The sequence below is a fragment of the Variovorax sp. P4_B10 genome, assembly GCF_056402375.1.
Genome location: NZ_JBFUHN010000045.1, coordinates 1 through 57671 on the forward strand (window position 1 = coordinate 1; position 57671 = coordinate 57671).

General features: G+C 67.2%; 48 protein-coding genes and 1 pseudogene (1 of these 49 running past the window's edge). 31 read left to right on the forward strand and 18 right to left on the reverse strand.

What is annotated here, in order from left to right:
• From AC1DXX_RS20415 to AC1DXX_RS20430, 4 genes and pseudogenes are all read left to right on the forward strand, one after another.
• A pseudogene (locus tag AC1DXX_RS20415) lies at nt 1-246 on the forward strand (efflux RND transporter periplasmic adaptor subunit); the annotation flags it as partial.
• Nucleotides 243-3368, forward strand: a complete 3126-nt coding sequence (locus AC1DXX_RS20420) for an efflux RND transporter permease subunit (RefSeq protein ID WP_478136033.1) — start codon at nt 243-245, stop codon at nt 3366-3368. The pseudogene AC1DXX_RS20415 and the gene AC1DXX_RS20420, both read left to right, overlap by 4 nt.
• Entirely contained in the window at nt 3365-6643 is a 3279-nt protein-coding gene (locus tag AC1DXX_RS20425) for an efflux RND transporter permease subunit (RefSeq protein WP_478136034.1), read from the forward strand. Before AC1DXX_RS20420 ends, AC1DXX_RS20425 begins: the two co-directional genes overlap by 4 nt.
• 13 nt (nt 6644-6656) lie before the next feature.
• Nucleotides 6657-8153 (forward strand): efflux transporter outer membrane subunit, encoded by a 1497-nt coding sequence (locus AC1DXX_RS20430; protein WP_478136035.1) that lies wholly within the window; start codon nt 6657-6659, stop codon nt 8151-8153.
• A 100-nt stretch (nt 8154-8253) separates the two neighbouring features.
• On the opposite strand, the gene AC1DXX_RS20435 is transcribed toward AC1DXX_RS20430, so the two are convergent.
• Nucleotides 8254-8619 (reverse strand): SPW repeat protein, encoded by a 366-nt coding sequence (locus AC1DXX_RS20435; RefSeq protein ID WP_478136036.1) that lies wholly within the window; start codon nt 8617-8619, stop codon nt 8254-8256.
• Nucleotides 8620-8771: 152 nt separating this feature from the next.
• Between AC1DXX_RS20435 and AC1DXX_RS20440 the strand changes: the two genes are divergently transcribed.
• The 3 genes from AC1DXX_RS20440 to AC1DXX_RS20450 are packed head-to-tail and all read left to right on the forward strand — an operon-like array spanning nt 8772 to nt 12122.
• A complete protein-coding gene (locus AC1DXX_RS20440) occupies nt 8772-9353 on the forward strand; it encodes a TetR/AcrR family transcriptional regulator (protein WP_478136037.1) in 582 nt (193 codons plus the stop codon).
• Nucleotides 9354-9367: 14 nt separating this feature from the next.
• Nucleotides 9368-11635 (forward strand): xanthine dehydrogenase family protein molybdopterin-binding subunit, encoded by a 2268-nt coding sequence (locus tag AC1DXX_RS20445; protein WP_478136038.1) that lies wholly within the window; start codon nt 9368-9370, stop codon nt 11633-11635.
• A gap of 25 nt (nt 11636-11660) precedes the next feature.
• On the forward strand, nt 11661-12122 hold the full coding sequence (locus AC1DXX_RS20450; RefSeq protein ID WP_478136039.1) for a (2Fe-2S)-binding protein: 462 nt from the start codon (nt 11661-11663) through the stop codon (nt 12120-12122).
• 332 nt (nt 12123-12454) lie between these two features.
• On the opposite strand, the gene AC1DXX_RS20455 is transcribed toward AC1DXX_RS20450, so the two are convergent.
• The gene (locus AC1DXX_RS20455) at nt 12455-13321 is read right to left on the reverse strand and encodes a MurR/RpiR family transcriptional regulator (RefSeq protein WP_478136040.1); all 867 of its coding nucleotides are present in this window, start codon (nt 13319-13321) and stop codon (nt 12455-12457) included.
• 148 nt (nt 13322-13469) lie between these two features.
• On the opposite strand from AC1DXX_RS20455, the gene AC1DXX_RS20460 reads away from it, so the two are divergent.
• Genes AC1DXX_RS20460 through AC1DXX_RS20470 form a run of 3 tightly spaced genes read left to right on the forward strand, consistent with a single transcriptional unit; the run spans nt 13470 to nt 16442 of the window.
• Entirely contained in the window at nt 13470-14804 is a 1335-nt protein-coding gene (locus tag AC1DXX_RS20460; RefSeq protein WP_478136041.1) for an aspartate aminotransferase family protein, read from the forward strand.
• A gap of 58 nt (nt 14805-14862) precedes the next feature.
• A complete protein-coding gene (locus tag AC1DXX_RS20465; protein WP_478136042.1) occupies nt 14863-15777 on the forward strand; it encodes a transporter substrate-binding domain-containing protein in 915 nt (304 codons plus the stop codon).
• Between the two features lie 11 nt (nt 15778-15788).
• Complete coding sequence (locus AC1DXX_RS20470) at nt 15789-16442, forward strand: aspartate/glutamate racemase family protein (protein WP_478136043.1); 654 nt, start codon at nt 15789-15791, stop codon at nt 16440-16442.
• Here the strand turns inward: AC1DXX_RS20470 and AC1DXX_RS20475 are convergent.
• Nucleotides 16434-17231, reverse strand: coding sequence for a hypothetical protein (locus tag AC1DXX_RS20475; protein WP_478136044.1), 798 nt, complete (start codon nt 17229-17231; stop codon nt 16434-16436). The genes AC1DXX_RS20470 and AC1DXX_RS20475 overlap by 9 nt on opposite strands.
• Before the next feature lie 158 nt (nt 17232-17389).
• On the opposite strand from AC1DXX_RS20475, the gene AC1DXX_RS20480 reads away from it, so the two are divergent.
• Entirely contained in the window at nt 17390-18217 is an 828-nt protein-coding gene (locus tag AC1DXX_RS20480) for an undecaprenyl-diphosphate phosphatase (RefSeq protein ID WP_478136045.1), read from the forward strand.
• 16 nt (nt 18218-18233) lie between these two features.
• Here the strand turns inward: AC1DXX_RS20480 and AC1DXX_RS20485 are convergent, their stop codons facing one another.
• The gene (locus AC1DXX_RS20485; protein WP_478136046.1) at nt 18234-19052 is read right to left on the reverse strand and encodes an IclR family transcriptional regulator; all 819 of its coding nucleotides are present in this window, start codon (nt 19050-19052) and stop codon (nt 18234-18236) included.
• 129 nt (nt 19053-19181) lie between these two features.
• Between AC1DXX_RS20485 and AC1DXX_RS20490 the strand changes: the two genes are divergently transcribed.
• A complete protein-coding gene (locus AC1DXX_RS20490) occupies nt 19182-20150 on the forward strand; it encodes a Bug family tripartite tricarboxylate transporter substrate binding protein (RefSeq protein ID WP_478136047.1) in 969 nt (322 codons plus the stop codon).
• A 25-nt stretch (nt 20151-20175) separates the two neighbouring features.
• Entirely contained in the window at nt 20176-22524 is a 2349-nt protein-coding gene (locus AC1DXX_RS20495) for a cytochrome P450 (protein ID WP_478136048.1), read from the forward strand.
• A gap of 12 nt (nt 22525-22536) precedes the next feature.
• On the opposite strand, the gene AC1DXX_RS20500 is transcribed toward AC1DXX_RS20495, so the two are convergent.
• A complete protein-coding gene (locus tag AC1DXX_RS20500) occupies nt 22537-24348 on the reverse strand; it encodes a sensor histidine kinase (RefSeq protein WP_478136049.1) in 1812 nt (603 codons plus the stop codon).
• A gap of 143 nt (nt 24349-24491) precedes the next feature.
• Here AC1DXX_RS20500 and AC1DXX_RS20505 point away from each other — a divergent pair, with 143 nt between their 5' ends.
• A complete protein-coding gene (locus AC1DXX_RS20505; protein WP_478136050.1) occupies nt 24492-26252 on the forward strand; it encodes a YadA family autotransporter adhesin in 1761 nt (586 codons plus the stop codon).
• Between the two features lie 31 nt (nt 26253-26283).
• Here AC1DXX_RS20505 and AC1DXX_RS20510 read toward each other — a convergent pair whose 3' ends face one another.
• From AC1DXX_RS20510 to AC1DXX_RS20530, 5 genes are all read right to left on the reverse strand, one after another.
• The gene (locus AC1DXX_RS20510) at nt 26284-26991 is read right to left on the reverse strand and encodes a response regulator transcription factor (protein ID WP_478136051.1); all 708 of its coding nucleotides are present in this window, start codon (nt 26989-26991) and stop codon (nt 26284-26286) included.
• Nucleotides 26992-27239: 248 nt separating this feature from the next.
• Complete coding sequence (locus AC1DXX_RS20515) at nt 27240-28046, reverse strand: SDR family NAD(P)-dependent oxidoreductase (RefSeq protein ID WP_478136052.1); 807 nt, start codon at nt 28044-28046, stop codon at nt 27240-27242.
• Between the two features lie 98 nt (nt 28047-28144).
• Nucleotides 28145-28525: a YciI family protein gene (locus AC1DXX_RS20520; protein ID WP_478136053.1), complete on the reverse strand. Its 381-nt coding sequence runs from the start codon at nt 28523-28525 to the stop codon at nt 28145-28147.
• Between the two features lie 17 nt (nt 28526-28542).
• Nucleotides 28543-29817: an RNA polymerase sigma factor gene (locus AC1DXX_RS20525; protein WP_478136054.1), complete on the reverse strand. Its 1275-nt coding sequence runs from the start codon at nt 29815-29817 to the stop codon at nt 28543-28545.
• A 94-nt stretch (nt 29818-29911) separates the two neighbouring features.
• Nucleotides 29912-31339: an aminotransferase-like domain-containing protein gene (locus AC1DXX_RS20530; RefSeq protein WP_478136055.1), complete on the reverse strand. Its 1428-nt coding sequence runs from the start codon at nt 31337-31339 to the stop codon at nt 29912-29914.
• 167 nt (nt 31340-31506) lie between these two features.
• Between AC1DXX_RS20530 and AC1DXX_RS20535 the strand changes: the two genes are divergently transcribed.
• From AC1DXX_RS20535 to AC1DXX_RS20565, 7 genes are read left to right on the forward strand one after another with little or no spacing between them, the layout of a single operon-like run.
• Complete coding sequence (locus tag AC1DXX_RS20535; RefSeq protein WP_478136056.1) at nt 31507-33138, forward strand: ABC transporter substrate-binding protein; 1632 nt, start codon at nt 31507-31509, stop codon at nt 33136-33138.
• A gap of 12 nt (nt 33139-33150) precedes the next feature.
• Entirely contained in the window at nt 33151-34092 is a 942-nt protein-coding gene (locus tag AC1DXX_RS20540) for an ABC transporter permease (protein WP_478136057.1), read from the forward strand.
• 14 nt (nt 34093-34106) lie between these two features.
• Entirely contained in the window at nt 34107-34979 is an 873-nt protein-coding gene (locus AC1DXX_RS20545; protein ID WP_478136058.1) for an ABC transporter permease, read from the forward strand.
• A 12-nt stretch (nt 34980-34991) separates the two neighbouring features.
• Complete coding sequence (locus tag AC1DXX_RS20550; RefSeq protein ID WP_478136059.1) at nt 34992-36629, forward strand: dipeptide ABC transporter ATP-binding protein; 1638 nt, start codon at nt 34992-34994, stop codon at nt 36627-36629.
• Nucleotides 36626-37366: an AzlC family ABC transporter permease gene (locus AC1DXX_RS20555; RefSeq protein ID WP_478136060.1), complete on the forward strand. Its 741-nt coding sequence runs from the start codon at nt 36626-36628 to the stop codon at nt 37364-37366. Before AC1DXX_RS20550 ends, AC1DXX_RS20555 begins: the two co-directional genes overlap by 4 nt.
• Nucleotides 37366-37713, forward strand: coding sequence for an AzlD domain-containing protein (locus tag AC1DXX_RS20560; protein WP_478136061.1), 348 nt, complete (start codon nt 37366-37368; stop codon nt 37711-37713). The genes AC1DXX_RS20555 and AC1DXX_RS20560 overlap by 1 nt, the downstream gene beginning before the upstream one ends.
• Nucleotides 37714-37751: 38 nt before the next feature.
• Nucleotides 37752-39224 (forward strand): amidase, encoded by a 1473-nt coding sequence (locus AC1DXX_RS20565; protein WP_478136062.1) that lies wholly within the window; start codon nt 37752-37754, stop codon nt 39222-39224.
• A 9-nt stretch (nt 39225-39233) separates the two neighbouring features.
• On the opposite strand, the gene AC1DXX_RS20570 is transcribed toward AC1DXX_RS20565, so the two are convergent.
• The 5 genes from AC1DXX_RS20570 to AC1DXX_RS20590 are packed head-to-tail and all read right to left on the reverse strand — an operon-like array spanning nt 39234 to nt 44277.
• Nucleotides 39234-40046: an alpha/beta hydrolase gene (locus AC1DXX_RS20570; protein WP_478136063.1), complete on the reverse strand. Its 813-nt coding sequence runs from the start codon at nt 40044-40046 to the stop codon at nt 39234-39236.
• A 5-nt stretch (nt 40047-40051) separates the two neighbouring features.
• Nucleotides 40052-40891, reverse strand: a complete 840-nt coding sequence (locus AC1DXX_RS20575) for a proteasome-type protease (protein WP_478136081.1) — start codon at nt 40889-40891, stop codon at nt 40052-40054.
• Between the two features lie 28 nt (nt 40892-40919).
• Nucleotides 40920-43577, reverse strand: coding sequence for a DNA mismatch repair protein MutS (gene mutS, locus AC1DXX_RS20580; protein ID WP_478136064.1), 2658 nt, complete (start codon nt 43575-43577; stop codon nt 40920-40922).
• A gap of 29 nt (nt 43578-43606) precedes the next feature.
• Nucleotides 43607-43939: a helix-turn-helix domain-containing protein gene (locus AC1DXX_RS20585; RefSeq protein WP_478136065.1), complete on the reverse strand. Its 333-nt coding sequence runs from the start codon at nt 43937-43939 to the stop codon at nt 43607-43609.
• Between the two features lie 2 nt (nt 43940-43941).
• Entirely contained in the window at nt 43942-44277 is a 336-nt protein-coding gene (locus AC1DXX_RS20590) for a type II toxin-antitoxin system RelE/ParE family toxin (RefSeq protein ID WP_478136066.1), read from the reverse strand.
• A 279-nt stretch (nt 44278-44556) separates the two neighbouring features.
• Between AC1DXX_RS20590 and AC1DXX_RS20595 the strand changes: the two genes are divergently transcribed.
• Together AC1DXX_RS20595 and AC1DXX_RS20600 are read left to right on the forward strand one after the other, a co-directional pair.
• Nucleotides 44557-45186: a hypothetical protein gene (locus AC1DXX_RS20595; RefSeq protein WP_478136067.1), complete on the forward strand. Its 630-nt coding sequence runs from the start codon at nt 44557-44559 to the stop codon at nt 45184-45186.
• Nucleotides 45187-45218: 32 nt separating this feature from the next.
• The gene (locus AC1DXX_RS20600; RefSeq protein WP_478136068.1) at nt 45219-46196 is read left to right on the forward strand and encodes a magnesium and cobalt transport protein CorA; all 978 of its coding nucleotides are present in this window, start codon (nt 45219-45221) and stop codon (nt 46194-46196) included.
• A 137-nt stretch (nt 46197-46333) separates the two neighbouring features.
• On the opposite strand, the gene AC1DXX_RS20605 is transcribed toward AC1DXX_RS20600, so the two are convergent.
• Nucleotides 46334-47185, reverse strand: a complete 852-nt coding sequence (locus AC1DXX_RS20605; protein ID WP_478136069.1) for a siderophore-interacting protein — start codon at nt 47183-47185, stop codon at nt 46334-46336.
• A 22-nt stretch (nt 47186-47207) separates the two neighbouring features.
• Nucleotides 47208-47822, reverse strand: a complete 615-nt coding sequence (locus tag AC1DXX_RS20610; protein WP_478136070.1) for a PadR family transcriptional regulator — start codon at nt 47820-47822, stop codon at nt 47208-47210.
• A 412-nt stretch (nt 47823-48234) separates the two neighbouring features.
• On the opposite strand from AC1DXX_RS20610, the gene AC1DXX_RS20615 reads away from it, so the two are divergent.
• The 3 genes from AC1DXX_RS20615 to AC1DXX_RS20625 all read left to right on the forward strand — a co-directional run bounded on the left by AC1DXX_RS20615 (nt 48235) and on the right by AC1DXX_RS20625 (nt 49885).
• Nucleotides 48235-48504: a hypothetical protein gene (locus AC1DXX_RS20615; RefSeq protein ID WP_478136071.1), complete on the forward strand. Its 270-nt coding sequence runs from the start codon at nt 48235-48237 to the stop codon at nt 48502-48504.
• Nucleotides 48505-48859: 355 nt separating this feature from the next.
• The gene (locus tag AC1DXX_RS20620) at nt 48860-49516 is read left to right on the forward strand and encodes a hypothetical protein (protein WP_478136072.1); all 657 of its coding nucleotides are present in this window, start codon (nt 48860-48862) and stop codon (nt 49514-49516) included.
• 102 nt (nt 49517-49618) lie between these two features.
• Nucleotides 49619-49885 (forward strand): GIY-YIG nuclease family protein, encoded by a 267-nt coding sequence (locus AC1DXX_RS20625; protein ID WP_478136073.1) that lies wholly within the window; start codon nt 49619-49621, stop codon nt 49883-49885.
• 109 nt (nt 49886-49994) lie between these two features.
• On the opposite strand, the gene AC1DXX_RS20630 is transcribed toward AC1DXX_RS20625, so the two are convergent.
• Nucleotides 49995-50411 carry an ankyrin repeat domain-containing protein gene (locus AC1DXX_RS20630; RefSeq protein WP_478136074.1) on the reverse strand — a complete coding sequence of 139 codons (417 nt, stop codon included), beginning with the start codon at nt 50409-50411 and terminating at the stop codon, nt 49995-49997.
• Nucleotides 50412-51310: 899 nt separating this feature from the next.
• On the opposite strand from AC1DXX_RS20630, the gene AC1DXX_RS20635 reads away from it, so the two are divergent.
• From AC1DXX_RS20635 to AC1DXX_RS20655, 5 genes are all read left to right on the forward strand, one after another.
• Entirely contained in the window at nt 51311-52399 is a 1089-nt protein-coding gene (locus AC1DXX_RS20635; RefSeq protein WP_478136075.1) for an RHS repeat domain-containing protein, read from the forward strand.
• A 34-nt stretch (nt 52400-52433) separates the two neighbouring features.
• Nucleotides 52434-53117, forward strand: a complete 684-nt coding sequence (locus AC1DXX_RS20640; protein ID WP_478136076.1) for a tetratricopeptide repeat protein — start codon at nt 52434-52436, stop codon at nt 53115-53117.
• Nucleotides 53118-53480: 363 nt separating this feature from the next.
• Nucleotides 53481-53807: a hypothetical protein gene (locus AC1DXX_RS20645; protein ID WP_478136077.1), complete on the forward strand. Its 327-nt coding sequence runs from the start codon at nt 53481-53483 to the stop codon at nt 53805-53807.
• Nucleotides 53808-53994: 187 nt separating this feature from the next.
• On the forward strand, nt 53995-57321 hold the full coding sequence (locus tag AC1DXX_RS20650) for a bifunctional diguanylate cyclase/phosphodiesterase (protein WP_478136078.1): 3327 nt from the start codon (nt 53995-53997) through the stop codon (nt 57319-57321).
• A 72-nt stretch (nt 57322-57393) separates the two neighbouring features.
• Nucleotides 57394-57671, forward strand: partial view of a glycine-rich domain-containing protein gene (locus AC1DXX_RS20655; protein WP_478136079.1) — the 5' end (the start) only. The gene runs 550 nt beyond the window's last position; 278 of the gene's 828 nt are visible here — the first part of the coding sequence; its start codon is at nt 57394-57396; its stop codon lies off the right edge, out of view.

Below are 57671 nucleotides of genomic sequence, written 5' to 3' on the forward strand. Positions count from 1 at the left end.
CCCGCCGGCACGACCGCGCCGCCGGCCGCTGCAGCGCCGGCTCCTGCGCCTGCCGCCGCTCCCACGGCAGCCAAGCTCCCCACCGCCGAGCAGCGCCAGCGCATGCTCGATTCGGCCAAGGACGATCCCGAACAACTGGAGCGCCGCAAGCGTTTCCTCGAAGCGCTCGACCGCGGCGACCCGGCGGCGCTGGAGCGCTGGCAGCGCATGCAAGAGGGTCGGGGTGACGGCCGGCGAGGCCAATGAGCCCATCACGCCCCTTCATCTTGCGGCCGGTGGCGACCTCGCTGCTGATGGTCGCCATCGTGCTGGCGGGCCTGGTCGCGTTCCGCTTCCTGCCGCTGTCGRCCTTGCCGCAGGTCGACTACCCGACCATCCAGGTGCAGACGCTCTACCCCGGGGCCAGCCCCGAGGTGATGAGCAACACCGTCACCGCGCCGCTGGAGCGCCAGTTCGGCCAGATGTCGGGGCTCGACCGCATGAGCTCGACCAGCGCCGCGGGCGTGTCGATCATCACGCTGCAGTTCTCGCTCGGCCAGACGCTCGACGTCGCCGAGCAGGAAGTGCAGGCCGCCATCAATGCCGGTGGCTCGCTGCTGCCGGCCGACCTGCCCGCGCCGCCGGTGTATGCCAAGGTCAACCCGGCGGACGCGCCGGTGCTCACGCTGGCCATCACGTCCGACACGCTGCCGCTCACCGAGGTGCAGAACCTCGTCAACACCCGGCTCGCGCAGAAGATCAGCCAGGTCTCCGGCGTGGGGCTGGTGTCGCTCAGCGGCGGGCAGCGCCCGGCCGTGCGCATCCAGGCCAACACGCAGGCCCTCGCCGCCAACGGCATCGGCCTCGACACCCTGCGCACCGCCATCAGCGCGGCCAATTCCAACGGCGCCAAGGGCAGCTTCGACGGCCCCAAGCGCGCCTACACCATCAATTCGAACGACCAGCTGCTCACGGTCGAGGACTACAAGAACCTCATCGTCTCGTACAAGAACGGCGCGCCGATCCGCATGGTCGACGTGGCGCAGGTGGTCAACAGCGCCGAGAACACCCAGCTCGGCGCCTGGGCCGGCACCAAGACGGGTGAGGGCGCAGAAGGCAAGCTCACGCCGGCCATCATCCTGAACGTGCAGCGCCAGCCGGGCGCGAACGTGATCGCCACCGTCAACGCCATCAAGGCCCAGCTGCCCGTGCTGCAGGCCGGCTTCCCCGCCGGCCTGAAGATCGAGGTGCTGAGCGACCGCACCGCGGGCATCCGCGCCTCGGTGCAGCACGTCGAGATGGAACTGGTGCTGGCCGTGGTGTTGGTGGTGCTGGTGATCTTCGCCTTCCTCGGCAGCCTGCGCGCCACCATCATCGCGAGCGTCGCGGTGCCCATCTCGCTCATCGGCACCTTCGGCCTGATGTACCTGCTGGGCTACAGCCTCAACAACCTCAGCCTGATGGCGCTGACCATCGCCACCGGCTTCGTGGTGGACGACGCGATCGTCATGATCGAGAACATCGCGCGCTACATCGAGGAGGGCGAGAAGCCCTTGCAGGCGGCCTTCAAGGGCGCGACGCAGATCGGTTTCACCATCATTTCGCTGACGGTCTCGCTGATCGCGGTGCTGATTCCGCTGCTCTTCATGGGCGACGTGGTGGGGCGGCTGTTCCGCGAGTTCGCGGTGACGCTGGCCATCACCATCCTGATCTCGGCCGTGGTGTCGCTCACGCTGGTGCCGATGATGTCGGCACGCTGGCTCAAGCACGAGCCCAGGAAGGAAGGCGGCACGGGCTTCGGCGCGCGCGCCCGGCGTTTCTTCGCCGGGGTGATGACGCGCTACGACCGCTCGCTGTACTGGGTGATGGACCACCAGCCGCTGACCCTGCTGGTCGCGCTGCTGACCATGGTGATCACCGTGGTGCTGTACCTCACGATTCCGAAGGGTCTGTTTCCCACGCAGGACACCGGCCAGCTGCAGGCCCGCGTCGAGGCGGCGCAGGACGTTTCGTTCGACCGGATGGCGCAGCTGCAGCAGCAGGCGGCGCGGGCGGTTCTCGAGGACCCCGACGTGGAGAACCTCAGTTCCTTCGTCGGTGTGGATGCCGCCAACAACACCATGCTGCACACCGGCAGCATGCTCATCAACCTGAAGCCGAGCCATGACAGGCAGCAGGACGTGATGGAGCGGCTGCGCGAGCGCGTGCGGCAGGTGGCGGGCGTCACGCTGTACCTGCAGCCCACGCAGGACCTGACCATCGACGCCGAGACCGGGCCGACCGAATACCGGGTGTCGCTCGAAGGCGTGGACAGTGCCGCCATCACCGGGTGGATGAAGAAGCTCGTGGCGCAGCTGCAGGATTCGAAGAAGGTGCGCAACGTGAGCAGCGATGCCGGGGCGCAGGGGCTTGCGGCGTTCGTCAATGTGAACCGCGACACGGCGGCGCGGCTCTCGATCACCGCGAGCACGGTGGACGATGCGCTCTACAGCGCCTTCGGCCAGCGCATCGTGTCGACCATCTTCACCGAGACGAACCAGTACCGCGTGATCCTCGAAGCCCGGCCGGGCATGGTGAACACGCCGCAGACGCTGGGGCAGTTGAACCTGATCGCCGGGTCTGGCACCGCGACGCCGTTGTCCGCCATCGCCGACATTTCGGAGCAGCAGGCGCCGCTGCAGATCACGCACGTGGCGCAGTACCCGGCGAGCAGGCTGAACTTCGACACGGCGCCCGGGGTGTCGCTCGGGGAATCGGTGGATGCGATTCGCGCGGCGGCCAAGGAGATCGGGCTGCCCGGCAGCGTGACGATGACGTTCCTGGGGGCTTCAGGCGCCTATGAGCGGTCGCTGTCGAATCAGTTGTGGCTGATCCTGGCGGCCATCGTCTGCGTGTACATCGTGCTGGGGGTGCTGTACGAGAGCTATGTGCATCCGCTGACGATCCTGTCCACGCTGCCTTCGGCCGGGGTCGGGGCCTTGCTTGCGCTGATGATCACCGGCAATGACCTGGGGGTGATCGGGATCATCGGGATCATCCTGCTGATCGGGATCGTGAAGAAGAACGCGATCATGATGATCGACTTTGCGATCGATGCGGAGCGGACCGAGGGGAAGTCGGCTCGGGAGGCGATTCATCAGGCTGCGCTGCTGCGGTTCAGGCCCATCCTGATGACGACGCTGGCGGCTCTCTTTGCGGCCGTTCCCCTGATGCTGAGCTTCGGCGAAGGGGCTGAGCTGCGGCGGCCGCTGGGGCTCGCGATCTTCGGCGGGCTGGTCGTCAGCCAGTTGCTGACGCTGTTCACGACGCCGGTGATCTATCTGGCGTTCGATCGGCTGGGTGGGGGGAGCACCCGGCGCACGGTGATCGAGGAGGAGGCCGCGGGATGAATCTCTCGCTGCCCTTCGTTCGCCGTCCCATCGGCACGGTCCTGCTGACCATCGGCCTCGCGTTGGCCGGCATCGCCGCGTTCTTCGTCCTCCCGGTCTCGCCGCTCCCCCAGGTCGACTACCCCGTCATCTCGGTGCGCGCATCGATTCCAGGCGCCAGCCCGGAGACGATGGCAACGAGCGTGGCGACGCCTCTGGAGCGCCACCTGGGCACCATCGCAGGCGTCAACGAAATGACGTCCACGAGTTCGGTGGGCTCCGCAAGAGTCACCCTGCAATTCGACCTCAGCCGCAACATCGACGGCGCCGCTCGCGAAGTGCAGGCGGCCATCAACGCCAGCCGCGTCGACCTCCCCGCCACGCTGCGCAGCAATCCGACCTACCGCAAGGCCAACCCCGCCGCGTCGCCCGTCATCATCCTGGCCCTCACGTCCAAGACCAAGACCCCGGGCCAGATCTACGACGCGGTGTCGAACATCGTGAGCCAGCGCCTCTCGCAGGTCGATGGCGTCGGCGACGTGGAAATCGGCGGCGGCTCGCTCCCCGCCGTGCGCATCGAGCTCTTGCCGTTCGCGCTCAACCGCTACGGCATCAGCACCGAGGACGTGCGCGCCGCCATCCAGGCCTCCAACGCCAACCGCCCCAAGGGCACCGTGCAGGGCGACGGCCGCAAGCTGCAGATCTACACGCAGACCCCGGCCCTGCGCGCCAGCGACTACGCCTCGATGGTGGTGGCCTGGCGCAACGGCGCGGCGGTGCGGCTGCAGGACGTGGCCGAAGTGATCGACGGCGTGGAAGACACGCGCACGCTGGGCCTCTTCAACGGCGAGCCCGCGATCATCGTGCTGATCACGCGGCAGCCCTCGGCCAACATCATCGAGACCGTCGACAGCGTGCGCGCGCTGCTGCCGGAGCTGCAGGCGCAATTGCCGCCCGACGTGACGCTGCAGGTGGCGTCGGACAGCACCAACTCCATCCGCGGCTCGCTGCGCGAGGTCGAGCTGACGCTGGTCATCTCGGTGTTGCTGGTGGTGCTGGTGGTCAGCCTGTTCCTGCGCAGCGTGCGTGCCACCATCGTGCCGGCCGTCGCCACCGTGGTGGCGCTGCTCGGCACCTTCGGGGTGATGCACCTGCTGGGCTTCAGCCTCAACAACCTGAGCCTGATGGCGCTCACGGTGGCGACCGGCTTCGTGGTGGACGATGCCATCGTGGTGCTCGAGAACACCAGCCGGCACATCGAGGCCGGCATGTCGCGCATGAAGGCGGCGCTGCTGGGCGCCAAGGAAGTGGGCTTCACCGTGTTGTCGATCAGCGTGTCGCTGGTGGCCGTGTTCATTCCGCTGCTGTTCATGGGGGGGCAGGTGGGGCGCCTCTTCCGCGAGTTCGCGGTCACGCTGTCGGCGGCGGTGATGATCTCGCTGGTCATTTCGCTGACCACCACGCCCATGATGTGCGCCTGGATGCTCAAGCCCGGCGGCGAGCACGACAAGGACAAGCCGCAGGGCCGGCTCGGTCGCATGGCTGCGCGCAGCTACGACTGGGTGCTCAAGCGCTACGAGCACAGCCTCGACTGGGCGCTCGACAGCAAGGCGCTGGTCATGCTGATCCTGGTGACGGTGATCGGACTCAACGTCTACCTGTTCAGCGCCGCACCCAAGGGCTTCTTCCCGCAGCAGGACAGCGGCCAGCTCAACGGCGGCCTGCGCGCCGACCAGAGCATCTCGTCGCAGGCGCTGGCCGCCAAGCTGCGCCAGGTGGTCGACATCATCCGCAAGGACCCGGCGGTCGACACGGTGGTGGGCTTCACCGGCGCCGGGCGGGCGGGCGGCGGCTTCATGTTCGTCAACCTGAAGCCGGCCAACCAGCGCACGGAAAGTGGCATGGCCGTGATCGCGCGGCTGCGGCCGCAGCTCAACGAGGTGACCGGCCTGCGCGTGTTCCTCGGCACCGTGCAGGACGTGCGTTCGGGCGGCCGCGCCAGCAACTCGACCTACCAGTACACGCTCAAGAGCGACAGCCTGGCCGACCTGCGCACCTGGGCCGTCAAGCTGTCCGACGAGCTGAAGCTGCAGCCTGTGCTGGCCGACGTCGACACCGACCAGGACCAGAACGGCGTCGAGACGGTCGCGAAGGTCGACCCCGACAGCGCGCGCCGGCTCGGCCTCACGTCCACGGCCATCGACAACGCGCTCTACAACGCCTTCGGCCAACGGCAGGTGGCCACCATCTACACCGAGCTCAACCAGTACCACGTGGTGATGGAGTGGGCGCCGCGCTACACGCGCAGCCCCAATGCGCTGAGCGACGTGTACGTGCCGGCGACCAAGACCTCCATCGTCGCGGGGCAGGCCGTGACCACGCAGGTGGCGGCCACGACGACGACTACCACCTCGTCGTCCACCAGCAAGTCCACGGCCTCGACGGCTGCCGCGACCACGACGGTGCCGGTCTCGGCCAATGCGGGCCTGCGCAGCGCATCGACCGGCAACGTGCTCAGCAACACCGCCACCAGCCTCGTGCCGCTGTCGGCGGTGGCGAAGTTCGAGGAGCAATCCGTTGCCACCTCGGTGAGCCATGAAGACGGCGAGCTGGCGACCACGATCTCGTTCAACCTCGCCGAGGGCGCGAACCTCGGCGATGCGCGCGAGGCCATCGCGAAGGCCGAGGCCAACATCGCCATGCCCACCAACGTGCGCGGTGCGTTCGCCGGCACGGCGCTCAGCGCGCAGCAGTCGCAGGGCCAGCAGGCCGTGTTGATCCTGGCCGCGCTGGTCGTGATCTACATCGTGCTCGGCATCCTCTACGAAAGCCTGGTGCATCCGATCACCGTGCTGTCGACGCTGCCCTCGGCCGGCGTGGGCGCGGTGCTCGCGCTGCTGATGTTCCGCATGGAGTTCTCGATCATTGCGCTGATCGGCGTGTTCCTCTTGATCGGCATCGTGAAGAAGAACGCCATCCTGATCATCGACTTCGCGCTGGAGGCCGAGCGCTCGCGCGGCCTGAGCCCGCTCGAAGCGGTGCGCGAGGCCTGCCTGCTGCGCTTCCGGCCCATTCTCATGACCACGCTGGCCGCCGCGCTCGGCGCGCTGCCGCTGGCCATCGGCTTCGGCGAGGGCGCGGAACTGCGCCGGCCGCTGGGCGTGGCCATCATCGGCGGATTGATCGCGAGCCAGTTGCTCACCTTGCTGACAACGCCGGTGGTCTATCTCCTGCTCGACAAGCTGCGCCGCCGTGGCAAAAACGAACACGAACTGGGTCGTGCAACGCCCGTTTGAGAACAGCATCACCATGAACGCACTGCTTCCCTGCCTTCGATCGAGCCCTTCTTCGAGCCGTCTTGTGCTCACGTCGCTCGCGCTCGCCGCCCTGCTGGCCGGCTGCGCCGTCGGCCCGGCCTACCAGGTGCCGACTTCCGCATCGGCCGCCGGCTGGAGGGAGCAGCAGACCGCCGAAGGCTGGCTGCCCGCAGCGCCGGCCGATGCGCTGGACCGCGGCGAATGGTGGAAGCTGTTCGCCGACCCCACGCTCGACGAACTGGCCGGCCGCGTGCAGGTGTCCAACCAGAACATCGCCGCGGCCGTGGCCAACTACACGCAGGCCCAGGCGCTGGTGCGTGGAGAGCGCGCGGCGCTGTTTCCCTCGGTGTCGCTGGACGGCAGCGGCAAGCGCAGCGGCAATGTGGGCGGTAGCGGCACGAGCAGCCCGTCGAACGCTTTCTCCGCCACGCTGGGTGCCAGCTGGACGCCCGATGTCTGGGGCCGCCTGCGCGAGGCCGTGAGCAGCGCGCAGGCCAACGCGCAGGCCAGCGAGGCCGACCTGGCCGCCGCGCGCCTGTCGGCCATCGGCGACCTTGCGACCAACTACTTCTCGCTGCGCGAGGCCGATGCGGAAATCGCGCTGCTCGACCAGACCATCGAGGGCTACCAGCGCGCCTTCGAGATCACGAGCAATCGCTATGCGGCAGGCATCGCCGCGCAGACCGACGTGCTGCAGGCTCAGACCCAGCTCGTCAATGCGAAGGCCGAGCGCGTGGGCCTGCAGCGTACCCGCGCCACGCTGGAGCACGCCATGGCGATGCTCGTGGGCGTGGCGCCGGCCGACTTCAACCTGCCGGCCGCGCAATGGACACCCACGGTGCCCGGCGTGCCGACCGGCGTGCCTTCGACGCTGCTGCAGCGCCGTCCCGACATTGCAGCGGCCGAGCGCTCGGTGGCGGCCGCCAATTCGCAGATCGGCATCGCGCGCGCGGCGTACTTTCCGAACATCGGGCTCACCGCATCGGTGGGCAGCAATGCAAGCCGCGTCAAGGACCTGTTCAGTTCGGCCAACACGCTCTGGGCGCTGGGCCTGTCGGTGGCGCAGGTGGTGTTCGATGCGGGTGCGATCGGCGCCAGCGTCGACGCTGCCAAGGCCAGCCACGAAGCCGCGGTGGCGCGCTACCGCCAGACGGTGCTCGCCGCCTTCCAGGCGGTGGAAGACCAGCTGACCGCGGGCGCCGCGCTCGCGCAGCAGGAGGGCCTGCGCCGCGAGGCCTCGGCCGCGGCCGACAAGACCGAGCAGCAGTTGCTCAACCGCTACCGCGCGGCCCAGGTGAGCTACACCGATGTGGTGACGGCCCAGGCCGCCGCGCTGAGCGCGCGGCGCACGCTGGTGCAGTTGCAGGTCAACCGCCAGACCTCGGCCATCGCGCTCATTCAGGCCCTGGGTGGCGGTTGGCAAGCCGGTTGGATGGGCGGCGGCACGGAGGCTGCGGCCCAACAACCCGCTGGCCCTCGTCCGCAGTAGGAGGAGGGCGGTTTCGCGGATGGGCACCATGCCCATCCTTGTCGGACCCCGCCGCCGGTGCAACACCTTGCGCGGCGGGCCTTGTGTCACGGCGCCGTGATTAGTGCGCCGGACGGTCCATCATCCCGCCAAGGTAGTCCTTGTCGGTCACCAGCACCCAGAGTGCGAGCACCAGGATCACCGCGGCCACGAGCACCGCGTTGACCATCGCCGCTTCTCTCGCGGCGAACCCGAGCACCCAGGGCGATGCGGCAAGCCACACAGCCAGAGCAACCTCGGTCCACTCTTCCCACTGCTTCGGCACGAAGGTCGCCCCCAGCGCCACGGCGCCCAGCACGATGCCGGTCGCTACCATGGTCCACATGGCGGGCGAGATGCCCTGAAAGCCCAGGACCCAGGGCGAGACGATCAGCCAGACACCGGCAATGGCGTTGACCGGGTCTTGCCAATGCTTCACTTGCTTCATGGTCATACCTCCTGCCGCGACAAGACGCCGCGACCTGGGTTGGACCCTTCAATTCGGGCGTGGTTCCGCGATGTGGCATGCGGGCGGCCTTGCGGATCCAGATCGTCTTTTTATAATTGAGTATGTACTCAATCAATGATTGAATCCGACGCATGGCCCGCCCCCGAAGCGAAGACAAGCGCAACGCGATCCTCGATGCCGCCGTGGCCGAGTTCGCGCGCCGCGGGGTGTGGACCACACCCACCTCCGCCATCTCGAAGGCGGCAGGCGTGGCCGAAGGCACGCTCTTCACCTACTTCGCGAGCAAGGAAGTTCTGGTCAACGAGCTCTATCGCGCGCTGAAGACCGAGCTGGCCGAGGTCATGCTCGCGGACTGGCCCGAGGAGGCCGATCCCATGACCCGGTACCGCCACACCTGGGACCGCTATGTCTACTGGGGTGTCGACAACCCCGAGAAGTGCAAGGTGGTCTCGCAGCTCAAGGTTTCCGACCAGCTGAGCGAAGAGAGCCGCGCGGCCGGCATGGCGCCTTTCGTGCGGCTCGAGGTGCTCGCCCAAGACTGCATCGGGAAGAAATTGATTCGCGACCGGCCCCTGCCTTTCCTGGGCGCGATGTTCTGCGCGATGGCCGAGACCACCATGGTCTTCGTCGCGCAGGCCAGGACCCCCAAAGACCGGCTCGCCTGCTGCACCGCCGGCTTCGAGACCTTCTGGCAAGGCGTTGCCATCATCTGAAAGAGAGAACCACCATGCCCAAGCTCAAGCGCCGCCATTTCGTCCTCGGCACCCTCGGTGCCGTGGGCGCCCTCGTGGTCGGCTGGTCCGCCACGCCGGCCGCATCGCGGCTCGTGCCATCCGAGCCGCTGGCCGCGGGGCCCGGCCAGGTCGCGCTCAACGGCTGGGTCAAGGTGGGCAGCGACAACACCGTCACGCTGATGATGTCGCAGTCGGAAATGGGGCAGGGCTCCCACACCGGCCTCGCGATGCTGCTGGCCGAGGAAATGGACGCCACGCTCGCGCAGATCAGGCTCGAGCAGGCGGGCTTCGACGGCATCTACAACAACCAGGCGGCCATCCTCGACGGGATGCCGTTCGCGCCCGGCGACGAAGGCATGGTCAAGCGCTCGACGCACCATGTGGTCGGCAAGCTGCTGCGTTCGATTCCGGGGCTCTCGGGCACCGGCGGTTCGTCGAGCATCACCGACCAGTGGCTGCCGGTGCGCGAAGCCGGTGCCTCGGCGCGCGCGATGCTGGTGGGCGCGGCGGCGGCACTGTGGAACGTGCCCGCGAACGAATGCCGCACCGAGGCCGGCCGCGTGCTGCACGGCACGGACAAGAGCGCGAGCTTCGGCGAGCTCGCACAGCGCGCCGCGCAGCAGCCGCTGCCCAAGGCGGTGGCGCTGAAGAAGCCGGCCGACTTCAAGGTGATCGGCCAGCCCGTGCGCCGCATCGACAACGCCGGCAAGCTCGACGGCACGGCGGTGTACGGCATCGACGTGCTGCCACCCGGCCTGCTGTACGCGAGCATCACCATGTGCCCGACGATCGGCGGCAAGGTCGCGCGCTTCGACGCCAAGGCCGCGGAAGGCCTGCCCGGCGTGCGCAAGGTGATGGCGCTGGAGCCGGTGGCCGCCAGCCTCGTCGGCGCCGGCAGCACATCGGGCGGCGTCGCGGTGATCGCCGACACGCCGTTCCACGCGATGCGTGCGCTGCAGAAGCTCACCATCGAATGGGACCACGGCCCCGCCGCGAGCCTGTCGAGCGGCGAGATGATCGAAGCGCTGGCCCAGACCCTGAACACCCACAAGGGCAACGCACGCCTCGACAAGGGCGACGTGGCCGCCGCGCTGAAGTCGGCCGCGAAGACCATCGAGGCCGAATACCGCGTGCCCTTCCTCGCGCATGCCACCATGGAGCCGATGAACTGCACCGTGCAGTTCAAGGACGGCGCCGCCACCGTGTGGGCGCCCACGCAGGCGCCGGGCTTCGCGCGCGGTGCGGTCGCGAAGGCGCTGGGCATCGATGCCGGGAAGGTCACGCTGCATGTGACCTACCTCGGCGGCGGCTTCGGCCGGCGCTACTTCAGCGATTTCCTCGTGCAGGCCGCCACGCTGGCGCGCGAGGCCGGCGGCGCGCCGGTGCAACTGCTCTGGTCGCGCGAGGAGGACATGGCGCACGACTACTACCGCCCGGCCTATGTGGCGCGCTGCAAGGCCGGCTTCGATGCCAGCGGCGCCCTGGTCGCATGGCAGACCACTTCGGCCGGATCGAGCCTGGGCGCGCCGTCGTTCATGGACGCCTCGACCGACGGCGCATGGAACACCGCCTACGATTTTCCCCATGCGCGGGTGGCGCACGCGCCGGTCGAATCGGCCGTGACCACCGGCATCTGGCGCTCGGTGGCGCATTCGCAGAACGGCTTCTTCGTCGAGAGCTTCATCGACGAATGCGCCGCTGCGGCGGGCAAGGATGCGGTGGCCTTCCGTGCCGCGCTGCTCGCCAGGGATCCACGCCACGTGCACGTGCTGAAACGCGCGGCCGAGCTGTCGAACTGGGGCCAGCCGCTGGCCCCGGCGCCCGACGGCGCGAAGCGTGCGCGCGGCATCGCCATCCACCGCGCCTTCGGCAGCATCGTCGCGCAGGTGGCCGAGGTGTCTGTGTCGGCGGACAAGCAGATTCGCGTGCACCGCGTGGTGTGCGTCATCGACTGCGGCTCGGCGGTCAATCCGAACCTGATCCGCCAGCAGGTGGAGGGCGGCATCGTCTACGGCCTCTCGGCCGCGCTGCATGGCGAGATCACCATCGAGAAGGGCCAGGTGCAGCAGAGCAACTTCCACGACTACATGCCGTTGCGCATGAACGAGTGCCCCGTGATCGAGACCGAGATCGTCGCCAGCACCGAACGCCCGGGCGGGGTCGGCGAACCGGGCACGCCGCCCATCGCGCCGGCCGTGGCCAACGCGCTGTTCGCGCTCACCGGCCAGCGCCTGCGCAGCCTGCCGCTCAAGCTCGCCTGAACGAAAAGAAGAGAAGGAACGCCCCATGACCACCACGATCAAGATCAACGGCAAGACCTCCACCGTCAACGCCGAGCCCGATACGCCGCTGCTGTGGGTGCTGCGCGGCGAGATGCAGCTCGTCGGCACCAAGTTCGGCTGCGGCAAGGCGCTGTGCGGCGCCTGCACGGTGCACCTCGACGGCGAGGCGGTGCGCTCCTGCGTCACGCCGCTCGAAGCCGTGGGCACGCGCGAGGTCACGACCATCGAGGGCCTGCAGGGCAGGGAGGCCGACGCACTGCGCAGCGCCTGGACCGAGGTCGACGTGGTGCAGTGCGGCTACTGCCAGAGCGGGCAGTTGATGTCGGCCTGCGCGTTGCTCAAGAAAGTGCCGCAGCCCAGCGACGACGAGGTGACGAATGCGATGAGCGGCAACATCTGCCGCTGCGGCACCTATCCGCGCATTCGTGCGGCGATCCACATGGCGGCGGGGAAGCGGGGCGCCTGAGAGCCCGTCTATTCAGGACGCGTGCGTTCGGGGCGCGTGCACAGGCCACCGGGTGCTCCCCTCCGCGAATGTCCCCCGCTTCGCTCCTCCTTTATTTCGCTGCGGGGAGCACCCGGTGCCCTGTGCACGAGAGACGCGGCTGTTGTGCTGGCCGATCAACGACTGCTCTGAGCGATCACGCCGGCGGTGTGCTCTGCGCAGCGAAATAAAGGAGGAGGCCTGCGGCCCTAGGCCGCGCCGGGGGACATTCGCGGAGCAGAGCACACCGTCGGCGTGATCGCGCCCTGAACCGCAACACCCCAACGTAGCCCCAAACAGACCGTGAACAGGCTCTAACTCCCGCGCGCGACGGGTGGCGTCAGGTAGGCGCCGGTTTCGAACAACTGCGCCTCGGCCTGGTCGATGCGCTTGATGCCCGACTTGCCCGCACGGCTTGCGAGCAGCTCGACCAGCGCCTCGGTCACAGCCACGCCGGCCGCGACCGAGGGGAAGAACGAGGGGCTGTTGATCGTGAAGAGCAGCGTTTCGTCCGCGAGCAGCGAGAGCGGCGATGTGATGCTGTCGGTGATGGCGACGATGCGGCAGCCGGCCGCCTTGGCCGCTTCCGTCACCTGCAGCGCCTCGCGCGAGTAGGGCACGAAGCTCGCCACCACCAGCGCGTCGCCCTTGGCGAAGGCGCGCTGCTGCATCTCGAGCGAGCCGCCCTGGCCGTCGACCAGGTGCACGCTGGCGCGGAACAAGCGGTACACGTAGACGAACGAGAACGCGATCGGAAAGCAGGCCCTGAAGCCCGCGGCATGCACGGCCGGCGCCTTCTCGATCAGCGCGCAGGCCTTCTGCAGCGCCTGTTCGCTCTGCTGGTGCGTGGCCTCGAGGTTGCGGCGCTGCACCTCGAACATCTCGCCCGTGAGGCCGCGGTCGTGCGAGCGGCCGACGAGCTGCTTGGCGCGTCCGCCGTAGGTTTCGGAGCCGAGGCCCATGTCGGCGGCGAAGGCCTCCTTGAGCTGCGGCCAGCCCTCGAAGCCCAGGTGCTGCGCAAAGCGCACGAGGGTGGCGGGCGTGCTTTGCGACAGGGTGCCGACGTTGCGCATCGAGCCGGTGACCACCTCGTTCGGGTGGTCGAGCACGTAGCGCGCCACCTGCTGGAGGGCAGGGCTCAGTTCGTTGAAACGCTGGCGGATACGGTCTCTGGCGCCCATGGCGGTGTCTCTTTTCTGGCGGTCGTTGGAACGAATGTACCGGACATGCAACGCGGGAACAGTTGACGGAACAAATGTTCCAAACAATAATTCGGCCGAAACGTTAGTTCCAAACACGAATCCGCCGATCGCCGGCCGTCCACCCGCCATGACGCACGTCTTCCACCGCCACCTTCGCCAGACCCCGCCCGTTGCCGCCGGCTCCCACGGCATGTTCATCCGCGACGCCGAGGGGCGCGAATACCTCGATGCCTCGGGCGGCGCGGCCGTTTCCTCGCTCGGCCACGCGCACCCCGAGGTGCTGGCCGCCATGCATGCGCAACTCGACCGGCTGGCCTACGCCCACACCAGCTTCTTCACGAGCGAGGTGGCCGAGCAGCTGGCCGACGAGCTGATCGCCTCCGCCCCCGAGGGCATGAGCCATGTGTACCTGGTGAGCGGCGGTTCCGAGGCGGTGGAGTCCGCGCTCAAGATGGCGCGGCAGTATTTCGTCGAGACCGGCCAGCCGCAGCGCACGCACTTCATCGCGCGTCGCCAGAGCTACCACGGCAACACGCTGGGCGCGCTCGCGGTGGGCGGCAACGCCTGGCGGCGCGAACCGTTCGCTCCGATCCTCGTGCCGGCCACGCACGTGGCGCCGTGCTACCCGTACCGCGAGCAGCGTGCCGGCGAGAGCGCCGAGCAGTACGGCCAGCGCCTTGCCGCCGAGCTCGAAGCCGCCATCGTCGCGCAGGGCGCCGACCGCGTGATCGCCTTCGTGGCCGAAACGGTGGGCGGCGCCACGGCCGGCGTGCTGACGCCGGTGCCGGGCTACTTCAAGGCCGTGCGCGCCGTGTGCGACAAGTACGGCGTGCTGCTGATCCTCGACGAGGTGATGTGCGGCATGGGCCGCACCGGCTCGCTGCATGCCTGCGAGCAGGAGGGCGTGGTGCCCGACCTGATCACCATCGCCAAGGGCCTGGGCGGCGGCTACCAGCCGATCGGCGCGGTGCTGGCGCAGCGCAGGATCGTCGAGGCCATGTCGAAAGGCAGCGGCTTCTTCCAGCATGGCCACACCTACCTCGGCCATCCGATGGCCTGCGCAGCGGCGCTGGCGGTGCAGCAGGTGATCCGGCGCGGCGGCCTGGTCGTCAAGGTGCGCGACGACGGCGTGGCCTTCGGCGCGATGCTGGCCGAGGCGCTCGGCAGCCACGCCCACGTGGGAGACATCCGCGGCCGCGGCTTCTTCTGGGGCATCGAGCTGGTGGCCGACCGCGCGAGCAAGGCGCCGTTCGATCCGGCCCTGAAGATCAACGCCGCGATCAAGAAGGACGCCATGGCGCGCGGCCTGCTGTGCTACCCCTTCGGCGGCACCGTCGATGGCCGCCAGGGCGACCACGTGCTGCTCGCGCCGCCCTTCATCGCCACGCGGCAGGACCTGCAGGAAATCGCCGCCCGTCTTGCGGCCTCCGTCGACGCAGTGACGAGCGCCGCAGTGCGCTGACCGCCGCCCGGTTTCTTCCGCTGTTTTTCTTCAACCCGCCGTTCCGAGGAGCGCTTCCATGCCCAAGCTTCGTCTGCCGATCCCCTTCGGTGCTGCCGCTCTCGCGGTGGCCTTCGCCCTTCTGCTGCCGCACACGGCCGCGCAGGCCCAGGAGAGCGACACGCTCGCCAAGATCAAGGCGAGCGGCACCGTCACCTTCGGCTACCGCGAGTCCTCGTTCGGCTTCTCGTACCTCGACGGCAACCTCAAGCCGGTGGGCTACAGCATCGAGATCTGCAACCGCATCGTCGAGGCGGTGAAGACCGAGCTCAAGCTGCCGGCCATCGAGATCAAGTACCAGGCCGTGACCTCGGCCAACCGCATTCCGCTGGTGCAGAACGGCACGGTGGACATCGAGTGCGGCTCCACCACCAACCTGGTCGAGCGCCAGAAGCAGGTGGCGTTCTCGCCCGACATCTTCCGCTACAACGTGCGCATGCTGGTGAAGGCCGAGTCGGGCATCAGGAGCATCGCCGACCTGCAGGGCAAGACGGTGGCGACGACCACCGGCACCACCTCGTTCCGCCTGCTGCGCGAGGCCGACCGCGGCCGCAGCCTCGAGGTGACCAACCTCGCCGGCAAGGACCACAGCGACTCCTTCCTGCTGGTGGAGAGCGGCAGGGCGCAGGCCTTCGTGCTCGACGACATCCTGCTGGCCGGCCAGATCGCGAATGCGCGCAGCCCGAAGGACTTCATCATCACCGGCGAGAGCCTGCGCACGGAGAACCAGTCGCTGATGTTCCGCAAGGACGATCCGGCCTTCAAGGCGCTGGTGGACCGCGTGGTGTCGGGCATGATGAAGTCGGGCGAAATGGAAAAGCTCTACGCCAAGTGGTTCATGTCGCCGATTCCGCCGAAGGGCATCAACATCAACTACCCGCTCAACCCGGAGACGAAGGAGGCGTTCGCCAATCCGTCTTCCAAGGGCATCTGACAGCCGCCTTCATGACACGCATCGCCCTGATCCACGCGCTCTCGCACTCGGTCGCGCCCATCAACGAAGCCTTCGCGCGCGACTGGCCCGAGGCGGTGCGCATGAACCTGCTCGACGACAGCCTCTCGGCCGATCTTGCGCGCAACGGGCGCGGGTTGGACGCGGCGATGCACGCGCGCTTCCAGCGGCTCGCGCAGTACGCGGTCGATACCGGCGCGCAGGGCATTCTCTTCACCTGCTCGGCCTTCGGGCCCTGCATCGAGGCGGTGGCGCGGCGGCATGCGGGCATTCCGGTGCTCAAGCCCAACGAGGCCATGATCGCCGAGGCATTGCAGGGCGAAGGGCGGCTCGGGCTGATCGCCACATTTGCGCCCACGCTGGCATCGATGCCGGCCGAGTTTCCGGCCGGCACTGCGCTCGAACTGGCGCTGGCCGAAGGCGCACTCGATGCGTTGAACGCCGGCGACACGCAGCGGCACGACGCGCTGATCGCCGCCCAGGCCACCGTGCTGCGTGAGCGCGGCTGCACGCGCATCGCACTCGCCCAGTTCAGCATGGCACGGGCCCGCGCTGCCTGCGAGCAGGCGAGCGGCCTGCCGGTGCTCACGACCGTCGACAGCGCGGTGCGTGCGTTGCGCCAGAGGACGGGCCGGCGCTCAGTGTGAGCCGCCGTGGCTGATGGCGGCAACGAGTGTCGCCATCGCGATCTGCGCCGCGTCGCTGCGGCCCAGCATCCGGCTCAGGCCGGTCTCGCGGTCGGTCGCCTCCAGGCCTTCGGACAGGCGCCGGTAGATGTCCGACGAAGGCATCGTGGCCGCGGTGCCGAGCGCGTCGCAATAGGTGGCGGTGAGAATGCCCGAGAGCTGTTCGCTTTGTTCGTTCGACAGCTTCATCGCGTCGCCGCCGAAGACGGCGGCGATGCAATGCATCAGGCAGGCCTGCATTTCGAGCGAGAAGGCCTGCTGCCGCACATAGCCTTCGACGGCGCTCCAGAACAGCGGGTCGGAGGTCCGGCGCCAGCTTTCCAGCACCTTGCGGGCCTTGGCCACGAGGTCGGCATGCGCGTCGTCGGGCTCGCTGGGGCGCAGCGCCAGGCCTTGCAGGGTGAGCGATGGCACGGGGCCGGCCGCGCCCAGCATGAAGCTCCAGAACTTCCAGCGGGCATACCCCTTCCTGTCGAGGGCCGGGTCCAGGGGGGCGAGCAGGCCGAAGTCGATGCGCGGGGCGGCGCCGGCGTCCGGCACCGGTATCTCGGCCTCCAGCCGGTCGGCGGCGATGTTGCCTTGCGCGACGATGCCCGCGCTCTTGCCCGAGCGGTCGATGTCGGCCAGGCGCTGCATCAGCCGCCGCAGCTCGGCGGCCGATGCGCCGGTGGCTTCGGCCACGCGCCGCATCGATTCGCGCTCGTCCGCGACATGCTCTTCATGCCTGCTTTCCGGGGTGAACGTCCGCATGGCAAGACTCCTTGAGGCACATGAATGGTCAGCTTGAAATATGTGCCGGCGCGCGCCGGGTGAACATCACCGGAATTGGGTATTCGGTACTCGCCGCCTGCCTGAACATGAGCTGACAAACGCCCTCGCCATAATGACCGTTCTTTGAAGGAGTACGCGTGGATATTGTTTTGCTGGTCAAGGCCGCCGTCATGGGCATCGTGGAGGGGCTGACCGAATTTCTTCCGATCTCGTCGACGGGCCATCTGATTCTTGCGGGCTCGCTGCTCGGCGGCTTCGGCGACAACCGGGGCAAGGTCTTCGAGATCGCGATCCAGACCGGCGCGATCTTCGCGGTGATCCTGGTCTACTGGCAGAAGATCAAGTCGACCGTCGTGGCGCTGCCGCGGCAGCCCAAGGCGCAGCGCCTGGCGCTCAACATCCTCATCGGCTTCCTGCCCGCGGTGGTGCTGGGCCTGCTGTTCGGCAAGGTGATCAAGGCGAACCTGTTCATCCCGACCGTGGTGGCCAGCACCTTCATCATCGGTGGCTTCATCATCCTGTGGGCCGAGAAGCGGCCGCCGGGCTCGGTGCGGGTCGAGCACGTGGACGACCTGACGCCGTGGGATGCGCTCAAGGTCGGCCTGGTGCAGTGCTTCGCGATGATCCCGGGCACGAGCCGCAGCGGCTCGACCATCATCGGCGGCATGCTGCTGGGCCTGTCGCGCCAGGCAGCGACCGATTTCTCGTTCTTCCTGGCCATTCCGACGCTGATCGGTGCCGGGGCATACAGCATCTACAAGGAGCGCGCGCTGCTGTCGGTGGCCGACATTCCGCTGTTCGCCGTGGGGCTGGTGTTCTCGTTCATCAGCGCCTGGCTGTGCGTGCGCTGGCTGCTGAAGTTCATCAGCACCCACAACTTCATTCCGTTCGCCTGGTACCGCATTGCCTTCGGCATCCTGGTGCTGGCCACGGCGTGGAGCGGCACGGTGGTCTGGGCGGACTGATCTGCCGGCGCGGCRCTCAGGCGCCGCTATGGCCCAGGATGGCGCTGGCGGCACGGGCTTCCTGCCGCACGGCGGTGGCGATCGGCCCGTCGATGGCCGGGTCGAAGCCGCCCGTCGCACCCAGTGCCGTCAGCACGGCGCACACCCGGCCCGCATAGTCGTACACCGGCGCCGCCACGGCGCTGATGCCGCGCAGGTAGGTGTCTTTCACGCTCGCGCAGCGCGCCTTCTGCACGTCGCGGCGCAGCTGGCCGATGGGGTCGGCCGCATCGAGCGTGGCCCGCATGTCTGGCGGGGCCTCCGCCAGCTCCTGTTCGGCCAGCGCCAGCACCCGCGATTCGTCCAGCAGGCCGAGGAACGCGCGGCCGGTGGCCGACCACAGCATCGACATCACCGAGCCGGCGCGCACGTTCACCGTGACCGGCAGGCCCGGCTCCTCGAAACGCACGATGGTCGGCCCCTTGTTTCCCATGACCGCGACGAAGCAGGTCACCTCCAGCGATTCGCGCAGGCGGATCAGGCAGGGCTCGGCCGCGCGGATCGGGTCGGCCTGGCGCATGGCGGCCAGGCCGATCTGGATGGCTTCGGTGCCCAGGTAGTAGTGCTGCGAGGCGGCGTCCTGCAGCACGAGGCCTTCCTCCATGAGGCTGGCGAGGTAGCGGTGCACCTTGGCCGGGCTTTCGGCAACCTGGGCCGAGAGCGCGGTCAGGCTGCTGCGCCCGCCCAGGTGCGCGAGCCCTTTCAGGACGGCCATGCCGGTCTCGGCGGACTGGACGCGCTGGCGCCGCTCACGGGGGGCGGCGGGCACGGAAGAGGGTTCCGGAGAAGAGGTCATGTCGGCTGCATGTTAGGTGCTCGGGCCGGTCGCACCGCGGCACCGGGAGGCAAGGGTTAACCCGGAAATTTGAATTACGCAATGCGTATGATACTTACGCAATACGAAATCGAAACCCCGGAGACACCCATGAAGAAGCCCTTCGTCCGTTGCATCGCCGTTCTCTCGCTCGCTGCCGCCACGGTGGCCGGCGCCCAGACCTTCCCCGCCAAGCCGATCCGCTGGATCGTTCCCTACGCGGCTGGCGGCGGCTCCGACTTCCTGGCGCGCACGGTGGCGCAGACGCTCTCCACCCAGGTGGCGCAGCCGGTGCTGGTGGACAACAAGCCCGGCGGCAACACCGCGCTGGCCGCCGCCGAAACGGCGCGTTCGCCGGCCGACGGCTACACGGTGCTCTCGGCCGACAACGGCACGCTGGTCTTCAACCCGGCGCTCTACAAGTCGCTGAGCTACAGCCCGACCAAGGACCTCGCGCCCGTCACGCTGATGGGCAAGTTCCCGATGATCCTGGTGGTCGGCACCAACGCGGGTTTCGCCACGGCCAAGGACTTCATCGCCAAGGCGAAGGCCAAGCCCGGCGGCATCAACTACGCATCGGCCGGCGCGGGCAGCCCGCATCACCTCGCGATGGAGCTGCTCAAGGTGGAGGCGGGCCTTTTTATGGTCCACGTGCCGTACCGCGGCGCGGCGCCGGCGCTGGCCGACGTGGTCGGCGGACAGCTGCCGGCCATGATGGTCGACCTGGCGGCAGGGGCCGGTTTCATCAAGGGCGGCAAGGTCCGCGCACTGGCGGTCGCCAACCCGACGCGCCTGCCGCAGCTGCCCGATGTGCCCACTTTTGCCGAACTCGGCTACAAGAACGTCGAGGCCGCCGCGCTCGTCGGCGTGGTGGTGCCCTCGGCCACGCCGACGGAGGTGGTGAACACGCTCAACCGCCAGATCGTCGCGGCGATCAACGAGCCCTCCGTGCGCACGCGCATGGTCGACTTCGGCGTGGAGCCCGTGGGCAGCACGCCCGCCCAGTACGCCGAGCTGCTGAAGAGCGAGACGACGCGCTGGCACAAGCTGATCCGCGACCTGAAGATCACGCTCGACTGACCGACAGAAGACAGGAGTGCTGCCCATGCCCGACACCGCCATGCCCCCACGTTCTTCCGGCTGCCCTGTCGCGCACGGGCCACTGTCCGCGCAGCGCACACCCACCGGCTGCCCGGTGAGCCTGCGCGCCGCCGACTTCGATCCCTTCGAGGACGGCTACCAGCAGGACCCGCCCGAGTACGTGCGGTGGGCGCGCGAGAAGGAGCCGATCTTCTACAGCCCGAAGCTCGGCTACTGGGTGATCACGCGCTACGCCGACATCAAGGCGGTGTTCCGCGACAACATCACCTTCAGCCCCTCCAACGCGCTGGAGAAGATCACCCCCACCGGCGACGAAGCCAACGCGGTGCTGGCCTCCTATGGCTTCGCGCTGAACCGCACGCTGGTGAACGAGGACGAGCCCGCCCACATGCCGCGCCGCCGCGCGCTGATGGACCCGTTCACGCCCGAGGAACTCCGGCACCACGAGCCCATGGTGCGCGAACTGGCCCGCACCTATGTCGACCGCTTCATCGACGACGGCCGGGCTGACCTCGTCGACCAGATGCTGTGGGAGATTCCGCTCACGGTGGCGCTGCACTTCCTCGGCGTGCCCGAGGAAGACATGGACACGCTGCGCAAGTACTCGATCGCGCACACCGTCAACACCTGGGGCCGGCCGAAGCCGGAAGAGCAGGTGGCCGTGGCGCACGCGGTGGGCAACTTCTGGCAGTACGCCGGCAAGGTGCTCGACAAGATGCGGCAGGACCCCGACGCGCCCGGCTGGATGCAGTACGGCATCCGCAAGCAGGCGCTGCACCCCGAGGTGGTGACCGACTCGTACCTGCACTCGATGATGATGGCCGGCATCGTGGCTGCGCACGAGACCACGGCCAATGCGACCGCCAATGCGATGAAGCTGCTGCTGCAGCACCCGCAAGTGTGGAAAGAGCTCTGCGAAGACCCGGGCCTGATTCCCAACGCGGTGGAAGAATGCCTGCGGCACAACGGCTCGGTGGCCGCATGGCGCCGCCTCGTCACCAGGGACACGCAGCTCGGCGGCGTCGACCTGCCGGCCGGCTCGCGGCTGCTGATCGTCACCTCCTCGGCCAACCACGACGAAGCGCATTTCGCCGACGCCGACCTGTTCGACATCCGCCGCGACAACGCGAGCGACCACCTGACCTTCGGCTACGGCTCGCACCAGTGCATGGGCAAGAACCTGGCGCGCATGGAGATGCAGATCTTCCTGGAGGAGTTCACGCGGCGGCTGCCGCACATGCACCTGTCGGCACAGCGCTTCAGCTATGTGCCGAACACCTCGTTTCGCGGCCCCGAGCACCTGTGGGTCGAATGGGACCCGGCCGCGAACCCGGAGCGCAGCAACCGCGGGCTGCGCGACGTGCAGCTGCCCGTGCGCATCGGCGAGCCGTCGCGGCATGCGATTGCGCGGCCGGTCGTGGTCGACCGCGTGACGGCGGTGGCCCACGGCATCGTCAGGCTGCAGCTGATGTCGCCCGACGGCAGGCCGCTGCCGCGCTGGACCGCGGGTTCGCACATCGACGTGGAGTGCGGCACGCCGGCACTGTCGCGCCAGTATTCGCTGTGCGGCGATCCGGACGACGCGGGCGTGCTGGAGATCGCCGTGCTGCACGAGCCGGCCGGCCGGGGCGGCTCGGCCTGGGTGCATGCGAACGTGCGCGCCGGCGACCGGCTGCGCATTCGCGGACCGCGCAATCACTTCCGGCTCGACGAATCTCTGAAGAAGGCGATCTTCATCGCGGGCGGCATCGGCATCACGCCGGTGAGCGCCATGGCCCGCCGCGCGAAGGCGCTGGGCATGGACTACGAACTGCACTACAGCGGGCGCAGCCGCGCGACGATGGCTTTCCTCGGCGAGCTGGCTGCGCTGCATGGCGAGCACCTGCATGTCTACGCACGGGACGAGGGGCGGCGCAACGACCTGAATGCCTTGCTGCGCCAGCCGCTGCCCGGCGCGCAGGTCTATGCCTGCGGCCCGTTGCGCATGCTCGAAGCGCTCGAGACCTGCTGCGCCGCATGGCCCGAGGGCGCCTTGCGCGTCGAGCATTTCGAATCGACGCTCGCAACGCTCGACCCATCGAAGGAGCATGCGTTCGAGGTGGAACTGAAGGACTCCGGCATCGTCGTCACCGTGCCGCCGGACCAGACCCTGCTGTCCGCCCTGCGCGCCGCCAATGTCGACGTGCAGAGCGATTGCGAAGAGGGCCTGTGCGGCTCGTGCGAAGTGCGGGTGCTGGCCGGCAAGGTGGACCACCGCGACGTGGTGCTGACCCGCTCCGAGCGCGATGCCAACGCCAGGATGATGGCCTGCTGCTCGCGTGCCTGCGAAGGCCGGCTGGTGCTCGAACTCTAGGAACGCGGGCGCTCAGGCCGCGGACGCCAGCGGCATGCGCAGCGCCAGCTGCGTCTCGCCGGGCCGCGAGTGCAGCTGCAGATCGGCCCCGAGGCGGCGCGCGCGGGCACGCAGGCTGCGCAAGCCCGCGCCGGCCCCCTTGTCGGCGCCATCCACCACGAAGCCGCGGCCGTCGTCGCGCACGCTGAGCTGCAGTTCGGCGCCGGCGCGCGTCACCGCCACGTCCACGCGGCGGCCTGCGCTGTGCTTGAGCACATTGGTCAGTGCCTCCTGCAGGAAGCGCAGCAGGTCGAGGCTCTGCGAGGGCGGGAGTTCGAGCGACTCGATGTTCGACACCTGCCAGCGGCAGTCGATGCCGTTGGCGTCGAGCAGCTGCGAGGTGCGGTGGCGCAGGGGCACAAGCAGTTCACCGAACGCCCGGGCACCGTCGTGGCGGCCGGTGGCGTCGATGATCAGCCGCAGGTCGTCGCGCAGGCGCTTGAGCATGGCCAGCAGCTCGGGCGCGGAAAGGTTTTCGGGCCTGCGTTCCAGCGTTGCGATGCTGCCGATCAACATGCCGCCGAGCCCGTCGTGCAGGTCGCTTGCGAGGTTGACGCGCTCGCCGATGCGCGCGTGCGCCAGCTCCAGCGCATGCTGCTGTGCGAGTGTGGCGGCCAGCTCGGCCTTGGCCGCATTCACTTCCTCGATCAGCTCGGTATTGAAGTTCTCGATGCGCTTCAGGCTCTGCACGAAGCGTCCGGCCTGGGTCAGCGCCATGCCGAGCAGCAGCAGATACGACGAGATGGTCGTGTAGTAGACGTTGCTGTCGATCACCTGCGTGAACACCAGCAGATCGTGCGCACCTGCAACCGCGGACACCGCCATGAACGGCGCGAGCAAGCGCATCGGACTTCCGGGGTGGCGCCAGGCGTGCACGATGGACGCGCTGTTGACGGCAATGGTCATGAGGCCGCCCACCAAGGTCCAGAAGGCGCGATGCAGGGGCAGGCTCGGGCCGTTCGCAAGCCACAGGTCGAGCACGCCGGCCAGCGTGACCAGCAGTGCCGCCAGCTCCAGGCGCGGCATGCGCCGTTCGCAGAAGCGCAGTGCGAAGACGACATAGGAAGCGCTGAACACCAGCAGCAGCGAGGTGTTGAGCGCTTGCCAGCTGTGGTTGGAGGCGAAGGGCCAGGGGCTGGTCGCGATCTGGTTGTAGCCGAACAGCAGCCACAGCACGTCCATCACCGCGAACCAGCCATAAGCGGTTTCGCGCCGGCGCATCAGCCACAGCGCGGCGAACAGGGCCGAGACCGCGGCGCTCACCGCGAGGCCCAGCACCTGCAGGTCGCGGCGCACGATGTGCTCATCGGTGAACGCGGCCTGCATCGCGGCCGGCGTGCCGAGGCTGACCGGGCCCAGTCCGGCCTGGTAGGCGGACAGGCCCGAGACGCGCACCAGCAGCGTGTTGGCGCCGCTTCGCAACAGCGGCGGCGCCAGCAGCCAGTAGCGCGGCGTGTTCCAGGCGCGCGTGAGCGGCTCGACCAGGCGCTCGTCGCGTGAGATCGGCGTGCCGTTGAGCGACACCGCGCCGGCCATGTTGAGGTAGTGCAGCAGCAGCCCGGCCTCCCGCACCTGTTCCGGCTGTTCCCAGGTCAGCCGATACCAGACCACGCCGTCGAAGCCGGGCCAGCGCCCGGCCCAGCTGTCGGGCAGGGTGACGGGCGCCCAGCCATCGGCCGGCGGGGCGGTGTCGTCCCAGCCGGTGCCGCGCACGGCCTCGACATGGAGTTCAGGGGCGGGCGGCTGCGCCAGCGCCGGGCTGGCGGCAAGGAGGAGGAAAAGCAAGACGCCAATCAACGCGGCAAGCCATGCCCGCGGGAGAGGTTCTCGGTGTGGCATTTACCAATTTTCGGGGATGGCCCCGTCGAGTCCGAAAAGACACACTTTGCCACGTTTGTTTTATTTGCTTTCGAAAAAAGAGGAAGTCCATGCCAGTCCGGATTCGCGTCAATGGCACCCATGAAGGGTTGCGCAAACTTCGGCAGCTGCCTGCGATTGCGTTGCTCGTCGCAGGAAGCGCCTACGCGGCAGGATTTGCCGGTGGCACGGCGGGCAATGACGGCCCGGCAACTAATAACGGGACGGCAGGCGCCGGAGGCGCTGCGGCCGTTGTCTCGGGAGACGGGGCCACTGCGGTCGGTGCGGGCGGTGATGGTGGCACCGGAACCGCTGCTGGCGTCGGCGGTGCGGGCGGTGCAGGAGCCAGCGCAACCGCCAGCGGCGCGACGGCCGTGGGGGGCGGTGGTGCCGGTGCGCTAGGCGAAGCGGGAGGAACGGGCGGCGCAGGGGGCAGTGGCGCCCAGGCCTCGGCGGGTGGCGCGATCGCGCTCGGCGCGGGAGGCGCGGGCACCAGCGGTTGTTGCGGCCAAACCGCTCCGGCAGGCGGCAGTGGCGCGCAGGCTTCGGGCAACGCCGCGATCGCCATCGGGAGCGCCTCGGGCACCAGCCAGGGCGCCGTGGCATCCGGCAACGGCAGTACCGCGATCGGCGGCGCGAACGGCGGCGCTTCGGGCGCGGCCGCATTGGCCACGGGCAGCGTGGCGATCGGGTCCGGCAGCCGGGTCGCGAGCGGTGCGAACGGCAGCGTGGCCATCGGCGCGAACTCTGTCGCCACGGCGGCCAACACGGTGTCTTTCGGGACCGCGGGGCAGACGCGCGGCCTGGTCAACGTCAGCGCCGGAGCAGTGACCGCCACGAGCACCGATGCCGTCAACGGCAGCCAGCTGTACACCGTGCAACAGACCGCCAGCTCTGCGCTTGGCGTGGCGCAGAACTCGGCGCAGTACGGCGCGGGCGGCACCTCGCTGCAACTCAATGCCAACGGCGGCGCCGGCACCACGATCAGCAATGTCAGTGCCGGCCAGGCCACCACCGATGCCGCCAACGTCGGGCAGGTGCAACAGGCGCAGCAGGCAGCCGTCACCACGGCCAACAACTTCACCATTCAGCAGGTCACCGCGCTGCAGACCTTGATGAACCAGGCATTGGCCAGCGGCGTGTGCGCGGTGGGGGCGGGTGGCGCCGTGGCCTGCGGTCCCGGGGCCAGCGCCGGCGGTGCCGGCAGCACATCGATGGGCACCAACGCGCAGGCCAACGGCGAGAACACCGTCGCCATCGGGAACGGTGCGCAAGCCAGCCATGCGGGCTCGGTCGCCATCGGCGCCGGGGCCAGGGCCCTGGCCGATCCCACCACCGCCGTGGGCAACAACGCGGTGGCCACCGGCAACAACGCCGTGGCGCTGGGTGCCAACACGCTGGCCTCGGGCAGCAATGCGGTCGCGCTGGGGCAGGGCTCGGTGGCCGATCGCGACAACACCGTCTCGGTGGGCAACGCGGCCACCGGCCAGCTGCGCGGCATTGCGAATGTCGCCCCTGGTCTGTTGGGCACCGATGCCGTCAACGTCAACCAGCTGCAGCAGGCGGTGAGCAACGCAACCAGCCAGGCGAACGCCTTTGCCGCACAGGGCGTTGCAGCGGCGCTGGCGATGCCGTCGATGCCGACACTGCCGGTGGGCAAGAAATGGATGGGGGCCGCCGTGGGCAACTACGCCGGCGCATCGGCCGTCGGCTTCGCTTTCGGCTATCAGGTCAACGACAACCTGAACCTGGGCCTGGGTGTTTCCACTGCAACCAGCAGCGGCAGCAGCAACCGCATTGCCGCCCGCGTGCAGGCGGGTTACGCATGGTGAGGCGCTGGGAGAAGAAGGAAGCAGGCTCCGATCAGTGCAGCAAGCCGTGCTTTCGGGCCTGGTAGACGGCCTCGGTGCGAGAGGTGACGGCCAGCTTGCGATAGATGTTCTTGGTGTGGCACTCCACGGTCAGCCTGGAGATCGACAGCGATTCGGCCATGTCGCGGTTGCTCAGCCCCTGCGCCACGAGTTCGAGGATCTTGCGCTCTCGCGGGGTCAGCGCGACGGGCAGCGGGACGGGCGCATCGGCCGCCAACACGGTGGGCAGCGAAGGCTGCTGTGCCGCAAGCCAGCCGAGGATGCGGCGCGCAATGGCCGGATCGATCGGCGCGCCCCCTTGCTCGATGCTGCGCAGCGCAATGCTCAGTTCGAGGTCGTCGCGCTCCTTCAGCAGGTAGCCGATGGCGCCGGCGCGCAGTGCCGCGAAGATGATTTCCTCGGTCCGCCAGGCCGAGATCACCACCGCGGGCACCTGCCGGTGGTGCGCCTGCATCCAGCCGATCAGTTCGACCCCGCTGCCGTCCGGCAGGCCGATGTCGACCAGCGCGACGCCGAAGCTCTGCGCGTCGAGCAGGCCCTTGGCCGTGGCAATGCTGTCGGCCCAGGCGATCTGCGGCTCGTCGCAGCCGAGCGTGGACAGCACATAACCCAGGCGCTCGCGCATCGCCGGATCGTCTTCGACCACCAGCGAGGGACTCAAGGAAACGGTTTCGACGACTTCCAGCTGGGACATGGACATGGGCTCGGCATTCGGATCGGCGACAAGGCCAGTAGATCGTTTGTTCTTATTTTCAAGGATTGTTGCAGGGTATTGCCACCCGTATCTTCAAGTCGCGTCGATGCAGGGGGAATTGGGTGAACAGAAGCTATCGCTCTCTGTGGAATGCCAGCTTTGTGCGCGGATCGACGCGCGTACCCCGCCTTGGGGGGTACCTATGCCGTCCCCGGTGCGGGCGTCGGCGTGAGTGCGGGTCAAGGGGACGCGGGTCAGTCCAACGTCACGCCGCCGCTCATGTTGACCACCGTGCCGGTCATCGCGCCGGCGTGTTCCGAGGCCAGGAACACCGCGGTGCCCGCCATCTGGTCCAGCGACGGCAGCCGCTTCACCAGCAGCCCGGTCGGCTTGGCCGCGAGCATCTGCTCGACCGTCATGCCCATGCTTTCGGCCACCGGGCGGAAGACCTCGCGGCTGTGCGAGCCCGCTGCGGCGGCTTCGGGAATGGCATGCGAGCGGATGCACACGCTGCGGATATTGAAGGCCGCCAGCTCGCCCGCCATGTGGCGCATGAGCGCTTCGACGCCCGCACAGGCCACAGCGTGGCCGAGATAGCCCGGCCCCGGCAGCCGCGAGGCCGGCGTGGACACCGAAATGATCACGCCGCCGCCCTGCTGCGCCATGTGCGGGGCGACGGCCTTCGCGGTGAGGAAGTTGCTGCGCGTGTAGGCCTGGACCGGAAGGAAGTAGTCCTCCAGCGAGAGCGCCGACAGCGGCCGGCCCTGCACATGCATCACGCCGACGGCGTTGAACGCGATGTCGATGCCGCCGGCCCGTTCGGCCACGTCGTTGGCGTGGCGCAGCATGGCTGCTTCGTCGAGCGCGTCCACCACCGCCACTTCGGCGCGGCCGCCGGCGGCGGCGATGTCCTTCGCGACGGCATCGAGCTTCGCGCGCGTGCGGCCCGCGAGGAACACCTTCGCGCCCGCGCGGGCAAAGGCGCGGGCCACCGCGCCGCCAATGGCGCCGCCAGCGCCGTGGATGACGGCGCGCCTGTCCTTCAATGAATTCGACGACATGAGTTTCTCCTTGGTGTGCGCCCGGCGGAATGCGGGCGTTCGAACCAAGGACGCCGGCCGGTGGCGCGATCCGACAACGCCGTCGGAATTTTTTTCGATCAGACCTGCGGAATGCGCGGGGCGATCACGCCCGGGTCGTACCAGGTGACCGGCCGGATCTCGAACACGCCGCTCTCGAAGTCCAACTGGCGGGCGGCGTCCCGGGCCTGCTCGAGGGTGTCGCAGTCGACGATGTAGAGGCCCATCAGCTGTTCCTTGGTCTCGGCGAAGGGGCCGTCGGTGACCAGCGGATGGGCGTCGCCCGCACGGCGCACCGTGGTGGCGGTGTCGGGCATCAGGCGCAGCACCGTGCCGAGCCGGCCCTGGGACTGCAGTTCGTCCCGCAGGTCGGTGTGGCGTTCGAGCATCTCGTCTTCGACGCCCGGCGCCCAGGCGGCAACGGCGGATTCGGAACCGTAGATCAGGATGGAATAGAGCATCGGTCGTCCTTCTGTGGTCATGGAATCGTGGAGGAGGGGGCGGGCGCCGCCAGGCGGTCGAGCAGGGTGCGGATGTGCGCCGCCTCGGCGGCGGTGCGGGCGAGGGCGATGGCTTCCGAGAAGGCCGCATTCGCGTCGGCCGGGCGGCCCAGCTGCATCAGCAGTCCGCCCTTCAGGCCATGGAAATGGAAGTAGGCCGACAGCGGCCCGGCCAGCGGTCCGATCATCGCGAGCGCGGCTTCGGCCCCGCGCAGTTTGGCCACCGCCACCGCGCGGTTGAGCGTGACCACCGGCGAGGGCTGCAGCACCTCGAGCACCGCATAGAGCCGGTCGATCTCGGCCCAGTCGGTGTCGGCCGCACGGGCCGCCTGTGCGTGCGTGGCGGCGATCGCGGCCTGCAACTGGTAGGGGCCGGGCTGCCCTTGCCGCAGCGCGGCCTCGACCAGCGCCAGGCCTTCGCCGATCAGCGCGCGGTTCCAGCAGCCGCGGTCCTGGTCTTCGAGCAGCACGACCATGCCCTGCGCATCGAGCCGGGCGCCGGCGCGGGCATGCTGCAGCAGGAGCAGCGCGGCCAGGCCCATCAGCTCGGGCTCGTCGGGAAACAGCTCGCGCAGCAGCCGCGCGAGCCGGATCGCCTCTTCGCACAGCGCCGCGCGCACATGCTCGGTGCCGCCGCTGGCCGAGTAGCCTTCGTTGAAGAGCAGGTAGACGGTGGTGCTCACCGCGGCCAGCCGCTCGCCGCGCTCCCGCGCACCGGGGGCGTCGAAGGGAATGCCGGCCGAGGCGACGCGCTTCTTGGCGCGCGTGATGCGCTGTTCCATCGCGCTTTCGCCCACCAGGAAGGCGCGCGCGATCTCCTGCACCGAGAGGCCCGAGACGATGCGCAGCGCCAGCGCGATCTGCTGCGTCAACGGCAGCTCGGGATGGCAGCAGACGAACAGCAGGCGCAGCACGTCGTCACGGTAGTGCGCGCGGTCGAGCTGTTCGACGAGCCGGGCCTCGGCATCGCCGAGGTCGGAGAGGTCGGAGAGGGCGGCTTCGTCCTCGGGCAGCGCGTCGTGCAGGTTGCGGCGCCGCACCTCGTCGAGCGCGGCGTTGCGCCCCACGAAGATCAGCCAGGCCAGCGGGTCGCGCGGCGGGCCGCTGCCCGGCCAGTGCTGCAGGGCGCGCAGGCTGGCTTCCTGGAAGGCTTCCTCGGCCGTGTCGAGATCGCGGAAGTAGCGCAGCAGCGCCGCCACCGCGCGCGGGCGCGAGGCGGTGAGCGTGGTGGCGATCCAGGCGGTGTCGGTCATGCCGGCGGCATCCTTCGTTGTCTCCTGCCTTCAAGGACGAACGAGTATGCGTCGGGCCGACAGGGCCGGCAAAAAAAGCCGGCGGGCGGAGTGCTCAGCCCTTCAGGCGCAGCCTGCGCGCCTCCTGCGCCAGGAAGCGATAGAGCTTCGGATCGTCGGCATAGCCCACGTTGAACCGCAGCCAGGGCGTGGGCCGGAGGTCGGTGCGGAACAGGTCGCCCGGCGCGAGCAGGAAGCTCTCGGAGATGGCGCGTTGCGCCAGCGCGCGCATGTCGACATCGTCGCGCTCGAAACGCGCCCACAGAAAAGGCCCGCCCGCGGGCCGCGTGAAGAGCTGCATGCCGGCGGCCTCCAGCCGGTCGCACACGGTGGCCTGCGCCGCCTGCAGCCGCTCGGCCAGGCGTGCGAGATGCGCCCGGTAGCGGCCTTCCACCAGCACGCCGTGCAGCAGCCGCTCGGTGAGCTCCGAGGTGGTCAGGCTGTTGACCATCTTCTGCAGGATCATCTTTTCGGCGAACTCCTCGTTGCAGGCCACGAAACCCACGCGCAGGCTGGGCGATACCGTCTTGGAAAAGCTGCCGACGTGGATCACGCGCTGCAGCCGGTCGAGGCTCGCGAGCGAGGTGGCGCCGGGCGGCTCGAGGCCGGCCATGGCGTCGTTGTCGACGATGTGGAAGTCGAGCTGCTCGGCCAGCCGCAGCATCTGGTAGGCCACGGCCGGCGTGCACTGGCTGCCGGTGGGGTTGTGCAGGTTGGTGGTGGTGAAGAAGGCCTTGGCGCCATGGCGCTGCGCCAGCGCCTGCAGCGCCGCGAGGTCGGGGCCGTTCACCGTGCGCTCCACGCCGACCAGCTTCAGGTCCATCGAGCGCAGCATCGCGAACAGGTTGGTCGAGCCCGGCTCGTCCACCAGCACCACGTCGCGCGGCTGCAGCAGGCAGCGCGCCACCAGGTTCAGCGCCTGCGAGGCGCCGTGCGTCAGCACGATCTGGTGCGGCGCGGTCTCGATGCCCTTCTGCGCGAGCAGCGTCTGGATCTGCTGGCGCAGCGGCAGGTAGCCGTAGGGCGTGCCGTAGTTCGCGAGCCCGGCGGCGGACTTGCGCGACAGCGCGGCCAGCGCGCGCCGCACGCCGTCTATGTGCAGCATTTCGGGCGGAACCCAGCCGCAGCCCGCATTGAGCAGGGTGCGGTCGTCTTCGTACACATGCTTCAGCAGCCAGAGCGAGTCGACCGAGGTGCGCCCCAGGAAGGGCTTGCGCCGCGTGGCGGCGCGCTCCACCTCGGCAACGTAGTAGCCGCTGGCGCGCCGCGCCTCCACATGGCCCTCGGCGACCAGGCGCTGGTAGGCGTTGGTCACGGTCATGGTGCTCACCTCGCAATCCTTGGCGAGTGCGCGCACCGAAGGCAGCTTGTCGCCGGGCTTCATCGCACTCGATGCGATCTGCGCCAGCAGGGCGTCGTAGAGCTGGCGAACCAGGGGCGTGGGCAGCGAAGGGTCGAGGGCGATCACGGCAAAGGCATGCACGGTTTGTGGGCGCAGAAAGCCCCAACAGGGGGACGGACGGCGACTGTTCTACTACAGAAGGATTCAACTGTATATATGCATTTCTTCCGCCGCCTGACCCAATGGAGCCCTCGCCGCCGCATGCCATCCGGGTGCCGGCACCGCGTTCCATCACTTCAGGAAATCACATGCAACCGCAGCTCTTCTCGCACTCGCCCGCCCATCCGGCCGGCTCCTTGTCGCGCCGCCTTGCCCGATGGGGCGCCGCCGCACTGCTGGCCGGCGCGGCCGCCGGAACCTTCGCTCCCGCGATGGCGCAGACCACCACCCTCAAGATCATTCCGAGCAGCAACATCACGGTGCTCGACCCGATCTGGACCACCGCCTACGTGACGCGCAACTTCGGCTACATGGTCTACGACACGCTCTTCGCCACCGACCTCGAAGGCCGGATCAAGCCGCAGATGGTCGACAAGTGGAAGGTGTCCGCCGACAACAAGACCTGGACCTTCACGCTGCGCGACGGCCTCGAGTTCCACGACGGCAAGCCCGTCACCAGCGAAGACGTGGTGGCCTCCATCAAGCGCTGGGCCAGCCGCGACACCTTCGGTGCGCAGCTTTCCAAGGTTACCGAGCGCTACGAGACGCCCGATGCCAGGACCTTCTCGATCGTGCTGAAGGAGCCCTTCGGCCTGGTGCTCGAAGCGCTGGGCAAGCCGTCGTCCAACGTGCCCTTCATCATGCCCAAGCGCGTTGCCGACACATCGGGCGACACGCAGATCAAGGAGTCGATCGGCTCCGGCCCCTACGTCTTCAAGGCCGACGAGTTCCGCCCCGGCGAACGCGTGGTGTTCACCAAGAACACGCGCTACAAGCCGCGCGCCGAAGCACCCTCGGGCACGGCCGGCGGCAAGAACGTGTACGTGGACCGCGTGGAGTGGCTCATCATCCGCGACGCACAGACGCAGATGAATGCGCTGCTCAACGGCGAGGCCGACATCCTCGAGCAGCCCGCCTTCGAGCAGTACGCCACGCTGCGCACCAACCCCGACATCCAGCTGGTCGACGCCCAGCCCGCGGGCAACCAGTTCATCCTGCGCTTCAACTTCCTGCAGCCGCCGTTCAACGACGAGAAGGTGCGCCGCGCCGCGCTGGTGGCGCTGGGGCAGGAGGCCTTCCTGCGCACCCAGGTCGGCACGCCCGGCCTCACGCGCTACTGCAAGAGCATGTTCCCCTGCGGCACGCTGTTCGAGTCGGAGCAGACCGGCGACTACACCGGCGTCGCCAATCCGCAGAAGGCCAAGGCGCTGCTGCAGGACGCCGGCTACAAGGGCGAGCCCGTGGTGCTGATGCGCCCGACCGACAACCCGACCATCGGCAAGCTGCCGCTGGTGGCCAAGCAGCAGCTCGAGCAGGCCGGCTTCAAGGTCGACATGCAGTCGATGGACTGGTCCACGCTGGTGGCGCGCCGCGCCAAGAAGGATGCGCCTACGGCCGGCGGCTGGAGCGCGTTCATGACCTCGTGGACCGCGTCGGACATCCTCAACCCGATCACCATGGCCATGATGAACGCCACCGGCGAGAAGGGCTGGTTCGGCTGGCAGACCGACGCGAAGCTCGAGGAAATCAAGGTGCAGTTCGCCCAGGCCAAGACCGACGCCGAGAAGAAGAAGCTCGCGCAGGCCGCCCAGTTGCGCGCCTTCGAGACCGCCACGCATGTGCCCGTCGGCCAGTACAACCAGCCCGCCGCGGTGCGCAAGAACGTGAGCGGCCTGGTGCCGGCCGGTGCGCAGGTGTACTGGAACATCAAGAAGCAATAAGAGCGTCCGCCCATGCTGACCTTCCTCGGCAAGCGCCTGCTCGCCACCGTCCCCGTGCTGCTGGTCGTGGCGATCGCGATCTTCATGATCGTGCGCCTCACGCCCGGCGACCCCGCAGCCGTCATCGGCGGCAACAGCGCCACCAACGAAGACCTGGACCGCATCCGCGTGCAGCTCGGCCTGACCAAGCCGCTGTGGACGCAGTTCGCGATCTGGGGCAACGGCGTGCTGCACGGCGACCTGGGCTTCTCGTTCTTCCTGAACAAGCCGGTGCTGGAACTCATCGGCCAGCGCATGGAGCCCACGCTCTCGCTGGCCGGCGGCACGCTGCTGCTGGCGGTGGCCATCGCGCTGCCCTTGGGCACGCTGGCCGCATGGCGCATGGGCGGCTGGCTCGACAAGGCCGTGATGGCCTTCTCGGTGGCTGGCTTTTCGGTGCCGGTGTTCGTGGTCGGCTATGTGCTGATCTACCTGTTGGCGATGAAGCTGCAGTGGTTTCCGGTGCAGGGCTACCGGCGCATCGGCGACGGTGTGGGGCCGTGGCTCAACCAGCTTGTGCTGCCGTGCCTCACGCTGGCCATCACCTACGTGGCGCTGCTGTCGCGGGTGACACGTGCGGCGGTGAGCGAGGCGCTCACCGAAGACTTCATCCGCACCGCGCGCGCCAAGGGCATCACCGAGCTGGAAGTGCTCAAGCACCACGCGCTGCGCAACGCCGCGGTGCCGGTGGTCACGGTGATCGGTGTCAGCGCCGCACTGCTGCTGGGCGGCGTGGTCGTCACCGAGACGGTGTTTGCCATTCCGGGGCTCGGCCAGCTCACGGTCGATGCGGTGCTGAATCGCGACTTTCCGGTGCTGCAGGGCGTGGTGCTGTTCTTCGCGGTGGTCTACGTTGCCGTCAACCTGCTGGTCGACGTGAGCTATCTCTTCCTCGACCCTCGGATTCGCTACTGATTCCGCTACCGATCATGAACACCCTCAAGAGACTCTGGCGCCACAGCGCCGTGCGCGGCGGCATCGTCGTGCTAGCCGCGCTGGCGCTGCTGGGCGTCCTCGCGCCCTGGCTCGGCACCTTCGATCCGTCCGCGATGGACCCGGGCTTCATCTCGGTCGGCGCGGGTACTGCGGGCCAGGTGACCATGCCCGACGGCGCACAGTTCGCCCACACCTTCTGGATGGGCAGCGACAGCGTCGGGCGCGACGTGTGGAGCCGCGTGCTCTACGGCACCCGCATCTCGATGACGGTGGGCCTGTTCACCGCCTTCGTCGCCATCGCTTTCGGCTGCCTGCTGGGCATGCTGGCCGGCTACTTCCGCGCTGTCGATGCGGTGCTGATGCGCGTGATGGACGGCGTGATGGCCATTCCGGCCGTGCTGCTCGCGATCACGCTGGTGGCCGTGCTCGGCGCCAGCCTGCCGACCGTGATCCTGGCCATCGCCGTGCCCGAGGTGCCGCGCGTCACGCGGCTGGTGCGGGCATTGGTGATGAGCCTGCGCGACGAGCCCTTCGTGGAAGCGGCCCGCGCGCTGGCCACCGCCGACGCCACCATCCTCTGGCGCGACATCCTGCCCAACGCGCTCGCACCGCTGATCGTGCAGGGCACCTTCATCGCGGCCTCGGCCGTGCTGACCGAGGCCATCCTGAGCTTCCTCGGCCTGGGCCTGCCGTCGGATGTGCCGACCTGGGGAAACATCATGGCCGAGGGGCGCGTGCAGTTCTCGCAAAGCCCCGGCAACGTGCTGTTCCCGGCGCTCTTCCTGGTCCCCACGGTGCTCGCGATCAACATGCTCGGCGACGGGCTGCGCGACGTGCTCGACCCCAAGTTTTCCAAACGCGTCTGAGGCGCCGATTCCATGACCGATTCCAACCGAAGCGCCGCGATCCTCGAAGTGCGCGGCCTGCAGGTCGCGCTGCCGTCCGACGCCGACCGCCCGCATGCCATCGAAGGGCTCGACCTGCGCATCGAGGCCGGGCGCACGCTGTGCATCGTGGGCGAATCCGGCTCCGGCAAGTCCGTGCTGGCCACGACCGTGATGGGGCTGCTGGCCAAGGGGCTGACGCTCAAGGCGGGCCAGGTGATCCTGTCCGGCGAAACGCTGGTCGAGCAGGGCCGCTTCGTCTCCGACAAGCGGCTGCGCCAGTTGCGCGGCACCGGCATGGGCATGGTGTTCCAGGAACCGATGACCGCGCTCAACCCGGTGCTGAGCTGCGGCGAGCAGGTCGACGAGCTGCTGCGCACGCACACATCGTGGAGCGCGGCCGAGCGCAAGGCGCACATCCTCTCGATCTTCGAGCGCGTGCGGCTGCCCGACCCGGCGCGCATCCATGCGAGCTACCCGCACCAGCTCTCGGGCGGGCAGCGGCAGCGCATCGTGATCGCGATGGCCATCATCCTGAAGCCGCGCCTGCTGATCTGCGACGAGCCGACCACCGCGCTGGACGTGACCACGCAGGCCGAGATCCTCAAGCTCATCGCCGAGCTGCAGGCGGAGCAGGGCAGCGCGGTGCTCTTCATCACGCACGACATGGGCGTGGTCGCCGAGATCGCCGACGACGTGATGGTGATGCACCGCGGCGCGCTGGTGGAGCAGGGCCCGTGCGAACAGGTGCTGCGCAGCCCGCGCGAGGCCTACACGCGCATGCTGCTCGACGCCGTGCCGGGCATGACGCCGCCGCCCGCGCGTTCGCTGCCGGGCGGCAAGCCGCTGCTCAGCGGCACGGGTGTCGGCAAGGTCTACACGCGGCGCGACTGGATGGGCCGCGCGAAGCACAACACCGCGCTGCAGGACGCGAGCGTGTCGGTGCACCGCGGCGAGACGGTCGGCGTGGTGGGCGAGTCGGGCTCGGGCAAATCGACCTTCGCGCGCTGCATGATCCGGCTCATCGCGCCGAGCACGGGCAGCATCCTGTGGGGCGATGCCGAAGTGCGCAACCTGCCGGAAGGCCGCCTGCGGCCGCTGCGCTCGCGCGTGCAGGTGGTGTTCCAGGACCCGAACCGCTCGCTCAACCCGCGGCGCACCGTGGGCTCGTCGATGGTCGAGGGCGCGATGAACTTCGGCCTGAGCAGGCTGCACGCGCGCCGGACCGCCGAAGAGCTGATGGACCGCATCCAGCTGCCGCGCACCGCGCTCGACCGCTACCCGCACCAGTTCTCCGGCGGCCAGCGCCAGCGCCTCGCGATTGCGCGCGCCATCGCCTGCCAGCCGCAGGTGCTGGTGGCCGACGAGGCCGTGTCGGCGCTCGACGTGTCGGTGCAGGCGCAGATCCTCGACCTGCTGCGCGAGATCCAGCGCGACCTGGGCCTGGGCATCCTGTTCATCACGCACGACCTGCGCGTGGCTGCGCAGCTGTGCGACCGGGTGATCGTGATGAGCCAGGGCCGCATCGTGGAGCAGGGCGCCACCGGCCAGGTGTTCAACGCACCGGCCAACGACTATACGCGGCGGCTGCTGGCGGCCGCGCCGCGTGCGGAACTGGCGAGCCGGCAGTGAGCGTGCGCAGTACCTGGCGCACATCGATCGACGATCCGGCGTGGCGCGCCGCGTTCGCGCAGGGGCGGCGCGACATCGCCGGCGCCGCGCTCGGCACCATGGCCATGGGGCTCGTGGCCGGCGTGGCGATGGCCAAGAGCGGTGTCGGGCTGGGCGTGATCCTGGCCATGTCGCTGCTGGTGTTCGCGAGCGCATCGCAGTTGGCCTGCCTGCCGCTCATCGCAGCCGGCGCGCCGCTGTGGGTGATCGTTGCGACGGCCTGCGTGCTGAACCTGCGCTTCGTCGTGTTCAGCGCGAACTGGCGCCGCTACTTCGGTCGGCACCGTCGGCTGGCGCGCGTGCTGCTGTCCTACCTCGCTGGCGATCCGGTGTATGCGCAGTTCGTGCAGCGGCATCCGGAGCCGTTGCCCACCGGCCGTGCGACGCCGCAGCAGCAGGGCTACTTCCTCGGGCTGGCACTGACCAACTGGGCGGCCTGGCATGTGGCGTCGCTTGCGGGCATCTTCCTGGCCGACGCGATTCCCGCGGCGTGGGGCCTTCGCTTCATCGGCGTGCTCGCACTGCTGGCGCTCGCGCTGCCGATGCTCACCGACCGCGCCGTGCGCTGCTCGGCGCTGGCCGCGGGCGCCGTCGCGCTGGCCACGGCCTCGTGGCCGATGGGGCTCAACGTGGTCGCGGCGATTGCCACGGCCTTCGTGGCCGGCGCCTGGGCCGATCGCCGGTGGAGCGCGCGCTGATGATGCACCTGGGTCACGACGCGTACGTCTGGCTGGCCGTGGGGGCGCTGGTGGGGGTGACCGTGCTCACCCGCAGCTTCTTCCTGCTGCCGGACAGCGAGCCGAAGCTGCCCGGCTGGCTGTGGCGCGGACTGCGCCATGCGCCGGTCGCGGCCCTGCTGGCGATGGTGCTGCCGGACGTCTTCCTGAGCAATGGACACATGCTGGCCGACTGGCGCGACGCGCGCCTCTTTGCAGTGGGCGCTGCATTGGCCTACTACCTTGTCCGGCGGAACGATGCGACCGGCACGATCCTGGTCGGCACAGGTACGCTGATGCTGCTCAGGCTCGGCTTCGGATGGCCTTGAGACGACATACTTTTTTGATGCGAAATGGAGAACATGAGATGACGCTGGCAATGAGCTGGAACGAATGGGCCGATCACGACGGCATCGGGTTGGCCGAACGGGTGCGCAAGGGCGACGTGACGGCGGCGGAGCTGGCGGCCCAGGCGGCGGCCGGCATCGCGAAGCTCAACCCGCAACTGGACGCGGTGGTCGAGGTGTTCGACGACGTGGTGGCCGATCCGCTGAAGGACGGCATGAACCCCGAGGGCGTGTTCGCAGGCCTGCCCTACCTGATGAAGGACCTGGGCCCCACGCTGAAGGGCCGGCTGCAGGAGTTCGGCTCGATGATGATGCAGGGCCATCGCCCGGCGGCGGACAGCTTCCTCACGCAGCAACTGCGCAAGGCGGGTCTCAACATCGTGGGCCGCAGCACCACGCCCGAGTTCGGCGTCTGCAGCTCGGCCGAGAACGCGCTCTGCACCACGCGCAACCCGTGGGATCTCGAATACACCACCTGCGGTTCGTCGGCCGGCACGGCCGCAGCCGTTGCGGCCGGCGTGCTGCCGCTGTCCCACGCCACCGACGGCGGCGGCTCCATCCGCATCCCTGCCGGCGTGAACGGCAACATCGGCCTGAAGGTGTCGCGCGGCGTGTTCTCGCTGGCGCCCGGCCTGTCGGACCTCTCGGGGCTGGTATCGATCCAGGGCTGCCACAGCCGCACCGTGCGCGACACGGCGGCCTTCGTCGACCACTGCCGCGGCGGTGCGCCCGGCGAGTTCATGCCCTTCTGGTCGCCGGCCGAGCCGTACAGCGAGCTCATCAAGAAGGACCCGGGCCGCCTGCGCATCGCGCTGTCGCACGCGTGGGGCGACTTCCGCGCGACGCCGCATTTCGTGGCCGAGCTGGAGCGCGTCGGCCGTTTTCTCGAAGGCCTGGGCCATCACGTCGAATGGGCGCTGCCCGAGGTCGACTTCCAGACGGCCTTTGCCGCCCAGACCACCTGCTACATCAGCAACTTCGCACAGGTCATCGCGGGCCAACTCGCGCGGCTGGGGCTCGAGAAACCGCCAGCGGAGCTGCTGGAGCCCATCAACATCAAGATCTGGGAAGCGGGCCTGCACACCTCGTACACCGAGCGCTCGAAGATGCAGGCGGTGTTCAACACCACCTCGCGCGCCTTCGGCAATTTCTTCCAGGACTGGGACATCATCCTCACGCCGGTCACCGCGCTGCCCACGCCCAAGGTCGGCACCAGCGCGTACCTGACGACCAGCACCAACCCCTCGGTGCACGACTGGTTCGCCAACCTCTGGCAGAACTTCGCCTACACGCCGCTGGCCAACCTGTGCGGCATGCCGGGCATCTCGCTGCCGATGGCCAGCCAGGAGAACGGCCTGCCGCTCGGCATCCAGGCACAGGCGGCCCAGGCCAACGACGGCCTGCTGTTGCAGCTGGCAGCGCAGATCGAGCGGGCCATCGGCGGCCAATGGAATGCCGGCCAGCGGCCGGGGGTGCACGTCACCAGGGGGTGACGCGGGCGTTCAGAGCAGGTTGCGCAGCGCCGCTTCGACAGCCGCCGCCGTGGCCAGCGGCTTTTCCATCGGGAACAGGTGGCTGCCGTCGAGCATCGTGATGCGCCCCTTGGTGACCTGCTCGGTCATCGCCATGCCCACCTGCTTCATCTCGGCCGATTGCCGCCCGCCGATGAAGGCCGCCTTGCACTTGAGCGGATGGCGGCGCAGCAGCGCGCCGAGGTTGTGGGGCAGGGTGTTGTAGATCGCGGTTTCGACGTCGCGGTCGAAGCTCAGCTGGCGGCCGTCGTCGCCGCTCTTGTCGCCGTCGAAGGTGCCGTGGTCGATGTAGTCGTGCAGCACCTGCTCGTCCCACTTCGCAAAGGCCTTCTTGCTGCGGAAGTGCTCGAACACCGCCTCGCGGTGCGCCCAGGTGTTCTTGCGCCTGCGGCTGATGGCGCCGGGCGAAATGCTCTTCATGAACGGCGTGCGCTTGACCACGTTGAGCGTGTTGGCGCGCCATCCGCCGAGGATCGGCGAATCGATCAGCACCACGCCGCGCGCGAGCGCCGGGTGCAGCGCCGCGCACATCAGGCTCAGGAACCCCCCGAGCGAATGGCCGACCAGGAACACCGGCCCGCCCGCGCGGTCGGCGCGCAGCTGGGCAAAGTCGGCCAGCTGCTGCACCAGGTGCGGCCAGTTGTCGGTGACGGGGTACTTCGGGTCGTGCCCGAATTTCTCGATGGCATCGACCTCGAAGCCGCGGTTGCGCAGGCTGTCGAGAACGACGCGGTAAGTGCTCGCAGGGAAGCTGTTGCCGTGCGAGAAGACGACCGGAGGCACGGGGTTCAGATCAGCTTTTCGTCGGGTGTGGAGATCTTGCGCAGCGGGCTGTGGCGGGTTGCCGGCATCTTCAGCGGATGCTCGGTGGCGGCGTCGTCCCACACCGGGTCCTCGATGCTGTCGAACACCTCGCGCAGCTTCTGGCCCCAGCTGTTGTGCATCATGCGGTAGTAGGGGTTGTCGGCATCGATGCAGATCACCCGGTCGGTCTCGAACTTGTTGGCCTCGTACACCACCAGGTCGAGCGGCAGGCCCACCGAGAGGTTCGACTTCATGGTCGAGTCCATCGACACCAGCGCGCACTTGGCGGCCTCGTCGAGCGGGGTTTCGGGCGTGAGCACGCGGTCGAGCACCGGCTTGCCGTACTTCGATTCGCCCACCTGGAAGTAGGGCGTCTCGGTGGTCGCTTCGATGAAATTGCCCGCGGCATAGACCAGGAACAGGCGCATGCCTTCGCCCTTGACCTGCCCGCCGAAGATGAAGGACACGTTGAAGTCGAGCCCCGCATGCTTGAGCGCCTCGGCATCGCGGTCGTACACATGGCGCACCGCCGAGCCGAGCACGCGCGCGGCGTCGAACATGCTCCTGGCGTTCCAGATGGTGATCGGGTCGCCCTGCGTGCCGTCTTCGCGGACCTCGCGCAGTTCCTCGATCTGCAGGATCTCGCGCACCGACTGCGAAATGCTCAGGTTGCCCGAAGACTGCAGCACCATCACCCGGTCGCCCGGCTTCTCGTAGACGATCATCTTGCGGAAGGTGCTGATGTGGTCCACGCCCGCGTTCGTGCGCGAGTCGGAGAGAAACACCAATCCGGCGTTGAGTTTGATGCCTACGCAATAAGTCATGAGTTCGTCTCGCATGAATCAGGCCCGCTCAGGCGGCACTGCGTTCACGCGTGTTCAGTTTCTGGAGGGCATAGAGCGCGTCGAGGGCTTCGCGCGGGCTCATCGTGTCGGGGTCGAGGGCAGCCAGCGCGGATTCTACGGCGCTTGCCAGCGGCGTTTCGGCCACCGGCGGGGGCGCAAACAGGTCGACCTGTGCACGCGTTTGGGCATGCTGCGATTCAAGTGCCTCCAGCGCCTGCCGCGCATGGTTCACCACCGCCGCGGGCATGCCGGCAAGCCGCGCCACCTGGATGCCGTAGCTCTTGCTGGCCGGGCCGGGCTGCATTTCGTGCAGGAACACGATGTCGCGGCCTGCCTCGGTGGCGCTCACGTGCATGTTCACCGCGCCGTGGTGCGTGGCCGGAAACTCGGTCAGCTCGAAGTAGTGGGTCGCGAACAGGGTGAAGGCCTTGCTGCGGTCGTGCAGCTGGGCCGCGATGCCGGCCGCGAGTGCCAGCCCGTCGAAGGTGCTGGTGCCGCGGCCGATTTCGTCCATCAGCACCAGCGACTGCGCGGTGGCGCTGTGCAATATCTGCGCGGCCTCGGTCATTTCGAGCATGAAGGTCGATTGCGCGTTGGCCAGGTCGTCGGCCGCGCCGATGCGGGTGTGGATCGCGTCGATCGGCCCGAGCCGGCAGGCGGCCGCCGGCACGTGCGAGCCGATGGAGGCCAGCAGCACGATGATGGCCACCTGCCGCATGTAGGTCGACTTGCCGCCCATGTTGGGGCCGGTGATGACCTGCATGCGCTGCTGCGGTCCGAGCTGCGTGTCGTTGGCGATGAAGCCGCCCGACGACTTTTCGGCCAGCCGCGCCTCCACCACCGGGTGGCGGCCCTGCTGGATCTCGATGCACGGGTGCGACACGAAGCTCGGCGCGCGCCAGTGCAGCGTGTGCGATCGCTCGGCCAGCGCGCACAGCGCATCGAGCGTGGCAATGCCGCCGGCCAGTTGCGTGAGCGCGGGCACCGAGGGCTGCAGCGCATCGAGCAGCTGTTCGTAGAGCCACTTCTCGCGGGCCAGCGCGCGGTCTTGCGCGCTCAGCGCCTTGTCCTCGAAGGCCTTCAGCTCGGGCGTGATGAAGCGCTCGGCGTTTTTCAGCGTCTGGCGGCGGCGGTAGTTGTCGGGCACCTTCGAGAGCGCGCTTTGCGTCACCTCGATGTAGAAGCCGTGCACGCGGTTGAACTGCACCCGCAGGTTGCTGATGCCGGTGCGCTCGCGCTCGCTGACTTCGAGCTTCAGCAGGAAGTCGTCGCAGTTGTCGCTGATGGCGCGCAGCTCGTCGAGCTCGGCGTCGTGGCCCGTGGCGATCACGCCGCCATCGCGTACCAGCGCCGACGGGTCGGGCTTGATCGCGCTCACGAGCAGGTCGGCGCAGCCCGGGGGCGGTGCGAGTCGCTCGGAGATCTGGGCCAGAAGCGCCGCGGATGCAGGAAGCAGGGGCGCCAGTTGCTCTGCCTTGGCCAGCGCGAGCCGCAGCGCCAGCAGTTCGCGCGGGCGCACTTGCCTGAGCGCGATGCGCGCCGCAATGCGTTCCACGTCACTCGTGTTCTTGAGCTGCTCGCGCAGCGTGCGCCAGGGCGCGGCCGTGCCGCCCAGCACCGTGGACTGCAGCGCGCCGATGGCTTCGAGCCGGGCCTGCGCCTCGCTGCGGTCGCGCCGCGGCGAAAGCAGCCAGCGCTTCACGAGCCGGCTGCCCATGCCCGTCATGCAGGTGTCGAGCAGCGAGAACATCGTGGGCGCGTCTTCGCCGCGCAGCGTCTGCACCAGCTCGAGGTTGCGCCGCGTGGTGGGCGGCAGCTCGATCAGGTCGCCGTCGCGCTCGACCGAAAGCCGCTGCACGTGCGAAAGGGCGCGGCCCTGCGTGTGCTCGGCGTAGCCCAGCAACGCGGCGGCCGCGGCATGCGCGTTGGTGAGCGATTCGGCATTCCAGGCCGCAAGGCTGTTGCTGCCCATCTGCTCGCTGAGCTTGCGCTCGCCCAGGCCGCCGTCGAATTGCCACGCCGGGCGGATCGAGAGCGTGAAGGGCGTGGCGCCGCGAGCGGCCTTCAGGCGCTGCTCGAAAGCAGGCGTTACTTCGGCGCTGTAGAGCAGCTCGCTCGGCGCGATGCGCGCGATCCAGGCTTCGAGTGCATCGGCCGGGCATTCGGCCAGCCGCAGCTCGGCGCCCGTCACGCTGAGCCAGGCCAGCCCGCAGAAATTGCGCGTGCCCGCATGCACCGCCAGCAGCAGCGATTCGCTCTTGTCGTTCAGCAGTTCCGAATCGGTCAGCGTGCCGGGCGTGACCACCCGCACCACCTTGCGCTCCACCGGCCCCTTGCTGGCGCCGACTTCGCCCACCTGCTCGCAGATGGCGACCGATTCGCCCAGCTTGATGAGCCGCGCGAGGTAGGTGTCGACCGCATGGAAGGGCACGCCGCACATCACCACCGGCTGGCCGGCCGACTGGCCGCGCTGGGTGAGGGTGATGTCGAGCAGGCGGGCCGCCTTTTCGGCGTCGGCCCAGAACAGCTCGTAGAAATCGCCCATCCGGTAGAACAGCAGGGTGTCCGGATGGTCGGCCTTCAGGCCCAAGTACTGCGCCATCATGGGCGTGTGCCCGGAAATGTCGCTGGTCGAAGGAGTGGGGTGGGCAGTCGTCGTTTTCACTCGGGCGATTATCGGGGCAGGCGGACGGCTCAGCCGACCACCAGCTTGACCGGCTTGCCGATACGGCTGAGCATTTCAACCAGCGTGTCGATGGTGAACTTGGCTGTCTTCCTGTTCACCACGTCGGAAACCCGAGGGCGGGAAACCATCAGGATTTCAGCCGCCTCGGCCTGCTTCAGGTGATGCTCTGCGATCCAGTTCGACAACTCTTCCATGAGTTGCTGTTTCAACAGCCGCGTGTCGTTGATCTGCTTTTGCGACGCAGCCTGCAGGCGCTTGGCCTCGGCGGGCGGAAAGCCCAACTCGAGGAAGAGATTGGCGCCGGGCTTGGTGACGTGGTGAATTGCGGTGTCGGTCTTCATGGTCAATTCTTCCTTGCCTCGACCACCGCGCGATAGCGCGCTTCTGCGATGGCCTTGTCATGCTGACTGGTCGCCTGCGTTTTCTTTTGGAAGCAATGCAGGACATAGATTGCTTCTTCGAACTTGGCCACGTACATCACGCGGTAGATGCCGCTTGAATCCCTGAGGCGAATCTCCCGCGTGCCGGGGCCCACATCGTTGAATGGCTTCCAGTCCGTCGGGTCCAGTCCGGCCTGGACCTTGCCCAATTCGAAACCGGCTGCACGGCGCGGTTCCATGGGGAAGGCCAGCAGATCCACATACGAAGAGCCCACCCACCGGATTTCTTTCTCGTCCATCGACGCGCCTGTGTCTGTATAAGATTTTATACGCGAAAGCCGGATGCAACCTGCGCAATGGCTCCCCCCTGATTCCGCATTGTCGATACGGCATGGATGCTTTCGCATCGCGTGACCCCATCTCGACTCCGATTACCGTGAACTTTGCGAGGTACCAATGCAGATCAACTGCATGGCCTACGGAAACGGCGCCAAGCTCGCCGACATTCAGGTCAATCAGCGCGCATCCACCGCTCTAAAATCCGCCAGCGCAATCCCCGCGTGAAGAACAAGGCGCCCATGGCCCAGCTGGATGAATTCAAAGGCCCTGAAGCGGACGCCACCGCGCTGCCCGACACCGCCACCTTGCCCGCCGAGCTCGCGGCGCTGTATCTCTGCATGTCGCCGGCCCAACTCGCCGAACTGCGCAAGTCGAAACGGCCCGATGGGCGCGCGGGCAACGGCTCGCCCATCATCAAGCCCGTGGAAGGCGGTGCGGCCGGGCAGAAAGAGCCGGTGCTCTACAAGCTCGGCGCCTTGCGCGATTTTGCGAAGACGCACACCGCCCCATCCGCCTTCGATGCCGCGTTGAACACCGGCATGCTGGGCTGGGTGTCCGCAAAGCTGCCTTTCTTTGCCGAGCTCGAGCCCCGCGTCAAGCGGGGTCGGCGTGTGCTCATCGGCGGCGCCTGGGACCGCGCGGACCCCCTGCGCGAGAAACGCTTCGTGGACCTGGCGAAAGGCCGGATCCGCTTCGCATCGCTGACATGCGCCGAAGCCGCAACGAGCCTGTGGGCCGACGCTGCGAGCCACGCCGCGTTCGCCGAAAAGGGGCTCGCCTTGCTCCGGAGCGAGACGCAGGCCATCGAGGCGTCGCTGGAAGCGACCGGCCTCCTGGCTGCGGCTTCGAATTCCGATGCGGTGAACTGACCCACCCCAAGATTGAACATGGACGAATACCGATGCTGATCAACTGCGTGGCCTATGAAAACGGCGCCAAGCTCGCCGACATTCCGGTCGAGGACATCAGCGAATACATCACCCGGCCGGGGTGCTTCGTCTGGGTGGCGCTGAGCGACGCCACGCCGGAAGAGCTGGCCGAGATGCAGCAGGAGTTCGGCCTGCATCCGCTGGCGGTGGAAGACGCCCACCACGGCCACCAGCGCCCGAAGGTGGAGGAATACGGCGACTCGCTCTTCGTCGTCATGCACCTGGTCGAGCCTTCGGCCGAAGGCGAACACTGCACGAACGTGGGCGAGGTCGATGTGTTCGTCGGCACGAACTACGTGCTGTCGGTGCGCAACCGCAGCAAGCAGGGCTTCCTCGGCGTGCGCGAGCGCTGCGAGCGCGAGCCGGAGCTGCTGCGCAACGGTGCGGGCTTCGTGCTGTATGCGCTGATGGATGCCGTGGTCGACCGCTACTTCCCGGTGATTGACGCGCTGGAGGTGGAGCTCGAATCCATCGAGCAGCAGATCTTCGGCCAGGGCGGGGCGGCGCGCGACAAGATCAAGCAGCTCTACGACCTCAAGCGGCGCAGCATGATCCTCAAGCGCGCGGTGGCGCCGCTGCTCGAGGCCGCCGGCAAGATGCACGGTGGCCGCGTGCCGCAGGTCTGCTTGAGCTCGCAGGAATACTTTCGCGACGTGGGCGACCACCTGGGGCGCATCAACGGCTCGATCGACGCCATGCGCGACACCATCGGCACCGCGATCCAGGTGAACCTCTCGATGGTGACCATCGAGGAAAGCGAAGTCACCAAGCGGCTCGCGGCCTGGGCCAGTATCTTTGCGGTGTGCACCGCCTTTGCCGGCATCTGGGGCATGAACTTCGAGCACATGCCCGAGCTGAAATTCCGCTACGGATATGCGGTGGCGCTGGCGCTGATCGCGAGCACCTGCAGCTACCTCTACTACCGGTTCAGGCGCGCCGGCTGGCTTTGAGCCTTTCTTTCTTTCTCCCTCCCCTTCCGGGGGAGGGCAGGGGTGGGGGCAGGCGGCGTATCAATCGCTAGCGGCTTTGCAAAGGCCGCGTGCCCCCATCCCAACCTTCCCCCGGGAGGGGAAGGAGCAAGACCAGATCACTCGTCGTGCGAGTCGTGCGAGTCGTGCGTAGCCACCGCGCCGCGCCGCCAGTAGCCCGAGGCCCGGGTCCACTTCGGGTTGGCGCCGCGCTCGCCCACCAGGTGCGCGCGCAGTGCCTTCGCAATCGCCGATTCGCACCCCACCCACGCATGGAAGTCGCCGGCCGGTAGCTTCATCGCCTTCAGCGCATCGAGCAGCACGGGGCTCAGGCCCGGCTCGGTGCCGCGGCGGTGCACCCACTGCAGCGTGAGCTCGGTCTGCGTCTCGAACGGAATCTGGTCGGCTTCGCTGTCGACCTCCGCCAGCACCATCACCCGCGCACCGGCCGGCAACTCGGCCAGGCGGCGGGCGATGGCGGGCAGGGCGGTGTCGTCGCCGATCAGCAGGTGCCAGTCGAACTCGGTCGGCACGATGAACGAGCCGCGCGGGCCGCCCAGGCCCAGCGTGTCGCCGGGCTTGGCCTGCTCGGCCCATTGCGTGGCGGGGCCGGCATCGTGCAGCGCGAAGTCGATCTCGAGCGTATTGGCCTTCGCGTCGTACCGGCGCGGCGTGTAGTCGCGCATGGTCGGCCGGCCGCTCGCGGGCCAGATGGGGCCGTCGGGTCCGGCGGTCGGCAGCGTGAGCTGGCCGGTCGCGGCATCGGGGAAAAAGATCTTCGAGTGGTCGTCGAAGCCCAGGCTCGTGAAGCCCGCGAGGTCGTCGCCCGTCAGCGTGATGCGGATCAGGTGCGGCGTCACGCGCTGTACGGTCTTCACCGTGAGCTGGCGAAAGCGAAGGTCGTGGCGCACGCGGCGCGGCGTGCGGTCTGGGGTGGTGGAAGAAGAAGCAGTGGTTGTGAAGTCGGTCATTTCAAAGAAAGAAAAAAGAAGTTCAGATGCGCTCTAGCTGTTGGGCGGCGCTGTCGAGCACCGCGGCGAAATCGTGGGCTTGTTGTTCGGTGAGGGGCGTGCCCGACAGGCGCATGCGCATGGCGAGCTTCAGGTTTTCGATTGCGCGCGTGACCTGCGGCGGGCGCCCGCCGCGCGGGCCGGCGCCGTCGACGCCGCCGCTCATGCGGGCCATCATGGCGTCGGCCGTGTCGCGGTTGGCGGCCAGAAACTCCTGGCCGCTGGCGGTGATGCTGTAGCGCTTGCGGCCGCCGGTGTCGGCCGTTTCCACGCTGAGGTACCCCATCTCTTCGAGCAGGGTAAGGGTGGGGTAGACCACGCCGGGGCTCGGTGCGTAGCTGCCGCCGAGGCGGTCTTCGATGGCCTTGATGAGCTCGTAGCCGTGGGCCGGCTTGTCGGCGATGAGCTGCAGCAGCACGAAGCGCAGGCCGCCATGGCCGAACACGCGCCCGCCGCCGCGACCGCCGCGGCCTCCGTGCATCCGCTCTTCCCCGCCGCCGCCGTGGCGGCCGCGACCGCCCGAGAGGCCGTCTTCGTGTTCGCCACGGGGGGCGTGGCAGTGGTGATCGTGGTGATGGCCGAAGTGGAAATGTCTCATGTCGATGTCCTTTGGATGTATGTCGGAATTATTTTAGATATATCTAAAAAAGTCAAACACCTCGGCGAATGAGAGGTCCGTCGCTCCCGACTGTCAGTGCTTTGTGTCCCGTCGCTGCGGTCTGGCAGATTCCCGCGCGATTCGAGAAATCCTCGACGAAATCTTTTCTTTTGCGCGGCTTCGCTTCTCTACAGTGAATGCCCCCACGACAAAACGGTCCGCCAGGTGGGCGACGAACACCGTGAAAGGAACAACCCCCGACGACGAATGAACCGCCTTGCCTCACGGCGGGCTGTCGATGCCTTCGTGCATCGAGGCGAACGTGAGGCACAAAAGACGACGGCCAGGGTGCGTGAACACCCTGACCGTCTGACCAAGTGACGTGCACAACTTTCGAAAAGGAGCACACCAAATGGCTAAACGAATTATGGCCGGGCGTTCTACGCCCAAATCTTCCCGCCGCATACGCGGCTCGATGCCTGCGACCCCGACAGGCGACGATGCAAGGGACTTACTCGAAACCAAACTGGCGCAGTTGAACTCGCTGCTGTGGTGCTGCTACGGCGATGGCAACGGGTGGTTTGAAGAAGCAGGGGAGAGGCACCGGGATCACATGCTCTGGATCGCTGCGGATTTGGCGCGGGAGGCGGAGATGCTGTTGCAGGAGAGTGCGTGGGGATAGGGCCTGGGGAGTATGCGTCCGGCCAGGTCACCCTGATAGACGGGCGGCCCGTGCAAAGTCGAGTTGTGTGAACGGCCCGACATTGGACCCGCCCGACAACGGGAATGCTCCGACACCGTGGCCGTCCCGGCTAGCCGTGCATCCGATCACGTGGGGGCTTCCGTAGTCTCGAAGGCTCTGGCACCGGAAATGCTTTCGGAGGCGGTGGCGCGCGGAGCTCCCACGCAGTAGGGGGACGGAGACGCACCCAGAACGTCAGGACATTTCTCCCAAACAAGTTAGGTGCAAACTCCCATTACTCGCGACCGACGACGATGGGATGCTCTAGACATAGCATTCGCCAGGAGTACGCATTATGGGAACGGCAACCACTAACGTCGACATCGACCAAGGTGCATTGGAGTTCGCGGCGATTCAGCTTCAAAGCTGCCTTGGTTCCCTGGCTGACCTGCCGGATGATTTGGCTAACACAGTCGCCAACATCTATTACCTGAATGCGTTGTTCCTAAAGGGCCATCCCCGCTATCTCGCGCCGTACCTTGATCCGAACGGGGCCAGCGACCACGCAGCCACTGTCGAACTGTCAAACAAGTCGACCGCAGATATGTACGCGGTTGGCGACTACGTTCAGTCGATCAGGCAGATGCAACGTGGCATGCAAGAGCTTGCCGGGCAGTCTCTCTCGAAGGCCGAAGCGATCTACGACTTCTGTGTAGTTGCAACGCTTGATACCCTCAAATGGGGTCTGAAGGAAGTGAATCGGAAAACCGCTGTTCGCCGGTCAATCGAACGCCGATTCGCGACCAGCCATGAGATCGAGGGCATGGTGGAGAGGCTGAATGCAGCGGGGTTCGAACTCGCAGCACGGTCACAGGGCTCGTCGGCGCCGGGAAAGATCATTATTGAATGCCCGTCCTGCCACCAGCGGCTGCGAGTCACAAGCGGTGCGAACTTGGTAGCGACGTGCCCAAAATGCCAGAAACAAATCGACGTGCCTGCCCGATGTGTTTAGCGCGAGGGGCTTGGACGTCAAAAAAAACCGTCTCTCGATGATCGAGTCCTGCGGCCAAATTGCGTTTGCCGTCATGTCAACCTTATTCGAGCCCCGGCCACCATGAACATCGACTTGCACTCTCTTCGAACCAGCGCGGTTCAACGCCTCGGCAATGTGTCGGGTGTCTACTTCCTCTTCGACGGCGACGAACTCGTTTACATCGGCCAAGGCTGGAACTGCTTGCTCCGCGTCGCCGAGCATACCCGGAAGGACTCAGACAAGACGTTCACGCACTGGAACTTCATCGAGATCCAGTCGGACACAGAACGGAAAGACGCTGCGAGGGATCTGCGAAGGATCCACTCCCCAAAGTACAACCGCGTCTGACCTCCCAGCAAGCAGCCGGCCCGCAGCCGCGAGGCTGCCCCAAGCCGCTTGCCTGTCTGCCGTTGGGAGATCCGTACCTCCGGCGAAGTCGTCTTGACCCGGTGGAAGATCAGGGCGGACTGTACTTGTGGATGAGAGCGGCAATTCTTTGCCCATCCTCGTCCTTGCGACGTTGCGCGCGCAAGCGAGCCGTCAGAGCCATCCATCCTGGAAGGTCCGGATCGGCACCTCGCCTGAGTAGCAGTTCCGCAATCTCAGGGTAGTCGCGCTGCGATGCTAGGCTAAGAGGCGTTTCGCCGATCATCTCTTCGTCGTGTGCGTTGACGTCGGCACCTTGATCGAGCAGCCACTCTGCCGCTTTGTAGTGCTCGCCCGTGACCGCGTAGTGCAGCGGCGCGTAGCCGAGATCGTCAAAGGCGTTAAGTTGGAACCCGCAGGTCAGCAATCGACGCATTTCAGGTAGGTCACCTTCGGCGGCAGCACGATGCAATCGTTCGTTCTCGAACCAGTTCTCATCCAGAGGCATGGCGCGCAGCCTAGCCTATCTGCGGGCCGACCTCCTTAGCTCTACCTCAACGAGACGAGACAGGTGCTGGTGTGGCTCATGTGGGGGGGAGCGTGGTCAGCACTCCATGCGGCCTAGGACCTGTTTCCTAGAGGGCACAGGGGGTTCCAGCCATGGGATGGTGGCATGTTTGGCGGCGTGCCAGGCCCCGCTCATATTGCGGGCGATGTACTTCCATCAAAGGCGACATACGATAAGGCGATAAGGAGGTCGAAAGAAATCCTCGACAGCTACAAGATGACTTGCCCTTGCTAGGAGTGGCCAATGTCGTTTACTTTTAAAACGCTTCTCTGCTCAAGCTTGACCGTGCTCGGCTGCTCACAAGCAGCGCATTCAAATGAAATTTGTAGCCGCGCCGCGCCCCCGCTGGACTCGGCCTTGAGTACGAGCCATGGATCTGTGGTTTTTATCTACCCACGCTCGATTGAGCATGGCTTCAGCGGTTGTCAAAAGATGTGGGGGTCGACTGGAGAACCGCTAGTAAAACTGAAGTTCGTGAACGGTGTACTTGTTCTTGCCGAATTTTTCGAGCAAGCCCGTACCGAAGCAGTCCTATCTTGCCAATACCGAGACGGAAAATTGGTCACTGATCTTGAGGATTGTCCTGCGTATGAAGATGGCGCCGCTGGCATGAAGACACTGCCTCTTGACGCGGAGCGCCGAATTATTCCGCCCATTCCTCAGGGCCGCGATCCTCGCAGGTAGAAAGGCCACCGAGATCCTCTCAATGCATCAACCGCGCGAGCAACGCCAGTGTCACCTACGGCTACAACGCCAACGGCGACCTCCTGAGCGATGGCCTGCGCAGCTACACCTACGACGCCGAAGGACGCCTGGCCGCCACCACCGGCGCCACCGACGTGAGCCCGACCACGCGCTACGCGCACAACGCGCTGGGCCAGCGCGTGTTCAAGACCGAGCCGCTGTACCCGCCCGGCCAGGGCGACGAAGCCGACCCGGGCTTCATGCAGAGCCTGATCGCGTTCTTCACCAAGCTGTGGAGCCCTGCCACGAACCAGGCCGAGCAGTTGGGCTATGCCTACGTCTACGACGAGCAGGGCACCCTGATCGCGGAAGCCGGCAGCGGCGGCACGAACAGCGCGGGCCAGGCGCAGTACCTCTACCTGTCCACGGCCAACGGGCCGATGCCGATTGCGGCGGTGATCGATGGCGCCACCTACGCGGTGCACAGCGATCACCTGAACACGCCGCGCAAGCTGACGAACTCAGATGGGCAGGCGGTCTGGCAGTGGGGCTACAGCGCGTTCGGGGAAGACAAGCCCACAACAGCAAAGAACCGCTTCGCCAATCTGGAGACGACGCCGAATCCGGGCACCACGAACATCTCCGAGGTGAAGTTCAACCTGCGGTATCCGGGGCAGTACTACGACCAGGAGAGCGACCTGTTCTACAACGGCTACCGCTCGTACGACTCTAGAGGCGGCACCTACATCCAGAACGATCCGATTGGGCTGCGTGGCGGCTGGAATCGCAGAAATTGCGCGAACTCCAACCCCTTGAGGTACATCGATCCCACGGGACTCTTTACCATGCCTGAATGCCAGTGGTCTGGAGTCGTGCTCATCTGCCGCTCCAGCCCCGCGCAATCTGCTGACCCGGACTTTCCTGTCCCGCCCGATTCAGGTTTGACACTGAGTGCACTTCTGAAACCAAAGAGTTCGGGGTTTCCATCGGCGGCCAACGACGAAAGCTTCGGCGGTGGGTGTCCACCAAATTGCGCTGCGCTGAAGGCGCAGCTAGACATCACCTACAAGGCTCTGACGCGGGTGATGGTGAACCCTCGGATTGGATTGGTGGTGCAATCTGCACTCCAGCTTCAGTTCTTTGTCCTTAAGAAGGCTTATGAGGCTGAATGTGGGCCGTACGATCCACCGCGTGCTCCGCCGGAGCCACCTCAGGATCTAATTCACGATGTGTACTCAAGGTAGGGTCCTTGTTATGTCGCCTCCACCTTTTGACCCCATGAAAGAGTTTGCGTTTCGACAGAACGGCTTCGTGTCGGAGATCGAGTCCATCGACTTAACAGTCATCCCAGCGGACTCTGAGGCTGCAAAAGAAACGCTTCGGATCTTTCTCAATGCAGCCTGTATCGGCAGCTTGTTTGCGATGAGTACTTGCGCAAGCTTCTATCGGGCAGGTTGGGGCACAACAATCGACCCCGCACAGGCCTTTACTTGGGCGGAGCGGGCGGCTGATGCGGGCTACCCACCAGGCCTATTTCAATTGGGTATTTGCTACGAGGCCGAAATTGGAGTTGCAAGGAATCTTGACCTTGCAATGGCATACCTAACGAGGGCTGCGAACGGGGGGTACTCGATGGCGGCACTGCACCTTGCGATTCACTATCACGCAGGAGATGTTTGGCCGTGTGAGCCGGATCAGGCTGTTCACTATGCAAGTCGTGCCTTCGAGTTGGGTGATCCTTTTGCGGGCTATCTCTTGGGGAATTGGTACGAAGAGGGCTCCAAGGTCTTACAAAGCGACTCAACCGCAATGCGTTGGTATCTCGCGGCAGCAAGCAAGGGAAGTTTGCTGGCGGCCAACCGACTGGCCCTCGTCTACTCTTATGGCCAGCTTGGCTTAGCACCTGACTACAAGCTAGCCCAACGATATTCAGAGCTAGGGCAGCAAGGCTCAACACCGTAGGAGTCGAGATGCCAGGATGAGGGATGCGCTCTGAATAGCCCCAGATTTTGTGGAGGCTCAACACTCTAAGAGGATCGAGCCTCCACAAAATCCGGGGCGATTCAGCTTGGCGCCATACCTGATCGCGAGCACGACGAACACGAGGGTGGCAAACAGTCCGATCACATCGGAAACGACTCGGGCGACAYCGAATGCGGTGTGCGCAAAGCGCCAGCCCAGTGCGAGGCCTGAGAGGCCCATCACGGCGGCGAACAGATTGACGGGAAGCCATCACGACCGTCCGCGCCATACTACTTTCGTCTGATGCGCCTCGCATCAGGCGCTGCTAAAAATGCACGGAATTCGTCAAAAGAGGGGCGAGGCATGGCACACCGATTCGTCAACTTGCGCGCGGACGGAAGTCCGGTCCATCTCTGCGAGGACAAGAAGAAAAAATTCCGCGAGGTGATCTGGGGCGACGACCTCAGGGTCAGGAAGGATCTCGGCGATGGATGGCTGGAGACCGACTGGGCGGTCCGCTCGCCGACGAAGCGGCGCACGCTCTACATCCGCAAGCTGCCTACGCTTGATCCATCTCAACACCGCCCGGTTCCGCGGCGCGCAACATTGTTTCCAGTCATTTGCAGGAGAAACCGCATGTCTCTCTTTCCCCCGAGTGCGAGGCTTTTATTTGCTTTTGTTAACACCTAAGTGTTAAGATTTGTAGTGAGCGAATCGTCCGCAGCATGCCCTCACTCTCACCGAGACAAATAGCGTGACGCCCTCGCATCGGCCGTATATATTGGGACAAAACGATACAACCTGCTGCGTTCTCTGCCGTGCTGCAAATGCTGTACACAGAGCCACCCGGCCTGTGCCAGCGACAGGATCAAATCCAATGTCATTGTCCGTCTGGGTCAGGATTCGCTTGCCGCTGGTGATTTTCGTGGCCGGCGCGGCGCTGTCGATCGCCCTCAGCGTCTCCGCCCGCCAGGAGATCGGGCGCAGTGCCCAAGCGCGCTTCGACGCAACCGCCTTCGATCTGGCACGCAAGGTCGAAGCCCGCTTCGACGACTACATTGCCGTCCTGATCGGCCTGCGTGCGCGATTCAACACCTCCGAGACCGTGACGCGAAGCGATTTCAGGGACTACGTCGCGGGGCTGAACCTGGCGAGCGCCTACCCTGGTTTCCAGGCCGTCACCTATGCGCCCCGCGTTGCGGCCAACGAAAAACAGGCCTTCGAGGAACTGGTCCGCGGTGATGCCAGCCTCGACGTTCGCGTTGCCTCCAGCTTCGCCATCAAGCCGCCCGGGGAGCGGGACACCTACTACCCGCTGATCTACATCGAACCGCAGGCCGGCAACGAGAGGCTGCTCGGCAACGACCTGGGCGCGATGCCCGACAGAGGAGACGCGCTCGAGCAGGGGCGCGACACCGGCGGGCTCGTCACGTCCGGCCGCAAGGTCCGCATCGCGGGTCGCGAGTCCGACATTGGCATGGCGATGCGGCTGCCGGTCTATCGCCCAAGACAACCGCTTGATACGGTCGAGCAGCGGCGCAGTGCCTACATCGGCTCGGTTGGCTCGGGCTTCAGCGTCGCAGGGATGTTGAGCGATGTGGTTGGCGCCAATGCCACGAGGACGTTCCGGTTGCGCTTGATCGATGCCGGGCCGAGTCAGGGGGCGATCGGGACACGCGTCGAGACCAGGTTCGTAACGACTACCCCATTCGGCGAACGGCAATTGCTGTTCGACAGCGCGGCCTTGGCGAAGCCCGCTGCCGCTGCACCGGCGCGCAGCCTCGAGCGGATGCTCGGCTTCGAGTTGGGCGGGCACTCCTGGCTTGTGGAAGTCGGTCAAGACGAAAACCAGGCCTTCGGCCCGCTCGACAGGGCCATCCCGTGGTTCATCGTCCTCGGCGGCCTGGCCACCAGCATGCTGCTTGCCGGCATCGTCTTTTCGTTGACCACCGCACGCAGCCGAGCCCAGGTCCTGGCGAACGAGATGACCCGCCACCTGCGCACCAGCGAACGGCAGTTGGAGGAGGCCCAGCACCTGGCAAGCCTGGGCAGCTGGATCCTCGATCCCGAAACCGGGGCCTTGCAATGCTCCGACGAAGCGCTGCGCATCCTGGGCTTCGAGACCGGCCCCTTGCAGCCGGACCTGCCCGCGCTGCTCTTGCGTGTTCCGGCCGCAGAACGCCCCGCGGTCGAACAGCAGATCGCACGGGCCTCCCGGTCCCTGGAACGCAGCGAATTCGAGCATCCTCTGTGCTTGCCCGATGGCACCGAACGCTGGCTCCATGTCATCGCGCAGTCGGCCGAAGAAGGCGGAAAGACGATGGTGCGCGGCACCGTGCGCGACGCCACGCGCCCGCGCAAGGATGCGTTGCGCCAGGAGCTCGAGTACAAGATCGCTCGGCTGCTTGCCGGCGATGGCGGGGCCGAGACGGTGATCACGCAAGCGCTGGAAGCCATATGCACCGACCTGCGCTGGGACTGCGGCGCGCTGTGGAGCGTCGGCGAGGACGGCGTGGTTCGCTGCGCCGCCGCCTGGCATGCCGACGAAACCCCCTCGGCGGTGCGGCAATTCGTCTGCGACAGCCGGTTGCTCGAATACCGGCCTGACGAAGGCTCGCTGGGTCGCGCCTGGGAAACCGGCGGCATCGTGCAAATCGACGCGCCGGCGGCTCCGAACGACTGTGCGCGCGATGTGCTGGCCGGCCAAGCCGGGCTGACTGTCGGCGTCATCGTGCCGATGGTCATTACCGGTTCGACCACGGCGCTGGAGTTCTTTGGCGCCAATCCGTACGCTGTCGACGCCGAGACGCTGGAGTCGCTGCGTGTGATCGCTTTGCAGATCGCCCAGTACAAGCAACGCAAGCTGGCTGAGAGAGGTCTTCGTTTCATGGCCAGTCACGACGAACTGACGGGGTTGTTCAACCGCTCCGCGCTGCAACACGAGCTTGCTCGCGCCATCAAGCGCAGCAACCGCCATCAGAAGCAGTTCGCGGTGATGTTCGTCGACCTGGATCGCTTCAAGCACATCAACGACACGCTGGGCCACGGTGCGGGCGACGAGATGATCAAGATCTGCGGCGAGCGCCTCACGGCGCTGCTGCGCGATGCCGATATCGTGGCGCGTTTCGGTGGCGATGAGTTCGTGCTGCTCCTGGAGAACCTGTCCAGCGCGAACGACGCCGCGGTGCTCGCCGAAAAAGTGCTGGCCTGTTGTGCCGAGCCTTTCGTCATCGCGGGGCGCGAGCTGCACGTCAGCGCCAGCGTCGGCGTGAGCGTCTACCCGGACAACGGCGGCGACGCCGAAGCGCTCTTGAAGAACGCCGACACGGCGATGTACCGGGCCAAGGAAAGAGGCCGCAACACCTACCGGTTCTACGCGGCGAAGATGAATGCGGAGAGCACCGAGCAGCTGATGCTGGAAAGCGCGCTGCGCCATGCCTTGGAACGTGGCGAGCTGGATATGCACTACCAGCCGAAGATGAATCTGCAGACCCAGCGCATCGTCGGTGTCGAGGCGCTGATGCGCTGGCGCCATCCGGTTCTGGGCATGATTCCGCCGGTGCAGTTCATTCCGATCGCCGAAGAGATCGGGCTGATCGTGCCCCTGGGCAAGTGGGCGCTGGAGAGGGCCTGCGCCGATTCGCGTTCGTGGCAGAAGTACGGTTTGCCGGAGGTGCTGGTGAGCGTCAATCTATCGCCGCGCCAATTCGAAAGCCGCACGCTCATCGCCGACATACGGGCCGCCCTGGAAACTTCGGGCCTGCAGCCGTCGCTGCTGGAGTTGGAAATTACCGAAGGCGCGGTGATGGCGAACCCCGAGCATGCGGCGGAATTGCTCCAGGCGATTCGAGACATGGGCGTCGGACTCGCCATCGACGATTTCGGAACGGGCTATTCCTCGCTCTCTTACTTGAAGCACTTCCCGCTGTCGACGGTCAAGATCGACCGCTCCTTCATCAACGACCTTTCGGAGGACGCCGATGCACGAGCGCTCATCGACGGCATCATCACCCTGGCCCACGGGTTGCGAATGAAGGTGGTGGCCGAGGGGATCGAGACCCCAGCCCAGCTCGAATACCTGCGCAGCCGCGGATGCGACGAGGCCCAGGGCTACTGGCTGTGCAAGCCCGTGCCTGCCGACGAGGCGCGAAATTTCATGGCGCGTCACCTGCGCAACCAATTTGTTCCATCGGTGGCGGCCTGACGGCCGACCCTTTGAAGCAACCGTCACCGGGCACGTTCGCTCGGACCTTCCCGTAACTTCACAGGAGCATTCATGATTCATTCCACCCAAAGCAAGACACTCGAGCAGACGATCGCCGCAATCGAGGGGCTCGACCTCACGCTGATCAAGTTCAAGGCCTGCCGCAAAGAGGACGGCTACGGCTGGTCGGCAGGCTACGCGGATCATATGGAGGTGGCCTACAAGCGCTACTTGATATTGCACGCCAAGCATCCCGAGATGACGCTCGCTCCCGAGCAGGACGTCGACCGCTTCTGGCACATRCACATCCTCGACACGAGAAAGTACGCAGCCGATTGCGAAACCACTTT

Coding starts and splice junctions, on each gene's coding strand:
- AC1DXX_RS20470 (WP_478136043.1), top strand. CDS start 15,789: ATGACACGCATCGCCCTGATCCACGCGCTCTCGCACTCGGTCGCGCCC.
- AC1DXX_RS20520 (WP_478136053.1), bottom strand. CDS start 28,525: ATGCTCTATTCCATCCTGATCTACGGTTCCGAATCCGCCGTTGCCGCC.
- AC1DXX_RS20605 (WP_478136069.1), bottom strand. CDS start 47,185: ATGACCGACTTCACAACCACTGCTTCTTCTTCCACCACCCCAGACCGC.
- AC1DXX_RS20510 (WP_478136051.1), bottom strand. CDS start 26,991: ATGTCCATGTCCCAGCTGGAAGTCGTCGAAACCGTTTCCTTGAGTCCC.
- AC1DXX_RS20565 (WP_478136062.1), top strand. CDS start 37,752: ATGACGCTGGCAATGAGCTGGAACGAATGGGCCGATCACGACGGCATC.
- AC1DXX_RS20460 (WP_478136041.1), top strand. CDS start 13,470: ATGACGCACGTCTTCCACCGCCACCTTCGCCAGACCCCGCCCGTTGCC.
- AC1DXX_RS20640 (WP_478136076.1), top strand. CDS start 52,434: ATGAAAGAGTTTGCGTTTCGACAGAACGGCTTCGTGTCGGAGATCGAG.
- AC1DXX_RS20550 (WP_478136059.1), top strand. CDS start 34,992: ATGACCGATTCCAACCGAAGCGCCGCGATCCTCGAAGTGCGCGGCCTG.
- AC1DXX_RS20445 (WP_478136038.1), top strand. CDS start 9,368: ATGCCCAAGCTCAAGCGCCGCCATTTCGTCCTCGGCACCCTCGGTGCC.
- AC1DXX_RS20645 (WP_478136077.1), top strand. CDS start 53,481: ATGGCACACCGATTCGTCAACTTGCGCGCGGACGGAAGTCCGGTCCAT.
- AC1DXX_RS20560 (WP_478136061.1), top strand. CDS start 37,366: ATGATGCACCTGGGTCACGACGCGTACGTCTGGCTGGCCGTGGGGGCG.
- AC1DXX_RS20435 (WP_478136036.1), bottom strand. CDS start 8,619: ATGAAGCAAGTGAAGCATTGGCAAGACCCGGTCAACGCCATTGCCGGT.
- AC1DXX_RS20585 (WP_478136065.1), bottom strand. CDS start 43,939: ATGAAGACCGACACCGCAATTCACCACGTCACCAAGCCCGGCGCCAAT.
- AC1DXX_RS20650 (WP_478136078.1), top strand. CDS start 53,995: ATGTCATTGTCCGTCTGGGTCAGGATTCGCTTGCCGCTGGTGATTTTC.
- AC1DXX_RS20440 (WP_478136037.1), top strand. CDS start 8,772: ATGGCCCGCCCCCGAAGCGAAGACAAGCGCAACGCGATCCTCGATGCC.
- AC1DXX_RS20515 (WP_478136052.1), bottom strand. CDS start 28,046: ATGTCGTCGAATTCATTGAAGGACAGGCGCGCCGTCATCCACGGCGCT.
- AC1DXX_RS20540 (WP_478136057.1), top strand. CDS start 33,151: ATGCTGACCTTCCTCGGCAAGCGCCTGCTCGCCACCGTCCCCGTGCTG.
- AC1DXX_RS20625 (WP_478136073.1), top strand. CDS start 49,619: ATGAACATCGACTTGCACTCTCTTCGAACCAGCGCGGTTCAACGCCTC.
- AC1DXX_RS20450 (WP_478136039.1), top strand. CDS start 11,661: ATGACCACCACGATCAAGATCAACGGCAAGACCTCCACCGTCAACGCC.
- AC1DXX_RS20490 (WP_478136047.1), top strand. CDS start 19,182: ATGAAGAAGCCCTTCGTCCGTTGCATCGCCGTTCTCTCGCTCGCTGCC.
- AC1DXX_RS20485 (WP_478136046.1), bottom strand. CDS start 19,052: ATGACCTCTTCTCCGGAACCCTCTTCCGTGCCCGCCGCCCCCCGTGAG.
- AC1DXX_RS20505 (WP_478136050.1), top strand. CDS start 24,492: ATGCCAGTCCGGATTCGCGTCAATGGCACCCATGAAGGGTTGCGCAAA.
- AC1DXX_RS20615 (WP_478136071.1), top strand. CDS start 48,235: ATGGCTAAACGAATTATGGCCGGGCGTTCTACGCCCAAATCTTCCCGC.
- AC1DXX_RS20495 (WP_478136048.1), top strand. CDS start 20,176: ATGCCCGACACCGCCATGCCCCCACGTTCTTCCGGCTGCCCTGTCGCG.
- AC1DXX_RS20425 (WP_478136034.1), top strand. CDS start 3,365: ATGAATCTCTCGCTGCCCTTCGTTCGCCGTCCCATCGGCACGGTCCTG.
- AC1DXX_RS20525 (WP_478136054.1), bottom strand. CDS start 29,817: ATGACCGACACCGCCTGGATCGCCACCACGCTCACCGCCTCGCGCCCG.
- AC1DXX_RS20475 (WP_478136044.1), bottom strand. CDS start 17,231: ATGCGGACGTTCACCCCGGAAAGCAGGCATGAAGAGCATGTCGCGGAC.
- AC1DXX_RS20610 (WP_478136070.1), bottom strand. CDS start 47,822: ATGAGACATTTCCACTTCGGCCATCACCACGATCACCACTGCCACGCC.
- AC1DXX_RS20620 (WP_478136072.1), top strand. CDS start 48,860: ATGGGAACGGCAACCACTAACGTCGACATCGACCAAGGTGCATTGGAG.
- AC1DXX_RS20630 (WP_478136074.1), bottom strand. CDS start 50,411: ATGCCTCTGGATGAGAACTGGTTCGAGAACGAACGATTGCATCGTGCT.
- AC1DXX_RS20465 (WP_478136042.1), top strand. CDS start 14,863: ATGCCCAAGCTTCGTCTGCCGATCCCCTTCGGTGCTGCCGCTCTCGCG.
- AC1DXX_RS20590 (WP_478136066.1), bottom strand. CDS start 44,277: ATGGACGAGAAAGAAATCCGGTGGGTGGGCTCTTCGTATGTGGATCTG.
- AC1DXX_RS20600 (WP_478136068.1), top strand. CDS start 45,219: ATGCTGATCAACTGCGTGGCCTATGAAAACGGCGCCAAGCTCGCCGAC.
- AC1DXX_RS20535 (WP_478136056.1), top strand. CDS start 31,507: ATGCAACCGCAGCTCTTCTCGCACTCGCCCGCCCATCCGGCCGGCTCC.
- AC1DXX_RS20430 (WP_478136035.1), top strand. CDS start 6,657: ATGAACGCACTGCTTCCCTGCCTTCGATCGAGCCCTTCTTCGAGCCGT.
- AC1DXX_RS20545 (WP_478136058.1), top strand. CDS start 34,107: ATGAACACCCTCAAGAGACTCTGGCGCCACAGCGCCGTGCGCGGCGGC.
- AC1DXX_RS20575 (WP_478136081.1), bottom strand. CDS start 40,891: ATGACTTATTGCGTAGGCATCAAACTCAACGCCGGATTGGTGTTTCTC.
- AC1DXX_RS20595 (WP_478136067.1), top strand. CDS start 44,557: ATGGCCCAGCTGGATGAATTCAAAGGCCCTGAAGCGGACGCCACCGCG.
- AC1DXX_RS20455 (WP_478136040.1), bottom strand. CDS start 13,321: ATGGGCGCCAGAGACCGTATCCGCCAGCGTTTCAACGAACTGAGCCCT.